The organism is Kribbella polygonati (genome assembly GCF_050320105.1).
Classification (GTDB): Bacteria; Actinomycetota; Actinomycetes; order Propionibacteriales; family Kribbellaceae; genus Kribbella.
Window position 1 is genome coordinate 5,184,680 of the sequence record NZ_CP190129.1, and the last position, 57,671, is coordinate 5,242,350.

General features: G+C 67.5%; 50 protein-coding genes (1 of these 50 cut by a window edge). 33 read left to right on the forward strand and 17 right to left on the reverse strand.

Annotated features, from left to right (window positions below; translation table 11 throughout):
• Window positions 1–74 precede the first annotated feature (74 nt).
• Window positions 75–338 (forward strand): hypothetical protein, encoded by a 264-nt coding sequence (locus ACQHIV_RS24540; protein ID WP_427885476.1) that lies wholly within the window; start codon window positions 75–77, stop codon window positions 336–338.
• A gap of 5 nt (window positions 339–343) precedes the next feature.
• Here the strand turns inward: ACQHIV_RS24540 and ACQHIV_RS24545 are convergent, their stop codons facing one another.
• Genes ACQHIV_RS24545 through gabT form a run of 4 tightly spaced genes read right to left on the reverse strand, consistent with a single transcriptional unit; the run spans window position 344 to window position 5,428 of the window.
• Window positions 344–1,507, reverse strand: a complete 1,164-nt coding sequence (locus ACQHIV_RS24545) for an acyl-CoA dehydrogenase family protein (RefSeq protein ID WP_427885478.1) — start codon at window positions 1,505–1,507, stop codon at window positions 344–346.
• Entirely contained in the window at window positions 1,501–2,586 is a 1,086-nt protein-coding gene (locus ACQHIV_RS24550) for a CaiB/BaiF CoA transferase family protein (RefSeq protein ID WP_427885480.1), read from the reverse strand. The genes ACQHIV_RS24545 and ACQHIV_RS24550 overlap by 7 nt, the downstream gene beginning before the upstream one ends.
• A gap of 35 nt (window positions 2,587–2,621) precedes the next feature.
• The gene (locus ACQHIV_RS24555; protein WP_427885482.1) at window positions 2,622–4,106 is read right to left on the reverse strand and encodes an aldehyde dehydrogenase family protein; all 1,485 of its coding nucleotides are present in this window, start codon (window positions 4,104–4,106) and stop codon (window positions 2,622–2,624) included.
• Window positions 4,103–5,428: a 4-aminobutyrate--2-oxoglutarate transaminase gene (gene gabT / locus ACQHIV_RS24560; RefSeq protein WP_427885483.1), complete on the reverse strand. Its 1,326-nt coding sequence runs from the start codon at window positions 5,426–5,428 to the stop codon at window positions 4,103–4,105. The genes ACQHIV_RS24555 and gabT overlap by 4 nt, the downstream gene beginning before the upstream one ends.
• A gap of 79 nt (window positions 5,429–5,507) precedes the next feature.
• On the opposite strand from gabT, the gene ACQHIV_RS24565 reads away from it, so the two are divergent.
• The 3 genes from ACQHIV_RS24565 to ACQHIV_RS24575 all read left to right on the forward strand — a co-directional run bounded on the left by ACQHIV_RS24565 (window position 5,508) and on the right by ACQHIV_RS24575 (window position 8,825).
• Window positions 5,508–7,037: a PucR family transcriptional regulator gene (locus ACQHIV_RS24565; RefSeq protein ID WP_427885485.1), complete on the forward strand. Its 1,530-nt coding sequence runs from the start codon at window positions 5,508–5,510 to the stop codon at window positions 7,035–7,037.
• A gap of 100 nt (window positions 7,038–7,137) precedes the next feature.
• Window positions 7,138–7,761 (forward strand): FMN-binding negative transcriptional regulator, encoded by a 624-nt coding sequence (locus tag ACQHIV_RS24570; RefSeq protein WP_427885487.1) that lies wholly within the window; start codon window positions 7,138–7,140, stop codon window positions 7,759–7,761.
• On the forward strand, window positions 7,758–8,825 hold the full coding sequence (locus tag ACQHIV_RS24575; RefSeq protein ID WP_427885489.1) for a C45 family autoproteolytic acyltransferase/hydolase: 1,068 nt from the start codon (window positions 7,758–7,760) through the stop codon (window positions 8,823–8,825). The genes ACQHIV_RS24570 and ACQHIV_RS24575 overlap by 4 nt, the downstream gene beginning before the upstream one ends.
• Here ACQHIV_RS24575 and ACQHIV_RS24580 read toward each other — a convergent pair.
• Entirely contained in the window at window positions 8,816–10,027 is a 1,212-nt protein-coding gene (locus ACQHIV_RS24580) for a serine hydrolase domain-containing protein (RefSeq protein ID WP_427885490.1), read from the reverse strand. The two genes, ACQHIV_RS24575 and ACQHIV_RS24580, sit on opposite strands and share 10 nt — an antisense overlap.
• Before the next feature lie 124 nt (window positions 10,028–10,151).
• Here ACQHIV_RS24580 and ACQHIV_RS24585 point away from each other — a divergent pair, with 124 nt between their 5' ends.
• The 7 genes from ACQHIV_RS24585 to ACQHIV_RS24615 all read left to right on the forward strand — a co-directional run bounded on the left by ACQHIV_RS24585 (window position 10,152) and on the right by ACQHIV_RS24615 (window position 19,595).
• Window positions 10,152–11,132, forward strand: coding sequence for a LacI family DNA-binding transcriptional regulator (locus ACQHIV_RS24585; protein WP_427885492.1), 981 nt, complete (start codon window positions 10,152–10,154; stop codon window positions 11,130–11,132).
• A gap of 270 nt (window positions 11,133–11,402) precedes the next feature.
• Complete coding sequence (locus tag ACQHIV_RS24590) at window positions 11,403–12,422, forward strand: ABC transporter substrate-binding protein (RefSeq protein WP_427885494.1); 1,020 nt, start codon at window positions 11,403–11,405, stop codon at window positions 12,420–12,422.
• Window positions 12,423–12,424: 2 nt separating this feature from the next.
• Entirely contained in the window at window positions 12,425–13,465 is a 1,041-nt protein-coding gene (locus tag ACQHIV_RS24595; RefSeq protein WP_427885496.1) for a FecCD family ABC transporter permease, read from the forward strand.
• Entirely contained in the window at window positions 13,462–14,514 is a 1,053-nt protein-coding gene (locus ACQHIV_RS24600) for a FecCD family ABC transporter permease (RefSeq protein ID WP_427885498.1), read from the forward strand. The genes ACQHIV_RS24595 and ACQHIV_RS24600 overlap by 4 nt, the downstream gene beginning before the upstream one ends.
• Entirely contained in the window at window positions 14,514–15,344 is an 831-nt protein-coding gene (locus tag ACQHIV_RS24605; RefSeq protein ID WP_427885500.1) for an ABC transporter ATP-binding protein, read from the forward strand. The genes ACQHIV_RS24600 and ACQHIV_RS24605 overlap by 1 nt, the downstream gene beginning before the upstream one ends.
• Window positions 15,345–15,354: 10 nt before the next feature.
• On the forward strand, window positions 15,355–16,425 hold the full coding sequence (locus ACQHIV_RS24610; protein ID WP_427885502.1) for a C45 family autoproteolytic acyltransferase/hydolase: 1,071 nt from the start codon (window positions 15,355–15,357) through the stop codon (window positions 16,423–16,425).
• Entirely contained in the window at window positions 16,422–19,595 is a 3,174-nt protein-coding gene (locus ACQHIV_RS24615) for an amidohydrolase family protein (protein ID WP_427885503.1), read from the forward strand. The genes ACQHIV_RS24610 and ACQHIV_RS24615 overlap by 4 nt, the downstream gene beginning before the upstream one ends.
• Here ACQHIV_RS24615 and ACQHIV_RS24620 read toward each other — a convergent pair whose 3' ends face one another.
• On the reverse strand, window positions 19,596–20,099 hold the full coding sequence (locus tag ACQHIV_RS24620; RefSeq protein WP_427885505.1) for a MarR family winged helix-turn-helix transcriptional regulator: 504 nt from the start codon (window positions 20,097–20,099) through the stop codon (window positions 19,596–19,598).
• A gap of 87 nt (window positions 20,100–20,186) precedes the next feature.
• On the opposite strand from ACQHIV_RS24620, the gene ACQHIV_RS24625 reads away from it, so the two are divergent.
• The 4 genes from ACQHIV_RS24625 to ACQHIV_RS24640 all read left to right on the forward strand — a co-directional run bounded on the left by ACQHIV_RS24625 (window position 20,187) and on the right by ACQHIV_RS24640 (window position 24,847).
• On the forward strand, window positions 20,187–21,125 hold the full coding sequence (locus ACQHIV_RS24625) for an NADP-dependent oxidoreductase (RefSeq protein WP_427885506.1): 939 nt from the start codon (window positions 20,187–20,189) through the stop codon (window positions 21,123–21,125).
• A gap of 77 nt (window positions 21,126–21,202) precedes the next feature.
• Window positions 21,203–21,493: a hypothetical protein gene (locus ACQHIV_RS24630; RefSeq protein WP_427885508.1), complete on the forward strand. Its 291-nt coding sequence runs from the start codon at window positions 21,203–21,205 to the stop codon at window positions 21,491–21,493.
• A complete protein-coding gene (gene acs, locus ACQHIV_RS24635) occupies window positions 21,490–23,589 on the forward strand; it encodes an acetate--CoA ligase (RefSeq protein WP_427885510.1) in 2,100 nt (699 codons plus the stop codon). The genes ACQHIV_RS24630 and acs overlap by 4 nt, the downstream gene beginning before the upstream one ends.
• Window positions 23,590–24,274: 685 nt before the next feature.
• On the forward strand, window positions 24,275–24,847 hold the full coding sequence (locus ACQHIV_RS24640; RefSeq protein ID WP_427885511.1) for a GNAT family N-acetyltransferase: 573 nt from the start codon (window positions 24,275–24,277) through the stop codon (window positions 24,845–24,847).
• A gap of 289 nt (window positions 24,848–25,136) precedes the next feature.
• Here ACQHIV_RS24640 and ACQHIV_RS24645 read toward each other — a convergent pair whose 3' ends face one another.
• On the reverse strand, window positions 25,137–26,507 hold the full coding sequence (locus tag ACQHIV_RS24645) for an MFS transporter (RefSeq protein WP_427885513.1): 1,371 nt from the start codon (window positions 26,505–26,507) through the stop codon (window positions 25,137–25,139).
• 81 nt (window positions 26,508–26,588) lie between these two features.
• Window positions 26,589–27,203 (reverse strand): TetR/AcrR family transcriptional regulator, encoded by a 615-nt coding sequence (locus ACQHIV_RS24650; protein WP_427885515.1) that lies wholly within the window; start codon window positions 27,201–27,203, stop codon window positions 26,589–26,591.
• A gap of 27 nt (window positions 27,204–27,230) precedes the next feature.
• Here ACQHIV_RS24650 and ACQHIV_RS24655 point away from each other — a divergent pair, with 27 nt between their 5' ends.
• The 7 genes from ACQHIV_RS24655 to ACQHIV_RS24685 are packed head-to-tail and all read left to right on the forward strand — an operon-like array spanning window position 27,231 to window position 33,786.
• Window positions 27,231–28,286 (forward strand): Gfo/Idh/MocA family protein, encoded by a 1,056-nt coding sequence (locus ACQHIV_RS24655; RefSeq protein WP_427885517.1) that lies wholly within the window; start codon window positions 27,231–27,233, stop codon window positions 28,284–28,286.
• A complete protein-coding gene (locus ACQHIV_RS24660) occupies window positions 28,283–29,035 on the forward strand; it encodes a hypothetical protein (RefSeq protein ID WP_427885519.1) in 753 nt (250 codons plus the stop codon). The genes ACQHIV_RS24655 and ACQHIV_RS24660 overlap by 4 nt, the downstream gene beginning before the upstream one ends.
• Window positions 29,032–30,336: an ABC transporter substrate-binding protein gene (locus ACQHIV_RS24665; RefSeq protein ID WP_427885521.1), complete on the forward strand. Its 1,305-nt coding sequence runs from the start codon at window positions 29,032–29,034 to the stop codon at window positions 30,334–30,336. The genes ACQHIV_RS24660 and ACQHIV_RS24665 overlap by 4 nt, the downstream gene beginning before the upstream one ends.
• Window positions 30,333–31,256, forward strand: a complete 924-nt coding sequence (locus ACQHIV_RS24670; RefSeq protein ID WP_427885523.1) for a carbohydrate ABC transporter permease — start codon at window positions 30,333–30,335, stop codon at window positions 31,254–31,256. Before ACQHIV_RS24665 ends, ACQHIV_RS24670 begins: the two co-directional genes overlap by 4 nt.
• Entirely contained in the window at window positions 31,253–32,077 is an 825-nt protein-coding gene (locus tag ACQHIV_RS24675) for a carbohydrate ABC transporter permease (RefSeq protein ID WP_427885525.1), read from the forward strand. The genes ACQHIV_RS24670 and ACQHIV_RS24675 overlap by 4 nt, the downstream gene beginning before the upstream one ends.
• Before the next feature lie 15 nt (window positions 32,078–32,092).
• The gene (locus tag ACQHIV_RS24680) at window positions 32,093–32,917 is read left to right on the forward strand and encodes a 3-keto-disaccharide hydrolase (RefSeq protein ID WP_427885527.1); all 825 of its coding nucleotides are present in this window, start codon (window positions 32,093–32,095) and stop codon (window positions 32,915–32,917) included.
• The gene (locus ACQHIV_RS24685) at window positions 32,917–33,786 is read left to right on the forward strand and encodes a sugar phosphate isomerase/epimerase family protein (RefSeq protein WP_427885529.1); all 870 of its coding nucleotides are present in this window, start codon (window positions 32,917–32,919) and stop codon (window positions 33,784–33,786) included. Before ACQHIV_RS24680 ends, ACQHIV_RS24685 begins: the two co-directional genes overlap by 1 nt.
• Window positions 33,787–33,837: 51 nt before the next feature.
• On the opposite strand, the gene ACQHIV_RS24690 is transcribed toward ACQHIV_RS24685, so the two are convergent.
• Window positions 33,838–34,026 (reverse strand): SDR family NAD(P)-dependent oxidoreductase, encoded by a 189-nt coding sequence (locus ACQHIV_RS24690; RefSeq protein WP_427885531.1) that lies wholly within the window; start codon window positions 34,024–34,026, stop codon window positions 33,838–33,840.
• A 215-nt stretch (window positions 34,027–34,241) separates the two neighbouring features.
• Between ACQHIV_RS24690 and ACQHIV_RS24695 the strand changes: the two genes are divergently transcribed.
• A complete protein-coding gene (locus ACQHIV_RS24695; RefSeq protein WP_427885533.1) occupies window positions 34,242–36,227 on the forward strand; it encodes a hypothetical protein in 1,986 nt (661 codons plus the stop codon).
• A gap of 183 nt (window positions 36,228–36,410) precedes the next feature.
• On the forward strand, window positions 36,411–38,366 hold the full coding sequence (locus tag ACQHIV_RS24700; protein ID WP_427885535.1) for a heparinase II/III domain-containing protein: 1,956 nt from the start codon (window positions 36,411–36,413) through the stop codon (window positions 38,364–38,366).
• Here the strand turns inward: ACQHIV_RS24700 and ACQHIV_RS24705 are convergent.
• The 4 genes from ACQHIV_RS24705 to ACQHIV_RS24720 are packed head-to-tail and all read right to left on the reverse strand — an operon-like array spanning window position 38,351 to window position 45,642.
• Window positions 38,351–40,336 (reverse strand): beta-galactosidase, encoded by a 1,986-nt coding sequence (locus tag ACQHIV_RS24705; protein ID WP_427885537.1) that lies wholly within the window; start codon window positions 40,334–40,336, stop codon window positions 38,351–38,353. The genes ACQHIV_RS24700 and ACQHIV_RS24705 overlap by 16 nt on opposite strands.
• Window positions 40,333–43,662: a sugar-binding protein gene (locus ACQHIV_RS24710; RefSeq protein ID WP_427885539.1), complete on the reverse strand. Its 3,330-nt coding sequence runs from the start codon at window positions 43,660–43,662 to the stop codon at window positions 40,333–40,335. Before ACQHIV_RS24710 ends, ACQHIV_RS24705 begins: the two co-directional genes overlap by 4 nt.
• A 25-nt stretch (window positions 43,663–43,687) precedes the next feature.
• The gene (locus ACQHIV_RS24715) at window positions 43,688–44,365 is read right to left on the reverse strand and encodes an alpha/beta fold hydrolase (protein WP_427885541.1); all 678 of its coding nucleotides are present in this window, start codon (window positions 44,363–44,365) and stop codon (window positions 43,688–43,690) included.
• On the reverse strand, window positions 44,362–45,642 hold the full coding sequence (locus ACQHIV_RS24720; RefSeq protein WP_427885543.1) for an RICIN domain-containing protein: 1,281 nt from the start codon (window positions 45,640–45,642) through the stop codon (window positions 44,362–44,364). The genes ACQHIV_RS24715 and ACQHIV_RS24720 overlap by 4 nt, the downstream gene beginning before the upstream one ends.
• Before the next feature lie 256 nt (window positions 45,643–45,898).
• Between ACQHIV_RS24720 and ACQHIV_RS24725 the strand changes: the two genes are divergently transcribed.
• The 9 genes from ACQHIV_RS24725 to ACQHIV_RS24765 all read left to right on the forward strand — a co-directional run bounded on the left by ACQHIV_RS24725 (window position 45,899) and on the right by ACQHIV_RS24765 (window position 54,154).
• Window positions 45,899–46,567 (forward strand): GntR family transcriptional regulator, encoded by a 669-nt coding sequence (locus tag ACQHIV_RS24725; RefSeq protein WP_427885545.1) that lies wholly within the window; start codon window positions 45,899–45,901, stop codon window positions 46,565–46,567.
• Window positions 46,568–46,680: 113 nt separating this feature from the next.
• Entirely contained in the window at window positions 46,681–47,592 is a 912-nt protein-coding gene (locus ACQHIV_RS24730) for a carbohydrate ABC transporter permease (RefSeq protein ID WP_427885547.1), read from the forward strand.
• A gap of 3 nt (window positions 47,593–47,595) precedes the next feature.
• Window positions 47,596–48,486, forward strand: a complete 891-nt coding sequence (locus tag ACQHIV_RS24735; protein ID WP_427885549.1) for a carbohydrate ABC transporter permease — start codon at window positions 47,596–47,598, stop codon at window positions 48,484–48,486.
• Between the two features lie 27 nt (window positions 48,487–48,513).
• Window positions 48,514–49,875 (forward strand): extracellular solute-binding protein, encoded by a 1,362-nt coding sequence (locus ACQHIV_RS24740; RefSeq protein ID WP_427885551.1) that lies wholly within the window; start codon window positions 48,514–48,516, stop codon window positions 49,873–49,875.
• Window positions 49,876–49,904: 29 nt separating this feature from the next.
• Window positions 49,905–51,017, forward strand: a complete 1,113-nt coding sequence (locus tag ACQHIV_RS24745; RefSeq protein ID WP_427885552.1) for a hypothetical protein — start codon at window positions 49,905–49,907, stop codon at window positions 51,015–51,017.
• A 95-nt stretch (window positions 51,018–51,112) separates the two neighbouring features.
• On the forward strand, window positions 51,113–52,069 hold the full coding sequence (locus ACQHIV_RS24750; RefSeq protein WP_427885554.1) for a dihydrodipicolinate synthase family protein: 957 nt from the start codon (window positions 51,113–51,115) through the stop codon (window positions 52,067–52,069).
• Complete coding sequence (locus tag ACQHIV_RS24755) at window positions 52,069–53,127, forward strand: LacI family DNA-binding transcriptional regulator (RefSeq protein ID WP_427885556.1); 1,059 nt, start codon at window positions 52,069–52,071, stop codon at window positions 53,125–53,127. Before ACQHIV_RS24750 ends, ACQHIV_RS24755 begins: the two co-directional genes overlap by 1 nt.
• A gap of 161 nt (window positions 53,128–53,288) precedes the next feature.
• Entirely contained in the window at window positions 53,289–53,744 is a 456-nt protein-coding gene (locus ACQHIV_RS24760; RefSeq protein ID WP_427885559.1) for a DUF2231 domain-containing protein, read from the forward strand.
• Window positions 53,744–54,154 carry a hypothetical protein gene (locus ACQHIV_RS24765; protein ID WP_427885560.1) on the forward strand — a complete coding sequence of 137 codons (411 nt, stop codon included), beginning with the start codon at window positions 53,744–53,746 and terminating at the stop codon, window positions 54,152–54,154. The genes ACQHIV_RS24760 and ACQHIV_RS24765 overlap by 1 nt, the downstream gene beginning before the upstream one ends.
• Before the next feature lie 21 nt (window positions 54,155–54,175).
• Here ACQHIV_RS24765 and ACQHIV_RS24770 read toward each other — a convergent pair whose 3' ends face one another.
• The 4 genes in view from ACQHIV_RS24770 to ACQHIV_RS24785 are tightly spaced (at most 15 nt apart) and all read right to left on the reverse strand, a layout consistent with a single transcriptional unit that may run on beyond the window.
• Window positions 54,176–55,192 (reverse strand): Lrp/AsnC family transcriptional regulator, encoded by a 1,017-nt coding sequence (locus tag ACQHIV_RS24770; protein ID WP_427885562.1) that lies wholly within the window; start codon window positions 55,190–55,192, stop codon window positions 54,176–54,178.
• Entirely contained in the window at window positions 55,189–56,028 is an 840-nt protein-coding gene (locus tag ACQHIV_RS24775; protein WP_427885564.1) for an alpha/beta fold hydrolase, read from the reverse strand. The genes ACQHIV_RS24770 and ACQHIV_RS24775 overlap by 4 nt, the downstream gene beginning before the upstream one ends.
• 15 nt (window positions 56,029–56,043) lie before the next feature.
• Window positions 56,044–57,219, reverse strand: coding sequence for a M24 family metallopeptidase (locus ACQHIV_RS24780; protein WP_427885566.1), 1,176 nt, complete (start codon window positions 57,217–57,219; stop codon window positions 56,044–56,046).
• Window positions 57,216–57,671, reverse strand: the 3' portion of a protein-coding gene (locus tag ACQHIV_RS24785; protein WP_427885568.1) for an ABC transporter permease. It continues 417 nt past the right edge of the window; 456 of the gene's 873 nt are visible here — the last part of the coding sequence; its start codon lies beyond the right edge, outside the window; the stop codon is at window positions 57,216–57,218. The genes ACQHIV_RS24780 and ACQHIV_RS24785 overlap by 4 nt, the downstream gene beginning before the upstream one ends.

Consider the following 57,671-nt stretch of genomic DNA (forward strand, 5'->3'; position numbering starts at 1 on the left):
ACACCCACGAAGCGGAGGCTGAGCCGACACCGCCGCAGCCCCGGCGGACGATGCGTCGCCGTACGCCGCGTCCGATGAACATCGAGACCGTTCAGCGCTGGGTTGTGACCGCCGTCCTCTTCCACGTCGGAACTGTCCCGGCCGTCACGCTGGCTGTGTACAGCATCGGCGTCGCGCACAAGGAGTTCGGGCGCGGTGTGGGCCTCTGGTTCATGTCCGGAGTCATCGGAATCGCCACCGCCGCCGGCATCCTCGCGATCCACCGCCGCAGCCCGCTCTCCTTCTGGCTCCTCCTGGGCACGCTCCCGGCAGTCGGTACGGCGTTCTACATCTTCTAGCCGGGTCAGCGGAACGCGGCGATCCCGGTCAGCGCCTGGCCGACGGTCAGCGTATGGATCTCGGCCGTGCCCTCGTACGTGAGGACCGATTCGAGGTTGGTCAGGTGCCGGATCACGGGGTACTCCAACGAGATGCCGTTGGCGCCGAGGATCGTTCGCGCCGTCCGGCAGACGTCCAGCGCCTTGCCGACGTTGTTCAGCTTGCCGACGCTGACCTGTTCAGGCCGCACACCGGACGTGTCCTTCAGCCGGCCGAGGTGCAGCGCGAGCAAGGTCCCCAGGGCAAGCTCCTGGTGCATCGCGGCAAGCTTCTGCTGGGTCAGCTGGAACCCGGCGATCGGCCGACCGAACTGCTGCCGGGTGAGCGAGTAGTCAAGTGCGGTACGAAACGCGCTTCGGGCCGCGCCCATCGCACCCCAGACGATCCCGTAGCGGGCCTCGCTCAGACACGAGAGCGGCCCCCGGAGGCCGGTGACGCCTGGCAGGACTGCAGACGCCGGGAGACGTACGCCGTCCAGCACCAACTCGCTGGTCACCGACGCGCGGAGGGACAGCTTGTGCTTGATCGTGTGCGCCGCGAACCCTGGTGTATCGGTCGGCACCACGAAGCCTCGAAGTCCGTCGTCCGTCTGTGCCCACACGATCGCGACATCGGCGATCGACCCATTGGTGATCCAGGTCTTCGTCCCCGACAGCAGCCAGTCGCCGCCGCTCCGGCGGGCCCTCGTACGCAGTCCAGCAGGGTCCGACCCGTGATCCGGCTCGGTCAGCCCGAAGCACCCGATCGCCAGGCCGCCCGCCATCCGGGGAAGCCATTCGACCTTTTGCTCCTCGCTGCCCCAGCGCCACAGCGCGTACATCGCCAGCGAGCCCTGCACCGAGACGAGCGACCGGATGCCCGAGTCGGACGCCTCCAGCTCGAGACAGGCCAGCCCGTACGCCACCGCGCTCATCCCGGCGCACCCGTATCCGTCGAGGTGCATCCCGAGCACCCCGAGGTCGCCGAGTTCCTTGGCGAGTTCGCGGATCGGCGGGAGATCGCCGGCCTCGAACCAGTCGGCCACGTACGGATCGACCGCCGACTCGCAGCAGCGCCGTACCGCTGACCGGATGTCCTTCTCGTCGCTCGACAACAGCGTGTCGATGTCGAGCAGGTCGGTCGTCACCATGCTGCCTCCTTGTCGGCCCCGAGCGCGGGCGGCGGTGTCGGCGGACGCGTCCGGTACGCCGTCCACCGGATCGGGGAACGTACTTGCCGGGTGTGGTCCGGTCCCACCTCGACCAGCGGATCGAGCCCGAGCTGGTCGGCGTAGTCGAGCGCCTCCGGGATGCTGTTCACTCGCCCGGCCGGCACTCGGGCCTTGGTGAGACGCTCGACCCACGCTGCCGCGCTCCCACCCGCCAACCGTTCTTCCAGCAGTTCCACGAGCACCTCGCGGTGAGCGACCCGATCCGCGTTGACGGTGAACCGAGGATCGCGCGCCAGCTCCGGGATACCGAGCACCTCGGCCAGTCGCGTGAACTGAGAATCGTTGCCACATGCAACAGCAACGACACCGTCCGAACAGCGGAGCGTCTCGTAGGGTGCGATGCTCGGATGCCGATTCGCCAGCCGCTGCCCCGGACAGGCGGTTTCCAGAGCGGCCTGCCCTTGGTTGACCAGGCCGGCGAGCAGACTGCTCAGCAACGAGACCTCGATCCGGTCGCCCCGCCCGGTACGGCGCCGTCCTTCCAGGGCGGCCAGGATCCCGATCACCGCGTCCTTTCCGGTGAGTACGTCGACCAACGCGACGCCGACCTTCATCGGCTCGCTGCCGCCGGTGATGCTCATCAATCCGCCAACGGCCTGGACCACGAAGTCGTACCCGAGCAGGCCGTCGGGCGCCGCGGTGCCGAAGCCGCTGATCGAGCAGTACACGACACGTGGATTCGCGGCCGCGATGACGTCGTACCCCAGACCGAGCCGCTCCATCGTGCGCGGCGCGAAGTTCTCGATCACCACGTCGGCATCCTTGACGAGGCTGAAGGCGGCCGCACGGTCGGTCGGATCCCGCAGGTCCAGTGCTATCGAGCGCTTACTACGGTTCACACACTCGAAGTACGTCGATCCGTGCGCCGACCAGGGCGGCCCCCAGGACCGGGTTTCGTCACCGCTGCCAGGCCGCTCGACCTTGATCACGTCCGCTCCCAGATCAGCAAGCGTCATCGTCGCCAACGGCCCCGCCAGCACGCGCGTAAAGTCAGCCACCCGTACTCCGGCAAGCGGCTCACCGAGGTCGTGTGTCACCCTTGCCGCCGCAGGTTCCACGGGTTCGCGTCCTGCAGGGCGGGTGGCAGGGCCGAGTCCGGGACGTTCTGGAACGCGACCGGTCGGGTGAAGCGTTCGAGAGCCCGCGCGCCGACGCTTGTCGTCCCGGGTTCGCTCGTCGAGGGCCACGGGCCGCCGTGGTGCATAGCGTCAGTGCAGGCAACACCGGTCGGTGCACCGTCGACGACCACTCGACCGACCTGGCTCGCGAGTACGGCGACCACTCGGGCGACATCGGGATCGTCCACGCCGCCTCCGTAGACCGTGCCGGTCAGTGACGGCTGCATCCGGCGTACGACGTCCAGCACCTCGTCGAGATCGTTGCACTCGGCCACCAACGCGACCGGCCCGAAGCACTCCTCGAGCCACGGAGAACCCGGCTGCAGGCGAGCGGGATCGACCCGCAGAGCAACCGGACCCACGCCGTAGCCGCCCTCGGCAGGGACACCTTCGGCGAGCAGCTCCGCACCGGCGGCCGTCATGTCCGCCGTGCCAGAGCGGTACGCCGTCGCGATGCCATCGGTCAGCAACCACGCGCCCGGACGCGCTCGGACAGCATCGGCCACCGCGCCGGTCGCCCCGCTGTCCCGTGGCGCGAGGAACAGTCCCGGCTTCGTGCAGTACTGCCCGACGCCGAGCGTGAACGACGCAGCGAACTCCTCGGCGATCGCCGTGATCCGCTCAGCCCCGGCCGGCGTCACGACCACCGGGTTGACCGTCCCCATCTCGGCGTACACCGGAACCGGCCGGGCCCTGCGTCGCGCTTGCTCCACGATCGCCTGCCCGCCGCGCAGCGAGCCGGTGAACGCGACCGCCGCGATCGAGGGGTGATCGACCAGCACCGTACCGGCGTCGAACCCGACCACGAGACCGAGCGTCCCCGATGGCGCCCCCGCACGCGTCAGCGCCTCGACGGCGATCTCGGCCAACCGGACGCTGAGCCGCGGGTGCGCAGGGTGAGCCTTCGCCACGACCGGGCACCCGGCGGCGAGAGCGGAACAGGTGTCGTGCCCGAGCACGCCGAACTGGAACGGGAAGTTGCTAGCCCCGAACACCGCCACCGGCCCCAGCGGAAGGTTCGCCCGCCGCAGGTCCAACTCCGCGGGGTCTGTGAGCGGGCCGGCGTGGGTCTGCAGGACGGGTCTGAGCCAGTCGCCGGCTTCACCGGCGGCCGCGTAGTACCGCAGGTTCACCGCGCCCCGTGTCAGCTCGCCCCGCAGGCGGGCGTCGCCCAGCGCGGTCTCCGAGTCCGCGAGCGCGACCAGTTCCTCGACCGCGTCATCGAGTGCCGCCGCGATCGCGTCCATCCAGCGCCGGCGCTCCGCGGGGTGCGCCGTACTCGTCGCAGGAAACGCAGCCGCGGCGGCAGTCACGATCCGGTCGACGGAGTCCGGCGTCGTGTGCGGCGGCCCGTCGACGGCGGTGCCGGTGCGCGGGTCGTGGCTGAGCTCGATCGTCATGCGTACTCCTCGATGGCTTGGGTCAGGACGCCGAGACCTTCCCGGAGCAGGCCGTCGTCGATGACCAACGGCGGCAGCAACCGGACGACGTTCCCGTAGGTCCCACAGAGCAAGGTCAGCACACCTTGCTGATGGCAGCGAGCGCTGACTCGTGCGGCGACCTCGGCAGCCGGCTCCAACGAGCCCGGTACGGCGAACTCGACCGCCATCATCGCCCCGCGGCCACGCAACTCGACGGCGTGCCGGGCCGCGTCGACCACCGGTCCGAGCACGTCGCGGATGCTCGCCTCGATCCGCTGGGCGGCACCGACCAGGTCTCGCTTGACGACCGCCTCGAACACCCCGAGGGCAGCGGCGCAAGCCAGCGGATTGCCGGCATACGTACCGCCGATGCTGCCCGGCCGCGGGGCCGCCATGATCTCCGCGCGCCCCGTCACCGCGGCCAGCGGAAGTCCGCCGCCGAGGGCCTTGGCGGTCACCACCAGGTCCGGTTCCAGCGCGTCGTACTCGCTCGCGAACAGCCGGCCGGTCCGCGCGATCCCGGTCTGGATCTCGTCCACGACGAACACGATCTCATGCCGCCGGGAGATCTCCTGGACGCCCGCCAGGAAGCCCGGCGACGGTACGACGAAGCCGCCCTCGCCCTGGATCGGTTCGATGACGACCGCCGCGATCGTCTCCGGCCCGACGTTGCCGAGCAGTACCTCGAGGGCCGAAAGGGCCTCGGCGGTGGCGTTCTCCGCGCCGGTCGGCCAGCGGAGCGGGTAGGCGAGCGGAGCGCGGTACACCTGATCGGCGAACGGACCGAAGCCGGCCTTGTACGGCACGTCCTTCGCGGTCATCGCCAGCGCCATCATGCTGCGGCCGTGGAACGCGTGCTCGAAGACCACCACACCGGGCCGGCCGGTCGCGGCACGGGCGATCTTCACGGCGTTCTCCACCGCTTCCGCACCGGTACTGAACAGCGCGGTGGTCTTCGCGTGATCACCCGGTGTGTGCTCGTTCAGCCACGCCGCGACCTCGACGTACGACTCGTACTCCGTCACCAGAAAGCAGGTGTGCGTGAAGCGATCGAGCTGATCGCGAACCCGTTCGACGACCTCGGGCGCCCGGGCGCCAACGCTGGTGACGGCGATCCCGCTGGCCAGGTCGATGAACTGGTTGCCATCGACATCGACCACGATGCCGCCGTCGGACCGATCGACGAAGACCGGCAGCGTGTTGCCGAGACCGGGCGGAAGGTGCCGGTCGCGGATCACCTGCATCCTGCGTGACCGCGGTCCCGGCACCTCGGAGACCAGCTTTCGGCGCTGTTCTGTCATGCGCCGAGCCTAGGCGCGGCAGCCGGACGAAGTATGTGGACGATATGCTCATCTCGACTGGAAAGGTGGATGAATCGCTGTGCCACATCTTGCCGACCTTGCCACCGCGCTCGGAAACGATCTCGAGCTCGTCAACCAGCGCGACCTGCCGGCAACCGAAGTCAGCGCGGTCCACATCAGCGAACTGCAGGACCCGACCACCTACCTGTCCGGCGGCGAACTGCTGCTCACGACGGGCATGCCGTTGACCGGACACGCCGGGCAAGCAAGGGCTTACGTCACCAGGCTGGTACGGCATGGCGTCAGTGCGCTCGGGTTCGGGCTCGGGCCGGTGCATGCCGACATCCCGCCGGCCGTCATCCGGGCGTGCGGTGCGGCCGGGTTGCCGTTGTTCCGGGTCCCGGCTCCGACACCGTTCCTGGTGATCACCCGCGCCTACTGGGATCTCCAGTTGGCGGCCGGTCGTGCCGCGTTGGACGCGCATCGCGCGTTGATCCGGGCCGCGAGTGCACCACATCCGGCGCGGGCGATCGTCCAGGTGCTTGCGCAGTCTGCCGGCGGATGGTCGGCGTACCTCGACGCCGACGGTACGTTGCTCGAGGTTTGGCCTGCAGCCGCGAAGACCAGAGCCGTGCGGATCCGGGCCGAGATCGATTGGCTGCGGAGCGCGGGACCGCACTCCGCGGCGACGTTCCCGCTGGATGACGAGGAGGTTGTCGCCTATCCGCTCGCCGGACAGAACGCAGTGCGGGGATTCGTCGCGACCGCCCGGCCGCGCGATGCTCGGCGACCGGATGAGCAGGTCGTGCTGGCCGGATGCGCGTTGCTGACGATGAGGCTGGAGCAGCGCCGGGACGAGGAGAGCCGCAGTCGGACCGAGCGTCACTGCCAGGTCCTGCTCGCGCTGGCCGGGCACACCGACGCGGCACAAGCACTCGGCGCCGAGCTCGGACCCCGCGCCGACGCCAGGCCCCGTACCGACGCCGGATCCCGTACCGAGGCCGGATCCCGTACCGAGGCGGGATACCGCGCCGGGAGCGGGTCTCGCCTGCCGGCGGCCGTCCGGGTGGTCGTCGCCGGGCCTACGACCTCGCTGAGTGCCGACGATCTCCTCGACCGCTGGACCCACCAACCGGCGCTTCAGCAATCCACGTGGCTGGGAGAGCAGGACGGTTGTCTGTGGATACTGATCCGGCCCGACCAGGAGAACGCAGTACTCAAATCCCTACAGGCTCTCGAACTACAGGACCTCAGAGTCGTCGCAGGACCAGTCGCGGCCCTGGATGCACTCCCCACCCACCGCACAGTGCTGGCCGCGGCGTTGGCACGGGCTGTGCCCGGCGAGATCCGTGACCACCCAGGCCCTTCGCGGGCCGCTGACCAGATCGACGCCCTGCTCGCCCACTCGCGGAGCGACCTGGTCGGGGCGGTCACCGCGTACCTTCGTTGCCGTGGGCACTGGGACCGCGCGTCCGCGCTGCTGGGGATCCATCGCAACACGCTGCGGCAACGCATCGCCAACGCCCAGCGGGTGGCAGGGGTCGACTTGGACGACGCCGATGAGGCAAGTCGGCTGTGGCTCGCCCTGCGGGATCAAGGCCTGGCGTAGACGAAATGCTGCTCGCCAGAGCAACCATGGATATTTCATCCATCGGCGGATCGAGGCGGCCCGGGTTAGCGTAGACACCCGCCGGAGGCAGAGGAGGGTCATGCACGTCTATCCGCGATTCGCGGCGCCGAGTCAGCGTGCCGTTGCCGAGCTCGTCCGTACCCATCCGTTCGCCACGGTGGTCAGCGCCGCCGACGGCGCGGCGCCGGTCGCGTCGCACGTCCCGGTGATCCTGCCGCGGGACGTCGACCCGGACGCCTCGCTGGTCGGCTGCACGTTGCTCGGGCACATGGGCCGGAAGAACCCGCACTGGGAGATGTTCCGCGATCCGTCTCCGATCCTGCTGATCTTCAGTACGTCGCACGCGTACGTCTCCCCGAACGTGTACGACTTCTCCCCGGCGGCGCCGACCCTCGACTACGCCGCGGTCCATCTGACCGGCGAAGTCGAGCTGCTCGAGGCTGAGGAGCAGGCGCTCAAGGTCGTCGAAGCAACCATCGAGGCGCTCGAGTCGATGCGACCACGGCAGTGGGATCCGGGGCCCTCCCGGGAGTACTTCGGGCGGATCGTTCGCGGTGTCGCCGCGTTCCGGATCCGGGTCACAGGCGAGCAGGCGATGTTCAAGCTCAGCCAGGACATGAGCCCGGCGACGCAGACCGGCGTACGGCAGGATCTGGCCAGCACGCACCCAGACGTGGTCGAGTTGATGGACCGCGACACGTGAGAGTCCACCAGTACGACAGCGGCCCGAAGCCGCCGGCCGACGCCGCGCGACAGCTAGGCGGTGACTGGTCGGCGATGATCTCGAACGCCGCGGCCGGCTACCGTGAGCACTACCGGCTCCTCGGGATCGACGACTCGGTGGTCCGCCGGGTGGCCGGCTGGTCGATGGAGGCGGTCGCCCGCTGGCATCAGCCGCTCGCCGACCAGCTTGTCGCGATGGCGGACGGCGCGGCCGTTCCCGTGGACCAGATCACGATGCTGACCGCCCGCACCGAGATCCTGGCAGCAGCCGACAAGTCCGTGACCGGTCCCGGTGAGTGCTCCACGCTGGTGGATGTCGCGGGCTCGATCGCGTTTCAGACCTGGGACTGGCATCCACAGCTCGTGCCGGACGCGCTCTGGTGGCGCAGTACCACCGCGGACGGCCGGTGGGTGAAGACCTTCACCGAGCCTGGGATGCCGGCGAAGATCGGGCTGAACAGCGCCGGTCTGTCGGTCAACTTCAACATCCTCCACCACGCGACGGACTCGGCCGACGGCGGCGTACCGGTGCACGTCATCGCCCGCCGGATCCTCGACGAGGCCAGGACCGTCGACGATGCCTATGCGCTGGCATGCTCGGCATCGGTCAGCGCCTCCACCGTCATCACCGTACTTGCCACCGGCAACAACTCACCCGAGGCCGTCGCGATCGAGATCTCTCCCGCCGGAGTGGCACTGGTGAGGCCAACCGACGAATGGCTCGTACATACCAACCACTTCTTGGACCCAGGACTGACTGCTGGTGGTGTGATTCCGCCTGTCAGTACAACTCGCCGGCGGTTGGACCATCTCGTAGCGGCTCAGCCGGCCGCGACGGTCGGTCTGGCCGCCCTCGCCGAGCGACTGTGCGGCGAGGCTGGCGAGGACGCGCCGATCTGCATGCAAGCCGATACCTCGTTGCGGGCGACAGAGCAGTGGCGGACCTTGCTCAGCGTGCGACTCGAACCGGCAACCGGGCGCATCGAGTACTGGCCAGGGACGCCCTACGACGCCTCCGTCGCCGGGGCCTGCCTTCAGTTCTGAGCGATCCGCTCGGCAAGGTCGATGCATCCGCGGATCGTGCGTTGCGCCATGGCGTCGTCCCACGTCTGCGGCCAGGAGGAGAACTTGGCGATCACGACCTCCGCTGCCTCGTGGATCATCAGCAGCTGGCCGTGGATGCCCAGCGCGAAGTAGATGCCGTCCCGCTGTCCCGGCGTACGCCCGCGGGCGACCCACCACTGGTTGCGGTAGTACGCCGTGGGCATCGGAAGGTACGTCATACCGCGCTCGCGGAACGCGGCCAGCTGACCTGGCGAACCCGTCAGGGTGTCCGCAACCCAGGCCTGCGAGAGGACCCTACCGCCGAACGGTCCGGTGCCGTCGCGTCGCAGAACCTCACCCAGCCGAGCCAGATCGCGGACGGTGCAGCACAGTCCGATGTCCGCGAGCGCGTGGCCGTCCCGGTCCAGGGTGATCGCGGCGGCGTGCTCGGCACCGATCCGGGACCAGAGGTACGTCGACATCACCTCCGGAAAGCTCAGGCCAGTGGCGTGCTCGGCCAGCATCGCGAGGACGCACGTCAGCGTCGAGCGGTACTCGAAGTCGCCGCCGTGCGGCCGGGCCTGCCGCATCCGCCAGAAGTGAGCCCGAGAGTTCTCGTCGGCGACTCGCTCGGACGCCGGCGCCCATTGGACGTTCGCGTAGTACGCCCGCTGCAGCTCGAGGGTGGTGATCTCCTCGCGGGTGCCGGTCCGCATATCCAGTACGTCGCGGACTGTCGCGCCCTCCATTCCGGTACCACGGAACTCGCCGACGAGCTCGGCAACCTCGGCGTCGATCGGCAGCAGGCCAGCGTCGATGACGGCACCGACTGCGCTGGCGGTGACGGACTTGGAGACCGACATCGCGAGGTGAGCAGTCTTCTGCCCCATACCGTGCTGGTATTCCTCATGCAGCGCGCGGCCCCGGTGCAGGACGACGAACGCATCCGTCTGGGTCTCGTCCAGCAGTTCGTCGAGCGCGACCCGCTCCATGGCTGCGCCGGTCGGGACCAGCACCCGTTCCGCACGTAACGCGGGCCCAGGCCCGCCATTCGCGGACCAGCCATCAGGGAACCACGGGAGGTCGGCGCCACGGTCGATGACGGCCGTCGGCACCAGCTCGCTGACGTGCTGGAAGCTTGATCGGAGCTGCGGCCACTGCAGCCAGTTCGCGAGTGTGACCTGCGGGGAGATGGAGGACACAGGGAATCCGCTCGATTGACGAAACGTTTCGGCATAGCGTAGGAAGGCAGCTCCGCTAAAGTCAACAAGTGCCAACTCAGAAGGCGGGCCGATGACCGCACGTCGTACGGTGACCATCAGGGACGTGGCCAGCCACGCCGGCGTCTCGATGACGACTGTCTCCGACGTTGTGAACGGCAAGGGGCGGGTCGATCCGGCCACCCGGCAACGGGTTCTGGACTCGGTGCGTGACGTGGGCTGGCGGCCGCGGCGCAGCGCGCGGGCGTTGCGATCAGGCGAGACGGGCATCTTCGCGCTGTGCTTTCCCCGGCGCGAGCACGGCGTACAGGACTGGCTGCTGAACGCGGACTACGACATGGCTCTGGTCGCTGCCTGCGCGGCGGCGGCAGTGGACTCCGGGCGTCAGCTGCTGCTGGCACCACGGCCGACCGATCTCGAAGACCTCGCCCGGCTCGATGTCGACGGCGTCATCATCGCCGACCCACAGGAACACGACCCGGCCTTGCGAATCCTCGACCAGGCAGGGATTCCGACGGTCACCGTCGAGCGTGACATCCGGCGCGACGACAAGTGGTGGGTGGGCACAGACAACACCGGCGGCGCGAACTCCGCCCTCGATCACCTCACCAGGCAAGGCGCCCGCCGGATCGCCCTGCTCACCGCGGACGAGCGATGGTCCTGGTTCGCGGACACGACCGCGGCATACCGCGCCTGGTGCGCCGACCACAGACTCAGGCCGCTGGTCAGGACCATCAACGCGGACGATCCACGCACCAGCGCGGCGGAGGCGGTCCGCTCGCTGCTCCGCCTCAAGAACCCACCCGACGCCGTGCTGGCACTCCCGCAGGGCAGCGCACTCGGCGTCCTCGACGCAGCCGCCGCAGCCGGCATTGGCGTGCCCGACGACCTCAAACTGATCGCCGGCATCGACAGCCAAACGCTCATGGTCTCGCAACCCCCAGTGACCGCCATCAACCAGCAACCGATGCGCATCGCCCAGGCCGCCGTCGCTCTCATGATCAAGCGCGTCACAGGCGACGACGTTCCCGGCCCCACCCTCGTCGCAACCGACCTCGTCGTACGCCACTCCACCGCATCGCTCTGACTTGCCCCGAGCTCGCCGACACATGGCGGACACACGGCAGGTCGTATGCCGTAACGATTCGGCATGAGTGGTGGAGAGAAGTACGGCGAATCGCCTCGAGTTCTTGACAGTGCGGAAAATGCGGTGCTTCGATGTGCCGAAACGTTCCGGCGTACTCGATGAACAGCATGACCGGCCGATCGTCAGGCAGCTGTTCCGAACGACAGATCCCCAGCGAGCGGTTCGCCCCACCGGCTCGTTTCGTCCACTTCGTGGAAATGAGCGATCGAGATGAGAAATCCGACAGGCCTGTTCCGCTGCCTCCGATTCGGGCTGGCCGGGCTGATGGCAGCCGCCGTACTCGCCGCCGGCGCGTGCGGCGTCGGCACCCAACAGGCCCCGAAAGCCACTGGTAGCGGCTCCTTCTCCTTCACCGACGACCGTGGTGTGACGGTCACGAAGCCGAAGTCAGGCCTTCGCGTCGTGGCGCAGGAGGATGCCGCCAACGCACTGATGCACCTGGGGATCAAGCCGGTCGGCATCTTCGGCGGTGCGCCGCTCGGCAGCAACCCGATGCTGAAAGGCCTCGACACCACCGGGATCGAGTCGGTCGGCGAGGTCTTCGGCGAGGTGAAGATGGAGAAGCTCGCCGCCTTGCGCCCGGACGTCATCGTCTCGACGTTCTACACCGGCGACGGAGTGCTGTTCCCGGGCGGCGTCTACGGTTTCCAGACCAAGAAGATGCAGGACGACGCCCAGGCGATCGCCCCGATCCTCGCACTCGACTCCACCAAGCCGTCGTCGAACGTGATCCAGCGCTTCTCCGAGCTCGCCAAGGCCCTCGGCGCGAATGTCGACAGCGGCCAGGTCGCGGACTCGCGCAAGACCTGGAACTCCGCGGTGGACGACCTCAAAGCCGCTGCGAAAGCGCATCCCGGCTTGAAGATTCTGGCCGTCACGCCGGCGCAGGACCAGGTGTTCTTCGCCGTACCCGATCTCTTCCCGGATCTGCTGGACCTGCGGGCCTGGGGCGTCGACGTGATGAAGCCGACCGGCAAGCTGGTCAGTTCGTACTACGAGGCGGTCAGCTGGGAGAACGCCGCGAAGTACCAGCCGGACGTCGTCCTCGTCGACACCCGCGGCTACACGCTCGGCGTCGACCAGCTGAAGAAGTATCCGACGTGGAACGAGATCAAGGCGGTCCAGGCGGGCCAGGTCGGCGAGTGGGTCCGGGTGTCGCTGAACTACCAGGACTACACCGAGCGCCTGCAGAAGCTGACCGCGATCCTGACCAAGGCCAAGGCTGTCTGAGTATGACGGCCACCGTCGTCACGGCCGAGCGCAAACAGGTGCTCGGGGCAACCACCCGACCGATCGGGCTGCTGCTGATCGCCGTTCTGCTGATCGCCGTCCTGCTGGCCAGCCTGACGCTAGGGTCCCGGTACATCCCGCTGCAGACGACTGTCGATGCGCTCCTGCATCACGATCGCGCCAACGCGGAGCAGACGGTCGTGCTGACGCTCCGCGTTCCGCGGACGCTGATCGGGCTGATGGCCGGTGTCGCGCTCGGTCTCGCCGGCGCCGTGATGCAGGGGGTTTCGCGGAACCCGCTGGCCGACCCCGGCGTACTCGGCATCAACGCCGGTGCGGCCCTGGCGGTTCTGATCGGCGTCTTCTTCTTCGGAGCGACCACGCTGAGCGGCTACGTCTGGTTCGCGTTCGCCGGTGCCGGTGTCGCGGTCGTGACGGTCTACTTGATCGCGAGCATCGGACGAGACGGTGCGACAGCCATCAAGCTGGCGTTGGCCGGTACGGCGATCACCGCGCTGCTGGGCTCGCTCACCACCCTGGTGCAACTGATGGACATTCGCACCATGGATGCGTTCCGAGCCTGGTCGGTGGGATCGCTGGCGGGTCGCGGCGCGGATATCGCGGACGCGGTATGGCCGTTCGTCCTGATCGGCTCGGTGCTCGCCCTGACCACCAGCCGGATGCTCAACGCGCTGGCGCTCGGCGACGACGTGGCGCGGTCGCTGGGCGTCCGGGTCGAAAGGTCTCGGCTGATCTGCGGCGGAGCCGTGATGATCCTCGCCGGAGCGGCCACCGCCGCGGTCGGGCCGGTGACCTTCGTCGGATTGACCGTGCCGCACATCGCACGGGCGCTCGTCGGGCCCGACTACCGCTGGATCCTCCCGTACAGCGCGGTCCTCGCACCACTGCTGTTCCTGAGTGCCGACATCGTCGGCCGCCTCGTCGTCGCCCCGGCCGAGTTGCAGGTCGGCGTGGTGACCGCGATCCTCGGCGCCCCGGTCTTCATCGCCATCGTCCGCCGCAAGCAGGTGCGATCCCTATGACTCAGCTCACAGCATCTCCCGAATCGCTTGCCTACGTGGCCAAGGCCCGTGCACGCACAACAGGGCGGGTCCGCCGCGTCACGACGATCCTCGGCCTGGCGGTCGTGCTCGCCTTCCTGGTCAGCCTGTCGCTGGGCGACTTTCTCATCCCGGTGTGGCACGTACCGTCCGACGTCGTCGGGCGCGGCGATCCGGCGGAGGTTCTCGTCGTACAGCATCTACGATTGCCGCGCGCGATCCTCGCGTTGCCCGTCGGCGCCGCTCTCGGAATGTCCGGCGCCGTCTTCCAGGCTCTCGCCCGGAACCCGCTGGCCAGTCCGGACATTCTCGGCATCACCGCCGGCGGCAGCCTCACCGCGGTGATCGGGTTGACGGTGCTGGGCCTCAGCGGCCTGTTCCTGTCGTTCGCGGCGACCGGCGGCGCGCTCGTCACCGCCGTACTGATCTATGTCCTTGCTTACCGTCAGGGTCTGTCGAGCTACCGGCTGGTGCTGGTCGGGATCGGGGTCGGCGCGATCGCCCTCGCCCTCATCCAGTTCTTCTGGACCAGGGCTCACACGTACGACGCGGCATCCGCGGCACTGTGGTTGAGCGGCAGTTTGAACGGTCGCGGGATCGAGAGCATCTGGCCGATTCTGGTGATGCTCGCCGTCGCGATCCCCGGCACGCTCGTGCTCGCCAAGCGCCTCGGAGTACTCGAGCTCGGCGACGACACGGCCGCCGGCGTCGGGCTGGCAGTGCAGCGGTCGCGTGCCCTACTGCTCCTGGCGGCCGTCGCACTGGCCGGCGCAGCCATCGGCGCGGCCGGACCGGTCGCGTTCGTCGCCTTCGTGTCCGGCCCGATCGCCCGCCGGCTGACCCGCGCGGGTTCGGCGGCCCTGGTCCAGGCAGCGCTGACCGGAGCCGTCCTGGTCAGCGTCGCTGACCTGGTCGGACGCACCGCACTCTCCAGCTCCGAGGTCTCGGTCGGCGTGATCACCGGGATCGCGGGCGCGCCGTACCTGTTGTGGCTGTTGGCCAGAACGAACAAGTCCGGACGAGGAAACTGATGACGATCGTGAAGCCTGATCAGGAACGTACGACGGACGGCCAGTGCCTGTCGGCCCGGAGCATGCGGCTCGGGTACGACGGCGCGGACATCGTCCCGGACCTGGACATCGACATCCCGCCCGGCAAGATCACCATGCTGGTCGGAGCGAACGCCTGTGGGAAGTCGACCACGCTGCGCGCCCTGGCCCGGCTGCTGAAGCCGCGGTCCGGAACGGTGATGCTCGACGGTCACGACATCCACACCATGTCGACCAAGGACCTGGCGACGAAGGTCGGGATCCTCCCGCAGAGCCCGTCCGCGCCGGAGGGCATCGCCGTCGCCGACCTCGTCTGCCGCGGCCGGTACCCCCACCAGAAGTGGTTCCGCCAGTGGACTCCGGAGGACGAGCAGATCGTGGCGTGGGCGCTGGAGTCGACCGGTACGGCGGAGCTCGCGGACCGCGGCGTCGACGAGTTGTCCGGCGGGCAGCGGCAACGTGTCTGGATCGCGATGGCGCTGGCACAGGAGACCGGCGTACTGATGCTCGACGAGCCGACGACCTACCTCGACGTACACCACCAGATCGAGGTACTCGACCTGCTGGTCCGACTGAACAGGGACGCCGGCCGGACGATCGCGGTCGTGCTCCACGACCTCAACCTGGCCTGCCGCTACTCGCACCACCTGATCGCGATGCGGCAGGGCAGGATCGTCGCCGAAGGGGTGCCCGGCGAGGTCGTGACCGAGGAGCTCGTGCGGACCGTCTTCGGCCTCGAGTCGAAGGTCATCCAGGATCCGGTCTCGCGGACGCCGATGGTGGTACCCATCGGCCAGCACCTCTCGTTCTGAGGCGGGCATGATGTCGCTCAACATCCAGGTGTCCACCGCGACCGATCCGGTCGAGCGTGGCCAGGAGATCGGCCGGCGGTGGCGGGATCGCATCGCCGGCACGGTGGAGGATTACGACTGGTTGTTCCGCGCAGCCGGGCTCAGCGAATCCTCCGTACGGCGAATTGCCGACGAGTGCCTAGAAGCGTTGCATGGTTGGGATCCGGCATTGGCTGCGGAGGCTCGTGGGATCGCCGCAGGTGCTGGGCTGCCGGTGTGGCGGGTAGGTGCGCTCAATGCGCGGACCGAGATTCTGGTTCGAGGTGCGATCGCGGGGCTGAAGGAGTGCACGACGGCCGCGCTCGTCGTACCGGGCCGGCCGCCGCGAGTTCTGCAGACCTGGGACTGGATCCCGCAGGCCTCGAACTTCACGGTCCTCCGCCATACCTCGCCTGCCGGTCTTGGTGTCGTCACGTTCGCGGAGAACGGCGTGGTCGGGAAGATCGGCGTCAACACGGCCGGCCTCGGCGTACTGTTCACGCTGCTGTGCCACCGCTCCGACGGCTCGACGACGGGAGTTCCCGTACACGCCGTCGTACGGCGGGTACTGGACAACGCGACCACCGTGGCCCAGGCGGTCGCGATCGCCCGGTCGGCGCCGGTCACCGCCTCGGCGGCCCTCACTGTCGTGACCCGGAACGGCGAGGCGGCAACGGTGGAGCTCTCCCCCGCGGGATCGGCCGAGTTACGACCGACGAACGACGGTTACCTGCTGCACACCAACCACTTCCTGGACCCCGAGCTGACCACCGGCGACCGCCTGGTCGCGGTCGGGGACGACACCCTGCCACGAATGACTGCGCTGGTCGGGCTGCGCTCTGCCCTGACCGGAGCCGACCGTACGGCGTGGGCACGCGGGCTCGTCTCGCACTGGGAGGACGGGGCACCGATCTGCGCGCATCCGCGGGCTGATGCCGACGTGACGAATCGATGGGAGACGAAGATGATGCTCACCTTCGACCTGATCAGGCCGAGCCTGATCGTGCAGGAAGGCAAGCCTTGCGAGGCGACAGCGGACCGTTGGCTGGAGTTCGTGGCATGAGCGACTGGGATGTCACGAACACCGGACAGCCAACCCACGAGGTCTCGTTCACCACGAACGAGGGAACCTGGATGTCGGTCAGCGTCAGCCCGGACGGACAGACCATCGTCTTCGACCTGCTCGGCACCTTGTACGCGATGCCGGTGACGGGAGGTCATGCGACCGTGCTGCGCGCCGGACCCACGATGGATCGGATGCCGGTCCACAGCCCCGACGGCACGCGGCTCCTGTACCTCAGCGACGCGGACGGCTACGACAACGCCTGGTCCTGCGACGTCGACGGCACGAATCCGCAGCAGCTGACGTTCGAGACCCACGACATCCTGACGGAACCCATCTGGGGACCGGACAGCCGCAGCATCATCGCGCCGCGGATCTTCCGCGCGCACCGCAAGCTGTTCTCCTCGCAGCTCCGGTTGTACGAGCACGGGCGCGGAGACGGCCGCCTCCTGGTCGACGTACCGACCAGCGGCCGCGACGTCCTCGAGCCGGCGCTGTCTCCTGACTGCCAGTGGTTGTACTACGCGGAGCGCCTCGTCCGGCCGCATCTGTACGTCGATGCCAACCATGCCAACTTCGCGATCAAGCGGCACCGGCTCGCAGACGGCAGGGGCGAGACGGTCGTCGGCGGCTTCGGCGGTGCCATCCGGCCGTGCCTTTCTCCGGACGGCCGACGGCTGGCGTTCTTGCGGCGTGTCAAGGAGAGGACCGTACTGTTCTGTCTCGAGTTCGCGACCGGTGAGCAACGGCCCGTGTTCGACGGGCTCGACCGGGACAACCAGGCGGTGTGGGAGATCCAAGGCAACTACTACCCACGCTTCTCCTGGTTCCCGGGCAGCACCGAGGTGGCGATCTGGGCCGGTGGTCAGATCCTGCGCATCGACGTCGAGACGGGACGGAGTACGCCGATCCCGTTCGAGGCGACGTACCGGCAGACGCTGACCGCTCCGGTCCGGCCTCGGCACGACCTCGCCCCGGCCGAGGTCGAGGTCCGCGCGATCCGGCACCTCGCCTTTGCGCCGAAGGCGCAGTCCGCGACGCTGGTAGCGCTCGGGCGGTTGTGGCACAGCGCGCTGGACGGCACCACGCTCCTGCCGCTCGGCGACCACGCGCGGCACGCGGCGGAACCGGCGTACGACGCGGACGGCGATCGGGTCGTGTATGTCGAGTGGGACGACGAGCGCGGGAGCAGACTCCTGGCCGGCGATCAGGTCGTCACGACGACCACGGGCGTTATCCGGCAGCCTTCGTTGAGCCCGGACGGCAGCAAGGTGATCTACCGGATCCAGCCGCACGACGTGCACATCGGTGGCGCGAGGATCCGTCCAGGCGTGTACGTCGTGGACGGCGGCGAGCCTCGGTACCTGACTGCCGCGGACGACGCGCCCACCTTCAGCCCGGACGGCACCCGGGTCTACGCCGTTGCCATCGACAACAGTGGTGACGAACCGGCCGAGGTGCTGTTCAGCGTCGACCTCGAGGGCAAGGACCGTCGGGAACACGCGCGCACGGCGGACGTCGACACCTACGAGCTGCGGCTCAGCCCGGACGGACGTTGGCTCGCGTTCCGTTCCCGGCACCGGTACTACCTCGTCCCGTACCGCGACACCGGCCACGTGCTGCCGGTGACTCCGGACACCGCCGAGACTCCGTGTTTCCAGATCGCCGACTACGGCGGGCAGGCCCTCATCTGGGCGCCGGACAGCCGCACACTGCACTGGTGCATCGGCCCGACGATCTACAGCCTTGAGATCGGTACCGACGGCCCGATCGGCGATCCATCGGCGACCACGATCGACCTGCGGGTCCCCGCCGACGTCCCGACCGGCCGGATCGCGTTCGTCGGCGGCACCGTGATCACGATGAACGGCGACCTGGTCCACTCGCCAGGCACTGTCGTTGTCAATGGCAACATAATCACCGAGGTCGGTCCGGCTGAGACTGTGGAGATTCCCCCGGATGCGACGGTGATCGACTGCGCCGGCAAGACACTGATGCCGGGTCTCGTCGACGGTCACGGCCACATCGACGCCGATGGTGGAGACGGCGCGACACCGCAGAAGCAAGCCTCCCGGTTCGCGGCGCTCGCGTTCGGGGTGACGACGAACTTCGACCCGTTCTCGTCCGAGCTACCGAACTACGAGAGCGCCGAGCTCACCCAGGCCGGTCTGATGACCGGCCCACGCTGGATCGGAACGGGCAGCGCGATCCACGGCCGCGACCACAACTTCTTCCACCTGTACACGCCGATCACCGAGTACGCCGACGCGGAGCGTATCGTACGCCGGAAGAAGCAGCTCGGAACGATCAGCGTGAAGAGCTACAAGTGGCCCGAACGCCGGCACCGGCAGATGCTCGTCAAGGCCGCCCGCGAGCACGACGTGAACATCGTCGTCGAAGGTGAGACGCACTTCTACAACAACGTCAGCATGGTGCTCGACGGCCACACCAACCTCGAACACAACTTCCCGGTCGCCACGATCTACGACGACATCGTCCAGCTGATGAAGGTGTCCGGCGCGTCCATCACTCCGACCCTCGTCGTGGCGTTCGGCGAGCTGTTCGGCGAGAACTGGGCGTACCAGCACACCAAGGCATGGCGGGATCCGCGAGTCCGTACGTTCGTCCAGGCCTGTCTGAGCGGCTACAGCCCACTCGGTACGCCGTACGGCGCGCCGCCGCACTCTCGCGCGATGACGACCATCCACGTCGCCGACGAGCTGTACGACATCGGCGTACTGGCGGTCTCCCGCTCGGTGAAGAAACTCGACGACGCCGGCGTACGCGTCAACGCGGGATCCCACGGCCAGATCCCCGGGCTCGCGATGCACTGGGAAATGGCGCTCCTCGCCGAAGGTGGAATGAGTCCACTCCGGGTCCTCCGCGCGGCCACGCTCAACACGGCCGAAAGCCTCGGCGTCGGCCACCAGATCGGCTCCCTGGAGCCTGGCAAGCTGGCCGACCTCCTCATCCTCGACCGCAACCCGCTGGACGACATCGCCAACTCCACCAGCGTGACCTCCACCATGGTCAACGGCCGTCTGTACGACGCCACCACCCTGGACGAACTCGCGCCACGGCAGCGCACCCGAGGCCGCTTCTACTGGGAAACCCAGAACACCCTGGGCATCGACTGGTCCGAGCCCTGGGGAGGCGGCACCTGCCACTGATCAGCTGCTTTTGCGGCGTGGTTTCGCCGATCGGGGTGGGACGGTGCGCATGTGGTCGCGGACGACGGTGAGGATGCGGGCCAGGCTCTCGATGTCCTCGCGCGCCATCGGGGCAAGGAACAGCTGCCGCAGTACGTCGATGTGTCCGGGGAACACTTTCGCGAGTACATCCCGGCCGGCGTCGGTGATCGCGACGACGACACCCCTCTCGTCGTCGGCGGACGGCCTGCGCGTCACGAGCCCGGCCTTCTCGAGCAGGCCCACCTGATAGGTCAGGCCACTCCGGCTGTACACCACGCCGTCCGCCAGTTCGGTCATGCGGCGGCTTCCGTCCGCTGCGTCCCCGAGCGTCGCCAAGAGCTGGAACTGGACGTAGCTGAGGTCACCGGCATCGAGGAGCTGCTGCTCGACCGTATGGCGCAACAGGCTGCTCACCTCGATCAGCGCGAAGTACGCACCGAGGCCAGCTGGGTCAAGCGGGGGCAGGTTCTCCTCTTCGGCCATGACGACATCATAGTTGCTTCGAATTCGAAGCAGTGTTACTGTCGTCATGTGCTTCGAATTCGAAGCACATGATCGAAAGGGAAAGCCATGAAGGCAGTACGGTTCCACGCAACGGGCGGCCCGGAGGTTCTGCGCTACGAAGACGCCGACCAGCCGGTCCCCAGTGCAGGTGAGGTTCGCATCCAGGTCGCCGGTTCGGCATTCAATCCGGCCGACGGCGGGATCCGCGGCGGTTTCCTGCCGATCCCGATCACCCTGCCGCACACTCCGGGCTACGACGTCTCCGGCACGATCGACGCGCTCGGCGACGGGGTGGACGGCCTCGCCGTGGGCGAGAACGTCATCGGCTTCATCCCCATGAACGCCGACGGCTCGGCAGCCCAGTACGTCGTCGCTCCGGCGAGCGCACTCGTGAAGGCGCCGGCGCGCATCCCGCTTGCCGACGCGGCCGGCGTACCCTCCGTCGGGCTCACCGCCTCACAGGCACTCTTCGAGGCCGGTCAGCTCAAGGCCGGTCAGCGGATTCTGATCAACGGTGCCGGCGGCCCCGTCGGCGGGTACGCCGTACAGCTGGCGAAGCGCGAAGGGGCGTACGTCATCGCCACGGCGAGCCCGCGCAGTACCGAGATCGTCAAGGCGGCCGGTGCGGACGAGATCATCGACCACACGACCACCTCGGTACTCGACGCGATCACCGAGCCCGTCGACGTACTGCTCAACCTGGCCCCGATCACCCCGGACGGATTCACCGCGCTGGTCACACGGGTCCGCGACGGCGGCGTGGTCGTCTCGACGACGCCGACCGTCACCACACCTGGCGACGAACAGCGAAACGTCCGCGCGGCCACGATCTTCGTCCACCCCGACGCACAGGTCCTCTCACACCTCGTCAGCCTCATCGACACCGGCGACCTCCACGTCGAGATCGCCCAGCGCGTACCCCTCAGCGAACTACCCACGATCCACCACCAGGCCGACGCCGGCCAGCTCCACGGCAAGGTCGTAGCCATCCCACCCACCGCCTGACGAGCGCCGTAGCCCTCCGTTCCGATGGTGCCCGAACTGACCGGTCCGGCCTATTCTGGGATCTGAAGGCGATGGCGATGACGCGGCAGTATGTCGTCGGCGAGTTGTCGGTGTTGCTCGGGCAGCTCGGTGCGGCGGCCAGTGACGAGGTGTCCGCCAGGTCCGCCGAGGCGTTGCGGCGGGAGGCGGAGACCCGGCCCTTCTGCGCCCTGCCGGCGGTCACCGCGCGGGCGATCGCGCTCGCCGACGAGATGTGCTGGATCTCGTTGCTGCACGGGAATGTCGTCGCCTTCGATCACCAGGCCGCCGATTCGGCGTTGCTGTACGAGTTCGGCCTGTGTTCCGGTCTTCTTGGAGATGAGCCATGACGAACGAGCCGTCCGAAGCGCAGATCGCGGTCCACTGGCGGGAGGAGGCGTACTACCCGCCGACGGCGAAGTTCATCGCCCAGGCGAACGCGGCCGACCCGGACATCCTGGAGCGGTTCAGCGAGCCGAACTTCCCCGAATGCTTCAAGGAGTACGCCGACCTGCTCAGCTGGGACAAGTACTGGCACACCACCCTCGACACCACCGATCCGCCGTTCTGGAAGTGGTTCGTCGGGGGCCGGCTCAACGCCTGCTACAACTGCGTCGACCGGCACCTGACCACCAGCCGCAACCGGGCGGCGTTGATCTGGGTGCCCGAGCCGGAATCCGAGCAGACGTCGGCGATTACGTACCAGGAGTTGTATCGACGCGTCAACGAGTTCGCGGCGCTGCTCCGCGATTTCGGCGGGGTGCGGACCGGCGACCGGGTGACCTTCCATCTGCCGATGGTCCCCGAGTTGCCGGTCTCCATGCTGGCCTGCGCACGTCTCGGCGTGATCCACTCCGAGGTGTTCGGCGGCTTCAGCGGCGCCGCCTGCGGTGGCCGGGTCGCCGACTCGGGCAGCAACATCCTGGTCACCATGGACGGCTACTACCGCAACGGCGAACTCGTCGACCACAAGGTGAAAGCGGACGAGGCTGTGGCGACCGCCCGCGAGCTCGGGCACGAGGTCGACAAGGTGCTGGTTTGGCGCCGTCACCCCAACAGCTATGCCTCGAAAAGCCCGATGGTCGAAGGCCGAGACTTCTTCATCGACGATCTGCTCCCGGACTTCCGCGGTGCCGTCGTCGAGCCGGTCTCGATGCCCGCCGAGGCGCCCCTGTTCCTGATGTACACCAGCGGTACTACGGGACGGCCGAAAGGCTGCCAGCACTCGACCGGCGGCTACCTCGCGTACGTCGCAGGCACCTCGAAGTACTACCAGGACATCCACCCCGAGGACACGTACTGGTGCGCCGCGGACATCGGCTGGATCACCGGGCACTCCTACATCGTGTACGGCCCGCTTGCGCTCGGTACGACGAGCGTGCTGTACGAGGGCGTACCGACGTACCCCGATCCCGGACGGCTCTGGCGGATCGCGGAACGCCTTGGTGTGAACATCTTCCACACCGCGCCGACCACGATCCGGATGCTCCGCAAGGTCGGCCCGGACGAATCCGCGAAATACCGCTATCGCTTCAAGCACATGACCACCGTTGGTGAGCCCATCGAACCGGAGGTCTGGCGCTGGTACCACGACGTGGTCGGCAAGGGCGAGGCCGCGATCGTCGACACCTGGTGGCAGACCGAGACCGGCGGCTTCCTCGGCAGCACGCTGCCTGCCCTGCAACCGATGAAGCCCGGCAGTTGCGGGCCGGGGGTACTCGGCATCTACCCCGTGATCTACGACGAGGACGGCGAAACCATCGAGGCGGGCAGCGACCGGGCCGGCAACATCTGCATCCGCAACCCCTGGCCTGGCATCTTCCAGACGATCTGGGGCCAACCCGAACGATTCGTGGACATCTATTACAGCAAGTACAACAGGCGCAACAGCACCGACTGGCAGGACTGGCCGTACTTCGCCGGCGACGGTGCCGTTCAGGCCGCCGACGGGTACTTCCGCATCCTCGGCCGCGTCGACGACGTCATCAACGTGGCCGGCCACCGCCTCGGCACCAAGGAACTGGAGTCGGCCGCCCTCACGGTGAACGAGATCGCCGAGGCCGCCGCCGTACCGGTGATGGACGAGGTCCGCGGGCGCGCGGTCGAGATGTACGTCGCCCTCAAGCCCGGGCTCTCGGCAGGCGCGGGCATCGAGGCCAAGGTCTCCGAGGCGATCGTCCGCGAGATCGGCAAGATCGCCCGGCCGAAGAGCGTCTGGATCGTCACCGACATGCCCAAGACCCGTTCCGGCAAGATCATGCGCCGGGTGATCGCCGGCATCTCGAACTTCACCGACGTCGGCGACGTCACCACCCTCGCCAACCCGGAGATCGTCGACGACATCCGCCACCACGTCCAAAGCGAGAAGCTCACCCGCGGCGAGGTCCCCCGCGACCTCTCCCCACAGGAAGCCGAGGAGATCAAGTCGTTCGGCCGCGCAGAGTGAGGCAAGCAGCTCAGCCCGGCGCACGGAATCCGAGCGCCCGGGCGTCGTCGATGCCGAAGGCCCGGCAGAGGCAGTCGCGATTGGTCCCGCACAGTCGGGAGATCACCCCGCGCTCCAGCTTGGCGATGTAAGACGCGTCGACGTCATGCAGCGCACCGGTGTCTCTCGGAGCTTCGCGCTGAGCGCCTCGACCAGTTCTACACGCGACATCGATTACCCCGGTCCGCGTGCCGCCCGCAAGCGTGCGTTCGGCTCAACCATGGCTCGGCGGCAACTGGGCGCCGGCGCTCGAGTGATGGAGTTCCAGCCCCAGCCTGCCGTCCGGGTGTACGCCGGCCCCGTCGGCCACATCTTCTGCTTCTTCACACCTTGAGCGGGCGACGTTCTCAGAAGCCGGTGTAGTGCAGGTCGTCGATGTCGTATCGCGGATTGTTGTGTACGGCGACGACACCGGCCGGTGGAAATCGGCGGCGAGTCGTACGCGTTCCGCACCTTGACCAGGCCGGCCGGTGCGCTGCGGTCGATGCGTATCGACATGTCACCGTCTCGGTCATCGGCCGCGGGCGGCTTCCCGAACGCCTCCAACTCGTTGCGATCAGCAACGACGAGCTCCAGGCATGGGTATCGGTGTCCAGCACCGGACCACACGTCCACCCCCGGTGACAAACCCTGATTGGATAGTGGCGTGGACGAGCCTGTACCCCCGGTGGTTCAGCCCGGGCGGATGACCCGGCACGAGCAGCCCATCCTGGAACTCGGGAACGGTCTAGACCTGCGGCCCTGGGAACTCGGCGACGCCGGCGCCCTGGTTGCCGCCGGCGACGATCCGTCGATCCAGCAGTGGAACCTTCTTTTCGTACCGTCGAAGGCCGAAGCACAGCAGCGGATCCTCCGCATGCACACCCGCTGGCGCGCCGAGACCGCCGCGATCTGGGCCATCGCACGTCAGGGAGAGGCGATCGGCCTGATCGGCTGGCAGCACATAGACCTCGCCCAGGGCTCCGCCGAGATCGCCTACTGGGTACTTCCCACCGCGCGCGGCGGCGGCATAGTGACCGCCGCGGTCGAACGCGTCACCCGGTGGGCGTTCGACGATCTCGGCCTGCACCGCCTCGAACTCTGTCACTCGATCGCCAACCCGGCCTCCTGCCGAGTCGCCGAAAAGACCGGCTACACCTTCGAAGCAACCCTCCGCAGCGCCCTCCTGCACACCGACGGCTGGCACGACCAGCACCTCCACGCCCGCATCGCTCCCTGATGGAGACAGTAGGGCACCCGCGACCTCCGCATCAGTCACGGCGCTGGTCCTGTACGTCGGGTGACTGTTCCTCGAGTTCGCTGGCGGGCGGTAGTCCTGCGCCGCCGCACCGACGACAGCGTCATGCGCGGTCTCACCCGACTCCCCGGGGTCCGCAGCGCGCTGGGCGTCCTGTTCGCCATAGCGCTCGCTACCAGCCTGGCCGCGCAGGCGGAGATGAGTACGGTGTGGCGGGTTGGGCGGCCGAAGCGGAATCATCAGATCTGCACCTTGTTGCAGTCCGGATCAGTCAAGCGGTTCGACGGAGTCCGGCCAGGGCCGTGATGCCCGCACCGAGGGCGGCCGCTGCGGCCGTTAGCAGACTGAGGCGGAGGCCGGCGTGGAGACCTGCCGGTGTATTGAGGAACGCGCCGAAGACCGCGACGGCGAGCGCCCCGCCGAGTTGCCGGCTGGTGTTGAAGACTCCGCTCGCGGTGCCGGCCCGGTGCACCGGCACGGCGTGCAGGAGCAGGGCGATCACCGGCGGGATGACAGTCGGCCCGGCCAGGCCGACCAGCACCACGAGTACGGCGAACACGGCAACCCCCGTGGTGACGGGCGCGACAGCGATACTCGCCAGACCGAGCGTCATCAAAAGCAGACCCGCCACCACCACCGTACGGGCGCCGAGACGCTCGACCAGGCGCGGTCCCAGCGGTGTGACGACCAGGCCGACGAGCATCATCGGCAAGAACACCAGACCCGTCTGCAATGCAGACAGTCCGGCGTGCTGCTGCAGATACAGACTCATCACGAACGGCAGACCGTAGTACCCGACCATGAACGCGAACCCGATCACGAGCGCAGACACCACGACCCGCGAGCGGAACAGTTCAGGCGGTGCCATCGGATGGGCTACCCGACGCTGAACGGTGACGAAGGCAACGATCGCGACGACCGCCAGCACCGCAGCGGCCAGCACACGGCGATCGGTGAGACCAGTGCTGCCCGTTTCGATGGCGGCGAACGTCAAAGCGGCCATTCCGATCACCGCGAACACCTGTCCGCCCCAATCGAACGGCACCCGGTGCTTGGTCGACCGCGCCGTACGGGTCACCAGCAGCAACGTCACCGCGCCGACCGGCACATTGACGAGGAAGATCAGCCGCCAGCTCATCAGCGTGAGCGCTCCGCCGAGCACCGGTCCCGCGGACGACGCCACCGCTCCACCCATCGCCCACCACGCCACCGCCCGGGCTCGCCGTACATGATCGGGAAAGGCCTGTGCGATCAGTGCCATCGAGGCCGGCATGATCACCGCCGCGCCGGCGCCCTGGACGAAGCGGAACACCACGAGAGCAGCCAACTCGGGGGCAAGGCCGCAGGCCGCCGATGCGAGTACGAACAGCGCCGTACCGATCCCGAACGCTGTCCGCGCGCCGATCCGGTCGACCAGCGACCCGGCCGACAACAGGAACGCGGCGAACACCAGCGTGTACCCGTCGACCACCCACTGCAGCCCCTGGATCCCACCACCTAGGTCGGAGCGGATCTGGGGCAGCGCAACGTTCACGATCACGGCATCCAGCGTCACCAGGAAGAACCCCAGCAGCGCGGTCAGCAACGTCAGCCCCGGCCTACGACCGGCAGCGGCTTGCAAGGGGACTTCAGAGGTGGTCACGAGTCAAGGCAACCGCCGGCTCCGTAGGGATACCAGGCCGTGTCGTTCCAGGTAATGACAGAACCCCCTACCAGGTGGTGCTCAGGTCAACCTGCCAGGATCCACGGTCCACCTCGTGATGGCCTGGTCGATGTAGGTCGCGACTATGGCGGGCAGGTCGATGTCGGCTCCGAGTAGCCACTGGAGTTCGAGGCCGTCGAGTACCGCGACGAGGGTGCGGATCTCGGTGTCGATCTGTTCGTCGGTCAGCGCGGGCACCTCGCCGTCGGCGATCGCCTCGCGGAGTTTTCCGGTCCACAACTCAAGGCCGGTGGCGTACCGCTGCTGGATGAAGTCGCGGGCCGGGTGCTCGGCGTTGGTCGCCTCGGCAGCCATGGTGATGAACAGTTCCAGCAGACCGCGGTGGTGGACGTGGAACTCCATGAGCGCGCGCATCTGCCGGAAGTAGGCGAGTCCGCGCACGCTCTCCGGCAGCGACGACTCTCGTGTCTGCTTCGTCCAGTCCTCGAGGACGGAGGTCAGCAGGCCTTCCTTGCTCCCGAAGTACTGGATGAGTGTCGCCGGCGACGCACCCACCCGATCGGCGATCGCGCGTAAGGACCCGCCGATGTAGCCGAGCTCGCCGAAGACGGCGGCGGCGCTCTGGACGATCCGCTCGCGCCGTTCGACGCCCTTGCGGTACGGCCCGCGGACCATCGGCGTTGCTTCGCTGAGGAGCCGCGTATGCAGTCCACTCTCGGAGTCGGTTTCCTGGGCGCCGGCCCGGTGACGCAGGCGATCCACCTGCCGGCCATGGCCCGCCTCACCGACCACTTCACCGTCCGCCATGTCAATGACGTCGACGCCGCCGTGGCGCAGGGCGTCGCGGGCAACGCAGGTACGGCGTACTCGACATCCCTCGAGGCACTACTCGACGATCCGCGAGTCGACGTCGTCGCGATCTGCAGTCCGCACGCGTACCACGCCGAGCAGGCGATCGCGGCCTGCCGGGCCGGCAAGAAGGCAGTGCTCTGCGAGAAGCCGCTGGCGATGTCGGCTGCCGAAGCCGCGTTGATCGCGACGGTGTCGGCGGAGACCGGCGTACCGGTTCTCGTCGGCGCGATGCACACCTTCGACCCCGGCTGGCGGGCCGCGGTGGCGAGCTGGGGTGATCTCCCGGCGACGAGTCACACGATCCGGTCGTCGGTCGTACTCCCGCCGAACGCGCGCTTCGAGGACCTGGCGACCGAGGTGATCAGTCGCGCGGCCTTTCCGGCAGTCGATGTGTCCGACGTGGAGGTACGCGCGAGCATGGTGCACGCCGGCGTCATGGGCCTGGCGGTTCACGACCTGCCGTTGATCCGGAGTCTGCTGCCGCGGTACGACGACCTGCGCGTCCTGTGCGCCGACCTGTTGACACCGTTCGGGTACCGGATCCTGATGGTTGCCGGTGGCAAGGTCATCGAGCTGCACGCGGTGATGTCGCAGACCTGGCAGCCGAGCTGGGTGCTTGAGGCGTACGCTGACGACCAGGTCCTGCACACCGAGTTCACGCCGTCGTACGTGCACGCGGGCTCGGCGGTCAGCACACTCACCACCGCCGGATCGGCACGCGTGTTCGGCCCCAGCCGGGCGAACGGTTACGAGGCCGAGTGGCTCGAGCTTGCGGCTGTTGTGCGTGGGGAGGTCGCACCACCTGACCTGGATGGGCTCGTTGACGATCTCCAGTTCACCGTCGCGGTGGCCGACGCAGCAGCCGACGCGGTTCGTACGCTCGCCAAGACTGAGGCTGCCGCATGAAGCCAACACCCGCCACCCCCACCACGCCTGCCACGCCCGCCGTGCGAGGTGCCCGCGCTGCGGTGGCGACGCTGCCGGTCTCGCTCCCCGACGGCGCCGACGTGACCATCGTCGACGGATCCGGCGACTGGCCTGCCGCTGTCCGGCGGGCGTTGGATGGCGGCGACGGTGCCATTGTCGTGGTGGAGCCGAGGATCGCCGAGTTCGGCGACCTGCTGAATGCCCCGGTGTTTGTGGACTCGCCGTGGGCGTCGAATCCGGTGGTCGATCGCGCCGCACTAAAAGTTGCTGATGGCAACCGAATCGAGTGCCGGGTGATCGCCGCGCCCGGCTGCGACCTCGGCGACGCGCTACTGCACCAGTTGACGCTGATCCGGGCGCTCCGCAGTCCGATGCGCGCGCTGACGATCCGATACCGCTCCGACAACGCGTTGTACGCCGAAGGCACGACCGACGACGTCGGAGTGGACTTCAGCGTGGTGTGCACAACCGCCGTACCGACCTCGGCCACCGTTCGGCTGCTCACCTCGGACGGAAGCGTCGAGCTGCAGATCCCGTCAGGCGAAACGGCACAGCCCGCCCGGCTCACCAGCGTCGGCCCCGACAGCGCAGTACTGGCGCCAACCATCTATGAGACCGGCCATCGCGCGACGCTGCGGCGACTGCACGACACCGCTCCCGCCGATCTCAGTCACCTGTACGACGACGTCCAGCTGGTACTGGCCGCCGTGGAAGGAGGGCAGTCATGAATCATGGAAAGGTCACCCGCCGAGGGTTCCTGGGACTCGCCGGTGTCGCGGCTCTCAGTGCGTGCAACGTGTCCGGCAACAGCGGTTCGAGCAAGGCCGGCGACGCGTCCGGCGAGCTCAAGTTCTGGGACATGCCGTGGGGCGCGCCGTCGTACAACACGCTGGGCAAGCAGATCGTCTCCGGCTACGCACCGGCCCAGGGGTTCGGGAAGGCGTCGTACCAGATCATCCAGTGGAACGGCTTCTACCAGACCTTCTCCTCCGCGATCGCGTCGAAGACCGGGCCCGCGGTCAGCTCCGGCGCCGGGTTCCAGGCGTTCCAGTTCGCCGAGCAGGGCGCGATCGCGTACGCCGACAACTTCGTCGAGGCGATGAAGAAGGACGGCACGTACGACGACTTCCTGCCCGGTGTGCTCGACACGATGAAGACCGACAAGGGGTACGTCGCCGTACCGTGGCAGACCGACGTCCGCCCGTTCTGGTACAACAAGGCCCTTCTCGACCAGGCGGGTGCCAAGGTGCCGACCACCTGGGACGAACTCCTCACCGCGGGGCAGGCGCTCAAGAAGATCGGCGTCACGGGCTTCGCCACCGGCTCCGGCGCGGACAACAATCTCGGCGCGCACACCATGGTCGCGATGATGGTCAACAACGGCGGCGGGCTGTTCGATCCGGACGGCAAACCGGACTGCGTGACCGACGCCAATGTCGAGGCGATGACCTTCGTACGACAGCTCGCGAACGAAGGGATCATCGACAAGGGTGCGGTGTCCTACACCATCGAGAACCTGCGCACCCAGTGGGACACCAGGAAGGCCGGCATCGGCATCCACACTGCCGGGCTCGCGGCGCAGGCGAGCAAGACTGGCAAGGACCTCCACGTTGCCGGCCCGCTGAAGAGTCCCAGCGGGACGATCGCCGGCCTGTTCTTCGTGAACAACCTGATGATGTACACCAACACGCCGTCGCAGGAGGCCTCGGAGGCGTTCCTCAAGTACTACTTCAGCCAGCTCCACAAGTACTGGGGATCCGCCGTCGGCGTCGCCGTGCCGGTGCTGAAGTCGATCGCGAGCGCGGACTACTACGCCAAGGACCCGAACCAGGTCGCGATCGTCGAGAAGTGGATGCCGGTCTGCAAGACGTACGCGGCGAAGAAGACCGCATCCTTCGCGGCACTCGCCGCGGTCGACGGCGGTCAAGCGCTCGCGCAGTTCGCCCAGACCATGCTGCAGGGGCAGACCGATCCCAAGGCCGCGCTCACCACGCTGCAACGAGGTCTCGAAGGAGTCGTCAAGCGATGACGACGGAGACCGTCGTCAGAACGTCGAGCTCGACGGCACGAGGTCACGGCTTCCGGCTGGGTCGTACGGCAGTCACGATGATCCTGCTGGTCGCACCGTGCGTTGTCCTCCTGTTGCTGATCAACGCCTATCCGCTCGTGGTCGCGGCGTCTCAGTCGGTCCGCGAGGGCACCCTGATCGTCACCGGAAACTTCGTTGGCCTCGGCAACTACGCCGAAGTGCTGACCAGCTCACGGTTCTGGAGTGCGACCCGGTTCACCGTGATCTTCACGATCGTCGGTGTCTTCGGCAGCTGGCTCATCGGACTTGGCCTCGCGCTGTTGCTGCGTACGAAGATCCCTGGCGGCACGGTCTTCAAGGTACTGCTGATGCTGCCCTGGGTCGTGCCGATCGTCGTGTCCTCGACCGCCTGGAACTGGCTCGTCGCAACACCCACCAGCCCGATCCCGAGCCTCGCCGCACAGCTCGGCTTCGGCGAGGTCAACTTCCTGGCCGATCCCACACTCGCGGCCGTGACGGTCTGCTTCTTCAAGGTGTGGGTCAGCTTCCCGTTCATGATGCTGATGACGTCTGCCGCGCTCGCCGCGGTCGACCCCACGGTGTACGAAGCCGCCGGGATCGACGGTGCTTCACGATGGCAGCAGTTCGTCCACATCACGTTGCCGTTGATCTCGCGGTCGACGTACATCAGCTGGATCCTGATGACGATCTTCTGCGTCAACGACTTCCCCACCATCTACCTGCTCACCGGCGGCGGACCCGTCGACGCGACGTCCTCGCTGGTCGTCCTCGCCTACCGAACCGTATTCCAGGACCTACAGACAGGTCCCGGCGTAGCCATTGCGTTCTTGATGACGCTCGTCCTGGTCATCGTCTCCACCGCGCTCTACCGCCAGATCAGAAAGGTGGACATCGCATGAGCACGATCGCCTCCCGCGAGCCGGGAACCCGCGGGCAGTGGTGGCGCTTCGCCGTGCTACTCGTCATAACGCTCGTCGTTCTGGTCCCGGTAATCGCCACGCTCCTGCTGTCGCTCCGCCCGTCCGGAACAAGCGGATTGTTGACATTCGACAATTTCCGCAACGTGTTCGCGAACACCGATGTGCGGATCTGGCTCGGCAACAGCCTCGGCGTCACGCTGGCCACGGTCCTGGTCTCGGTCGTCGTCGCCGCACCGGCCGGCTACGTCCTGTCCCGCGGTCGCAGCAAAGCGGTCTCGGGCCTCTCCCTGCTGCTGTTCGTGATCCAGTCGCTGCCCGTCATCACCGCGATCATCCCGCTCTTCGTACTGTTCGCCCGCCTCGGACTCACCGACAACCTGATCGGCTTGGTCATCGTGTACGTCGGCAGCACCATGTCGGTGGCGACCTGGATGATGGCAGCGTACTTCGACTCCATCCCCCACGCCCTCGAAGAAGCTGCCTGGGTCGACGGATGTTCCGTCTTCGGCTCCTTCGTCAAGATCGTGCTGCGGAACTCGCTGCCAGGCATCCTGTCCACCGCGATCTTCGCGTTCCTGCTCGCCTGGAACGACTACCTCGTCGCACTCGTCTTCCTCCGGTCCAGCTCGATCTTCACACTCCCGATCGGGCTCCAGACCTTCTTCCAGCAGAACGCCGTCGACTGGGGCGCGGTCATGTCCCTGTCGGTCGTGATGCTGTTGCCACCCGCAATCATCTTCGCGGTCCTGAACAAGTACTTCAGCATCGGCGGTATCGGCGGGGCGCTCGCCGGCCGCTGAGAAAGGACTCCCTGCGTGGAACTGTTCGACGGAAAGACACTCAACGGCTGGTACGCCGTACCCCGCACCTACGACACCTTGTGGCCCGGAGGACCGCCAGTCCGCGAACTCCTCCCGGACCTTGCTCCCGACTACGAACGAGAAGCCGCCGCGCACCCCGCCCGCTGGGAGGTTGTCGACGGCGCGATCGAAGGCTTCCAGGACCCAGATCACCCAGGGTACGGCGGCTACCTGGTGACCGAGCAGACCTTCGGAGACTTCGAACTGACACTGGAAATGAAGCCGGACTGGCCCGCCGACACCGGCGTGATGATTCGGCGACGCCCGGACAACTGGGCCGGCTTCCAGGTACTCGTCGACCACCGCAAGTCCGGCTCGATCGGCGGCTTCTTCGGCAACGGCACCGGCGGCTTCCACGCCGTACCTTACGTCCTCGACGCCTGCAAAGGGCGTCTGCGGATCGAGGATCCCACGACATCCGTGGAGCCGATGACACCCGACAAACCCGCACGCCTCACACGGCGCGGCGACCCCCAGGAATTCCTCACCCACTGGCGCAACGGTGACTGGAACAGTCTCCGCATCCGCTGCATCGGCGCGAAACCGCTGATCACCACCTGGGTCAACGACGTACTCGTCGCCGAGATCGACCTCGCCACGATGCAACACCCGCGCTACGACGCCGACGCGGTCGCCGAGGCACTCGGCCCCACCGGACACATCGCACTCGAAGTCCACGACAACGACCCTCACTTCGGCGAAGCCCGCTGGGCCCGCGGCGCCCGCTGCCGCTGGCGCAACCTCACGCTCACCGCCCTCTCTCTCGAAGGAGCTCACTGATGACAAACTTCCGGGTCGGGCTGAACCCGCTCCCCTGGGTCCTGACTCCCGCCGGCTTCGACCTGAGCATCCCGGTCCTGAAGCAGGCCTTCAGCGAGATCGCGACCACCCCGTTCCGCGGCATCCACGCCGACCCACCTGCCGGTCTCGACGTCTCCGGCTACCGCGCGCTGCTGACGCCGCACGGTCTGACACCGGCGCCCGGCTATTTCTCAGTCGACGTCAACGCCGGCGATGTCACCGAAGCCGCCAAGCGACACGCAGCGTTCCAGGCGGAACTCGGCAACACCGAGGTCTTCCTGGCTACCGGTCTCACCGCCGAACGCATCGCCCACCCAGCCATCGGGTACGGCGACCCCGACCTCCCCAAGGTCATCGACCATGTCGGCGCCGCGGCCGAAGCCATCACCGCCGAAGGCGTCACACCGACCCTGCACCCACACGTCGGCAGCCCGATCGAAACCGAACCCGAGATCCGCGCCGTCCTCGACGCCGTCCCGTCATCGATCCTTGCCTTCGGCCCCGACACCGGACACCTTGCCTGGGCCGGCATCACCCCGGCCACACTCATGACGCAGTACGCCGACCGCATCGCCGCCGTACACCTCAAAGACGTCCACCTCGACCAGGCCCGAGCCGCAAAGGACGCCGACGCGAACTACTTCGAAGCCACCGTCACCAACCACACCGTCTGGACCGAACCCGGCCGCGGCGACGTCGACCTCCTCGCCGCGATCGCCACCCTCCCCGAGACTTTCACCGGCTGGCTCATCGTCGAGGTCGACGTACCCGAAGCCGAAACCAACCTCAGCTCGACCCAACTCTCGGCCCAGTGGATCACCGACCACCTCGGAGGTGGCAGCTTCTAGCGCCGCGCGCGGTCCTGAGTCAGTTCGGATCCCCGAGGGTTCGGTACTTGCCTACTTCGAACATGGCCACCTGCTCCGCAACCTCGGGGGCGCAGGTTCATCGGCGTCGCGGCATAACCCGGCTGGTAGGTCGACACAACCGACCCGAATGCCCTCGCTCGAGAGCCCGCGAACGATCGCCCTCCCGATGCCGCTCGCAGCTCCGGTCACCACCGCAACTTCTCCCTGGAGATCGAACACGAGCTCTCCACGATGGCCTCCAGCTCTAGACCGGCCACCCCGCCACTCACCGATCTTGTCCCCCCACGCCGTTCATGCGTACTCGCCCGAGCTTAGTGCGCCGGACGGGTGGTTGCGCTCGGCAACAGAACTCCGCAGGTGATCCCCGCACCGACGGCGGAGTCTCGAGCTCGCTGCCGGTCTTCGCGTCCGCCTTCATCGGACAACCGATCGGCTTGCACGTCGACTCCTGGTCAGCATGTCGTACCGAACCCGGGCACGGACGGCATCGGCGTACTCACCCCTGCCGGCACCTATCACAAGGTATTCCGCTTGTCACACTCCGTGAGCTATCCTCTCAGCTCGCATCAGGGGGTGGGGCATTGAGCGAAGAACAATTGCCGGCGCTTCGGTGGGAGAGCCTGCGCCCGTACGTCACCGTGGTGGTACTGCAGTGCCTGTCGGCGGACCCGGTCGCGGCGTTCGGTGAACTCGAGGCATATCTGGCGACACCGGGCCGTCGGCGGCAGGGGCAAGCAGTAGACATCGTCGCGATGTCGAGGAGCACGGAAACAGCGGAAGGGCGGGCTGCTCAGTACGGCGTCGACCAGCTCGGCGGGTTCGTCCGGCGTACCGAGCAAACGCCGTCATGGGGTGAATCAGCAGCCGGATTCCTCGACGTTGCACACGACCTGACCGTCGTACTGCGACGAGGCGACCTGGTTGCGGTACGCGCCGACGGAGCCGTCGAGGAGCGGCTGCAACGCCGGCTGAACAAGGAGCCACGGCTACCGTTCCAGCGGCTGGACCCTGTCGTGCTGGAGAACGCGCTGCTGCAAGGAGAAGCCAAGAACTTGTGGCTCCGAGGCACTCACCGCAGAAGCAAACTGCGTCCTGATGTGAAGAACCTCGGCGGTGGGTCGCTCGAGGACGCCGTCACTCCATGGGAGGACTCGTCGTTCGTGATGGGTTCGGCGAAAGCCGCGTTGGCGGACGATCCGAGTCGCGTAGTCCTCAAAGGTGTCGTGGGTACGACACCGCGCAGGTCGTCGGTCTGGTTCAGGGCCTCGGCGGACTTCCCGGATTTCGTGATGGCCGTCCTCGAACTGCTCGAGCTGCTCGAACAGGAGATCGCCACGGGTTCAGCTCAGCCTCGCGCGCTGAGGGTGTTCGCCCGGCGGGTGACCGACCTGAGCGCCGTATCGGGAGCCTACGACATCTCTGTCATGGATCCCGAACTGTTGACCGGCAACATCGCCGACGAGGAGTTCGACGCCGCGGATCTGCTGGCCGACTCCACCCTGATCGTTCATGGCGGCCCGACCGCGGATTTCAAACTCGAAGTGGGTCTCAACGGCTCGACGGGCGGCAGGCTGGCGACGACGGTCAGCCAGGCAGGCGGCGGATACACACTGACTACCGGGCATGATCCGTTGACTCAGCCGGGCGATCCGGCTGTTGTCGCACAGGTCTGCGCTGCATTGCAGTATCCGCGCCTGCTGAGCATCTACTACAAATCTGGGCACGCGTACGTCGACGGCGAACTGTGGACGGCCAGGATCCCCCGCGATCCCTTTCCGAACTGGGAATTCCACGACTTCTCCGGCTACCGGCTGAAGCAGGAGAAGCCGGACACGAAGTCGCCCCAGGAGATCCACGAGAAGACCGGGATCGGTGGGAACTCGCTGTTCGACTGGGTGGTTCAGCACTACCCCGAAGGATGGCTGACCTGCGATGACGGAGCAGGCGAGGTCGCCGATTTCGTCCACGTGTCCGATTCCGGCGTACTCACCTTCATCCATGTCAAGGGGGCTGGCAACGATTCCCCGCGACGTGGCATCTCGGCAGCGGTGTACGAGGTCGTCACCAGCCAGGCGGAGAAGAACCTGCTCTGGTTCTCCGACCTCGATGCCCTTCGGGACCGGCTGGACAATCCGCCGGTCGCCAAGCCGGCCACTTGGGACCACGGCGTCCGGCTTCCTGACCGGATCGAGTTCCTCAATGCGTTCGACAGCCGGTCGGCGTCCGACCCGCTCCGCGTCGTCATCGTTCAGCCGCACGTGAGCGAGATGGCATACAACCGGCTCCGAGTGGATCCACTTCCCACGCAGCCGAGCGACGACCTGATGCGCCTCTTCCGCCTCGAGAACCTCCTCCGTATGACCCGAACCTCGACCGTCGGCGCGAACGCCGACCTCACCGTCATCAGCAGCACGACCTGACCACTCGCGGCGACCCCGTACCTCGCTGTGCACGACTGGAGGTAGAGCAGGCTCACCAACCGGGGGGCGGCTGTAACGCGGGGCGTGCTGACAACGATTACTGGGGAGTCGGCTGCGGGCTAGGCCGGATGGTCAGGCCGTGGGGGCGGTGTCAGCAGGGTTCAACAGGGTGGGGAAGCTGTCATGTCTGCAAAGTTGGTCGGCTGGATCGCTACGGCCTCGGCTGCCGCCGTAGTGGCCACCCTGGTGATCACCAGTGGGTCGTCCGCCGCCCCGTCGCCCGGTCGGTCGGCCGGGATTGCCGTCCGGCCGGATCTGCCGGAGCCCAAGGTTGCGCAGTTCAGCGCGGGCCGGAGCACCGTGATCAAGCCGACCGCTGCGCCGGCAACGGATATCAAGGCCGCCAGTACGGCGTTGCAGGCCGCCGGCAGGTACACGTGTCCTGGGTACAGCGGGATCGACGCCCCGAATCCGGTCGCGAATCTTCTCAAGGACACCTTCACCTGGAGCACGTTCGCGCCGTACCAGGTGGGCGACGGCAACGGGAACATCAACTGGCGGTCGAACCCGTACAGCAACCCCAGCTGGTACATGTGGTTCCACTCGCTGCGCTGGCTCGGGAAGGGCATCTCCGCCGCCGCGACCGGCGACACCGTCGCGATGGACCACGTCACCGCGATCGCGAAGGACTGGGTCACCGACAACCCGTACTCATGGAAGTCCGACATCGGCGCCTACGAGTCCACCATGCACCGCACCAACGTGCTGGTCTGCCTCCGCCAAGCAGTCCTGGCCGGGCTCGCACAAACCACACTGCCGCCGGAGTACGACTGGCTCGACCAGGCGCTGATCGACCACGCCACCTTCCTCACCGCGAACTGGTCCGGTGCCTGGAACCACGGCACCGACGAAAGCATCGCGCTGTTCGGAGTCGGCTGCACCCTCGATCGCGCGGACTACAAGCAGACCGCACAGGACCGCCTCGCGGCGGGCATCACCACCTCGATCGATCCGGAGGGCGCGACCAACGAGCAGTCGACGGGGTACGCACAGTTCAACTACTCGCTCTGGGGACGAGCGGTCACGGTTCTGCAGGACTGCGGGGTCGATCCGGGTACGACGATCACCGAACGGCGGGCGAAACTGGCCGAGTGGCTCGCGCTCGCCACCAACTCACTCGGCAAGCTGCACCAGATCGGCGACTCCGAACTGATGGCGACGGGCCAGTTCCCCGGCACCTCCGCCGAATACGCCGCATCCCTCGGCACCAAGGGAACCGTCCCGCAGCAGCGCGTCGGTATCTACTCCGCGGGCTACGTCTTCGGCCGCACCGGCTGGGGACAGACCCGCCCGTTCTCGCAAGAATCGACCTACAGCATCCGGTTCGGGCCGTCACGCGCACTGCACGGCCACAGCGACCACACCGGCATCACCTACACCTCCCGCGGCCGCGACATCCTCATCACCGGTGGCCACGCCGGCTACCAGAACGACGCCTGGCGGACGTGGACCAAGGGCCAGTTCTCGGCCAGCACGATGACGACACCGCTGTCGGCGGAGAAGTACCCGGCGACGAAGCTGACCCGCTCCAACATCGCCGCTACGTCGGAGTTCTACGAATTCAAAGACGTGCCAGGCGCCGGGATCAACCGCACCCGCGCCGTGCTGGTGCTGAAGGATCCGGACCTGATCGTGTCGCTGGACCGCGCGACCTCGACCACGGCCCAGCAGTTCCAGACGCTATGGCACCTGCCGTCGGACCAGAAAGCCACCGTCTACTCCCGCACCACCGCGCTGGCGATGAAACCCGGCGACACGACCCGGACGATCCTGTTCCAAGTGCCCTACAAGCAGGCCCTCCCACCCGGCGCGATCCTGATCAAGCAAGGCCAGACCAACCCCATCCAGGGCTGGCACTACCCCAACATCACCACCCGCAACCCAGCCCCCACCCTGATGTTCGCCCGAAACGGCTACGCCGCCTCGATCCTCTCCTTCATCGTCCCCGCGAGAGCAACCCGTGGCGTCACCTACGCAGTCCGCACCTCCGGCACCACAACCATCATCGACCTGACCGTCGCCGGCACCCGCACCTCCATCGGCATCTCCGCCGGTGGCTCCCTCTACCGCATCGCCTGACCCGAGCCGCTGCAGACGCGAACTCCGCCCGCCTCGAGCTTCGACCCAGATGTCGAGGCGGTGAGTAGGTCCGTCCCTGTAACTGGAAGGTCCACCGGACGGTCGGTGTGGTTCACGACGATCAGATAGTCGTTGTCCGCCGACCGGCGCATCATCACCTCGACCCCCTCCGGAGTGGCGGACGGCACGATCCCTGCATCGTCGTACGCCGGGCGCAGGACGGAGGTCAGATCCTCGACGCCCAGTCGAGCCGCAACGTAGTACGCCGATCCGTGGCGGGTGATGGCTGGCTTCCCGGCCGCCGGCCCGTCCTCGAAGGTGGCCAGTACCTCGGCGCCTTCCAGCGCGATGTCCTCGGACCACACGTCACTCGTGACGCCTCCCGACAGCCGCACCTGTTCCCCGGCGCGCAACGGCAGGAGCTCCTCGACGGTGAGGCCGAGTACGTCCCGCAACGGCGCGCCATAGCCTCCGGGATGTACGGCGTCGTGTTCGTCCACGATTGCCGAGAAGTACGACATCACGAAGGTGCCACCGCCTTCGACGTACCGGCGGATGTTGCTCGCCGCCCGCTTCGTGAGGAGGTACGACGCCGGTGCGACGACCAGCTTGTACGCCGTCAGGTCGGACTCGGGATGGGCGAAGTCGACCGTGATCCCGTCCCGCCAGAGCCGATCGTAGAAGGCGTTGATCCGTTCCCGATGGGACACGTCGACGCTCGGGCGCCATTCCAGGTCCTGCGCCCAGAACGACTCCCAGTCCCACAGGATCGCGACCTCCGCACGTACCTCGGAGCCGACGACCTCGTCCAGCCGCGCGAGGTTCTCCCCCAAGTCGCGCACCTCGCGCCAGACCCGGCTCCTGGTTCCGGCGTGCGGCAGCATCGCCGAGTGGAACTTCTCCGCACCTGCCCGCGAAGCTCGCCATTGGAAGAACATCACCGCGTCGGCGCCGCGGCCGAGATGGGTCAGTGCGTTGCGGGCCAGCTCACCGGGCCGTTTCGCGACGTTGCGAGGTTGCCAGTTGACCGCGGATGTCGAATGTTCCATCAGAATCCAGGGCCGACCGCCGGCGATCGACCGGGTGAGGTCGGCCGACAACGCCAGGCCGACGTGGTTGCACGGATCGGCAGCGTCCAGGTAGTGGTCGTTGGCAACGACGTCCACTTCGCCGGCCCATTTCCACAGGTCGACGGCCGGGCAGGATCCGGCCATGAAGTTGGTGGTGATCGGTACGCCGGGACACTCCGCACGAATCGCATCGCGCTCGGCGATGAAGCACTGCAGCAACGCGTCGGACGTGAACCGCGCGAAGTCCAGGCGCTGCGCCGGATTCACCACACTCGCGGACGCGGCGGGCGCCGAGACCTGTTCCCATTCCCCGTAACGCTGGCCCCAGAACGCCGTACCCCACGCGCGGTTGAGGGCATCGAGCGATCCGTAGCGCTCCTGCAGCCAGCGTCTGAAGGCACGGACACTGTCGTCGGAGTAGCACTCGGAGACAGGTGCGCCGTACTCGTTGTGCACATGCCAGAGCGCGAGCGCCGGATGGTTGCCGTAGCGACGAGCCAACGCCCGTGCGATGGAGACGCTGGCTTCCCGGTACGCCGGTGAGCTCGGACTGGCCATTCCACGGGAACCGAATCCGAGGACCGTCCCGTCCCGGGTCACCACCCGGGCCTCGGGATGCTGATGAAAGAACCAGGCCGGCGGCGAGGCGGTCGGCGTACCGAGACTGACCCGAATGCCCGCCCCGTGGAGCAGGGCGAACAGCCGGTCCATCCATCCGAAGTCGTACTGCCCCGGGCGGGGTTCGAGCATCGCCCAGGAGAAGATGCCGATGCTGACCAGGTTGACCCCCGCTTGCCGCATCAACTCGATGTCTTCGGCCCAGGTCTCCTCCGGCCACTGCTCGGGGTTGTAGTCGCCGCCGTAGCTGATCGACGTGACCCCTGGAAGCCACTTGCTCATGCCTGTGCCAGCTGACAGGCGAAGAACTGAGACGGGTCGGGGCTGCCCGAGCCGAGGCTCACGCCCCATTCGAGGTATCCCTTGCGGCCGCTGCCGTCGTTGTCGTTGTACAGCAGGTCGAACGCGAACGGTCCGGTCGTGGCGTTGAGCGGCGTCTCCGCCCAGGGAATCGCCGCCTCGTACACCGTCGTGGTGCCGTTGCGTCCGATGGCGACGGTCGCAGCGGTCACGAGTCCGAGTGCGACGCCGGCGGGCGCCAGGTCGCGGTTCAGTTGCGGACCCGAGGGCGTGAGCGCGAGCGCGAAGCGGTACGGCGTCGGTCCGCCGGACGCCGGTGAGCCGGCCGCGATCGCGAACTGGATGCTGTCGCCCTGCCAGGTGTTCGCGCCGGTGTAGTTCTGCGAGAACGTGTTGTCGGTGATCGCCGCAACCAGGTGGAGGTGGCCGTCGTCGAAGAACAGCCAGGCCTTCCCGCCGGCATCGCCGGCGCCGGCGTAGGGCTGGGATGCGTTGAGGGTTGTCCATCGGCCGTCGGCCGACAGATCCATGGCCGGAAGATCGGACACGCCTGCATCGAGCGTTCCGTCGACGGTGATCGTACGTCTTGGCACTGGGGCGAACGTTGCCTTGAGCGTCTTGGTCGCGGTAGCAAGCGAGTCGGCGTGCACCGTGACCGACGCGTCGTACGGCTTCCACGGCAAGAGACCCGCGGGCAGCGGCACCACGATCTGGGTCGACGCGCCGGCGGCTAGCCTCGAGTTGACGTCCAGAGTCCCGTTCTGCGGACCGACGGTCCAGGCAATGGTGCTGATAGTGCGCGTCTGGGTCGAGGAGTTGTTGGTGACGGATACGGTCAGTTGAGTTTGGAGCGGGGCCGCGGCCACGACCAACGACGCGACCTGCACGGTCAGCGGCACGAGAACCGGTACGTCGGCGGCGATCCGGGCGGCGCGGCGGCCGCGGAGCTTCACGTCGGCGATGACCGTCCGGGTACCGACCTGGTCGAGCCCAGGAACCGATACGGTACGAAGCGCGACGGTGCCGGCCGCGGCGGTCAGGGTCTCGGGTGCCGTCGATCCGATGATGCAGAAGCTCGCCGGCACCGGCGTACTCGAGCCTGTGGCGTCGACGCGCAACGTGATCGGCACGCTGTCGCCGATCGCCACCGCGCCGGCCTCGATCGCGATCGTCGACCCCGCGATGACCGCGCTGATGGTGCCGCTGACGAACACCGGATCCCCACCCAGGGAGACGAACACCCGCGACTCGTCGGGCTGATAGCTCCGCGAACGGCCCATCATGTCGGTGATCTGCACTGCTCCGGCCGTCGTCAGCGTGACGTCCTGGCGGCCGGTGGTGGACCACATCACCCGAGTCTCTGCGGCGGCGTCCCGGAACACGTAGCTGCGCACTCCGGCAGGTACGGCGGTCTCGCGGCGGTCGTACGTCGTACCGGCCAACTGCCGGTTCATCACCCCGAACGCGACGTACGCGGGCTTCGGTGTGTACTCGCCCAGCGGGTCGTTCACCGCCCGGAGTACGCCGTAGTTGTTCTCGTTGTAGGTGCGATCCAGTCCGTCGTTGACGAGGTCGTACCAGAAGAACCGTTCGACGCCGACCGAGACGGCCAGCACACAGGCGCGAACGAAGTCCTCCGCCTGGGCTCGCTCGCTCACGTGATGCTGGGTGTCGGTCGGCCAGCCGATCTCGGAGATCCAGATCGGCTTGCTGACGCCGCCGTTGTACTGCTTGACCAGCGCGTCGAGCTGCTGCATCTGATCGTCGAGCCCCTCTGGTGGGGACATGTAGCGGTACGGGTGGACCGACACGACGTCGAGGTGGTTCAGGGCCCCGAGCTTGAAGAGGTCCTCCAGCCATGTCATCGGCACACCGGATGTCGCCGGCCCGAGTACCGGCAGGTCGGGCCGGACGGCCTTCACCGCGGCGTACGTCGCCTCGAGGATCTTCTCGTAGTTGTGCACGTCCGTAGCACCCGGACCGGTGGAGAACTGCGGGATGTTGTACTCGTTCCAGACCTCGACACCGCCCAACTGCGGCCCCCAGTGGTTCACCAGCTCGACTGCGTAGGCGGCGAACGCGGCGATGCCGGCGTCGGTGTACGGCGTCTTGCCGCCGTCGTAGACCGGGTTGTCGCCGAACGGAATCGTCAGGACCGGGATGTTGTTGTCGTGCAGCTTCTGCATCCACGCGTCCGCCGCAGCGGGGATCGTGTAAGTGCCGGCCGCCTTCTCGACGGTCGCCCATCCGACGCCGTCGCGCGCCTGGCGTGCTCCGGAGAAGGCCATCAGGTCGATCGGATCGGTGCCCCACCGGCCGAAGTGCGTGGAGAACCCGAACTGTTCCGGCGTCGCGCGGGCCGGGTCGAGCGGGGGCAGCGCCGCGAACGGTGTGTCGAGCGTGGCGTCTCCCGCGGTCACGGTCAGGTCGTAGTACCCGTACTCCGCCGCGGGAATCGTTACTGGTTCACCTGATTCCGGTGTCACGGTCCGGGAGGCGATCTGATTACCCCAGACGTCCTGAATCCGCCAGGTGATCTCGGGAGCTGAGGTGTCGACCGAGAACGCCGCGGTCGTGACCGGGAAGATGCTGCCCAGCGCGGTCTGCGTCAGAGCCAACGGCAGCGGCGTGACAGTTGCCTGCATGGTGTCGATCCAGCACTGAGCGACCGTGTTCGGTGCGTAGAGCTCGGACCGTGCGACCAGCAGCTCGATGGCTGCGACCGGACCGTGCCAGACTCCGTCGTTCGCGCCACCCCAGTGGCTGGATCCGGTGAAGGTGCTGACGGTGAGCTCGAGCCATTGGTTCTGTTGCCCGACGACCAGATGCTGCTGGTGGGTCTGCCCGGTCGAGTCTGTGGCCCGCAGCAGGAACCTCCCGATGTTCACCGGGTACGTCCAGAAGGTCAGCTCCTGGATGTCCATGCCGGTCGGCGGGATCCTGCCGGGGTAGCTGAAGTCCTTGCGAATCGCGACGTACGCGTTGGTCTTCGCCCCGTGGCTGAAGTCGGTGGTCAGCAGGCCCGAGTACGAGCCGGTGTTCGCCCGCGCGCTCGACTGCTCGAAACCGAAGACGACAACGTGGTCGGGATCGAACTCGAGCCCGTCACGGACCACCCAGCCGTCGAGCCCGGTCTCGAAGTCGCTGATCATCACGGGCTGGTCGGTTGCCGCCGATCCCGTCGCGAGGGCGGTCGGTGTGGTCAGCCAGTCGAGGCCGATCGCGGCCGCACCGGCCGGGATCGCGACGCCGGCGATGAATCCACGGCGAGTCCAGCCCGGCCGGTCCTGCGATTCTTCGGTGTGCATGGTGGGCGCCTCCAGAGTCAGGGGGTCAGATCCAGCCGTCGAGTGCGGCCATGAAGTCCTCGAAGCGATCCCGGTGCATGACATGCCCCGATCGCGGTACCTCGCGAACGGCGAACCCCAGGGATCGCAGCTCGTCCTGTCGTGCCGGCGGCACCATCGGGCCGTCGCCCGCGGCGACGACGAGTGACGGGGCGACCAGCGGCGGTGGCTCCATCCCGCGGTTGAACTCCGCCGCGATCTGCCACATCACTTCCGGATCGCAGCGGCCGTCCGCCGAGATCTCCGCCTGTACGTCGGCCTCGCACCAAGCCGGATGCCTCCGGCTGGTGTACTCCGCGGACCGCGGCACGAACCGCGTCGGCGTACTGGGAATCGGCGTCCAGCCGATGTCCAGGTAAATCGCCCGCAGCGGTCTCAACCGCTCGACCGCCCCGGACAACGCCAGACCACCCAGCGAGTTGCCGATCGCGACATCCGCGCCGACCGACAGCGACTCGGCCAGATCAGCGGCGAAGTCGGTCAAGGTGTACGTCGTCGCTCGCGCACTGAGCCCGTGCCCGCGCAGGTCCGGCGCCACCACCCGGTACCCCCTGTCCGCGATGGCCGGCCCCACGCGCCACCAGGTCGTGTGATCGTCGGTCAGCCCGTGCACCAGCAGAACCACCCGGTCGCCGGTCCCCCACGTGTGCTTGTGCAGTTTCACTGGACCATCCACTGATCGTTCTGCGCGTCACCGAAGTCCATCTCGACGATCTGCACGCCCGGATCCACCGATGCGGCCGCCTTGCCACTCAATCGCGACTGCAGCTTCAAGAAGCCCGAATCCGTCGGCAGCACATGCCAGCGCTGGCTTCCGGTCGTAGTGGGCGTCGGATTCTGTACGAGGGGGACACCGTTCTGGGTGTAGCCGTCCTTGAGATCGAGATAGCCACCTGTGGCCGCATTGACCAGCGTGTACGTCCAGTCGTCCGTCCGCGCGATCGTCCACAGTTGCGGTGCCGACCCTGTCCACGCCTCCTGCGTAACCGCATCTCCCGAAGTCGCGGCCGTGAGCACCAGGCCGCTCTTGCGGTTGACCACTCGGTGCTGACCGGAAGGGTCCGCCATGCTCGGCACGGCGTAGTACGTACGCACGTAGTCGATCGCGAAGCTCGCCGGAAGGTAGGCGTCGTTCGGCTGACCCAGGTGGCCCTCGAGGCTGAACAGCATCCGCCGGGACATGTTGAGCATCGACAGGTCCGGTGGTGCCAGGTCGATCCCCAACTGGCCGTCGAAGTACACCCGCAGCCGGCCGTCCCGGCGTTCGAGGCCGTAGAGGTGATAGTCGGTACTGATGTCCGGGATGCCCGCGTCCCACAGGTACGGGCCCCATCCGATGGTCGACGACGTGGTCGGCCAGACGTGCAGGCCGGTACGGAGACCGGTGAAGTTGAAGGTCTCCTCGATGTCGATCTCCGGGTTCGGGTCGTTCCGCGCGGTCCCGGGAGCGGTCTGCATCCAGATCGCGCTGAGAACGTTGGCTTGTGAGTTGAGCATCTTTGCCCGGACTTCGACGTACGTGTTGACACCTGGGATCTCGAACAGCGACTGCACGGCGCCGAAGGTGTAGCTCTTGCCGTTGTAGGACTCCTGCTTCGCGGTGAGCAGGAGGTTGCTGCCAGCAACGGAGACATTGGCCGGATTGAACGCGCCGACTCCGGAGGTCGAGTACCACAGCCCGGTGCGCCACCTGACCGGATCGAACGCGGAGCCGGCGAAGTCGTCGCTCAGCGAATCCACCAGCTGCCACGAACCAGCGGCCGGCGGTGCGGGCAGCGCGGCACCCGCCGCCGCATCATCCAGCGCCCCGAGTGCAGCTCTCGCCGTGGGGCTGGGCAGCAGGGCGCCTAACGCGACCCCCGCCGTACCGCCGAGCAACGCCCGCCTGCTGGGCGGGTAGGCGCGTCTGGGCGGTCCGGCGCCCAGGCTCATCGAATCCATCGCCGTCTCCATTCGGGCACGCTCCAGAGCCGGAGCAAGAGGGTGAGGCGCGCAGCACGCGGGCGGCGCCAGTCTTCGTTGACCGTTAACGGTCAACGGATAATGGTTGACCGTAGAGTCGCCGGATCGTCGCCGTCAATGCCTTACCGATCACTAAAATCCGCGGCATTCGAGGTCTTGACAACGTTCACGTAGTCGACCCAGGATGCAGTATCGTCAACCGTTAACGGTCGACGATTGACGGTGAGGGAAACTGATGAGCGTATCCAGACCTGTCCGGCAAGCACCGCTCGGCGAGCAGATCGCTCACGAGCTGCGGGTGATGATCGTGACGGGACGGCTGAAGCCGGGCGATCGCCTGGTCGAGGACAGCCTGTCCGTCCAGTTCGACGTCAGCCGTGGCCCGGTACGTGATGCGCTCCGGTTGCTGATCAACGAAGGCCTGGTCGAGCCGCAACGACGCGGCGTGGCCGTCGCCGGCCTGACCTCGGCCGACGTCGACGAGCTGTACTCACTGCGCGAGGCGCTCGAGCTCCTCGCGCTCCGAGAGACGATGCGGCGAGCAGACGCCGACTGGTCGCTGCTCGAACAGTCGCTGAGCGAACTTCGTGCCGCCGCCGACGACGGGTCCGCCGCCGACTACGCGGCAGCGGATCTGGAGTTCCATTCGAAGCTGTACGAGCTGTCCGGGCATCGCCGGCTGCAGAGCACCTGGGCGCAGCATCGGCCGACGTTCCACGTGTTGCTCGAGGCATCGAACGCACAGGACGCCGACCTGCATCCCTCGGCGGAGGCACATGCCGACCTGCTCAAGGTGATGCGGTCCGGCAACGTCGACGCCGCGGCAGCACTGCTGAGCGAGCACCTGTTCGGCGCCCGCAACCGGATCCGCACCGCCCGCGAGGAGAGCAACCCACAGGGTTAGCTCGACACCGGCCCCACCCGGCTTTCGAGCCGTTCGCCCGCGACACCATCACCGCGGGATTGATCTCCGCCCCGAGCTGGATACCCCTGTCCACACGAGACCAGGAAGTCGCCATGAACGTAACGTCAGTCACTCCTGCCCGCGGCCGGGTGGCTCGCTGGCGCGCCAACGGCGCGGTGACCGGGTGGTTGATGTTCCTGCCCACCACGATCCCGCTGCTCGCGTTCACCATTTATCCGATGGTGAACGCCGGCTGGCTGAGCTTCACCGACAGCAACGGCGTCGTCGGCAAGTTCGTGGGTCTGGCCAACTACAGCTCGGTCCTGAGCGACGGGATGTTCTGGACGGCCATGTGGAACACCGTCTACATGGGCGTCGGCTCACTCGTGCTGTCGATCCCGCTGAGCTTGCTCGCGGCAACGATGATCAACTCACTGCCACGCTGCCAGTCGCTGTTCAAGTCGATCTTCTTCGCACCGAACGTCACCTCGGCGATCTCGGTGTCCATCGCTTTCCTGTACGTCTTCTACCCGACCGACGGCGGCTGGGTGAACAGCTTGCTCGGCCTGTTCGGCGTCGAGCCGCTCAAGTTCTTCGCAGACCCTGCTCTGGCCAGGCTCGGCGTCGTCGTGATGTCGACCTGGCACGGCATCGGCTTCCTGATCCTGATCTGGATCGCAGGCCTGCAGAACGTCTCGCCGGAACTCCACGAGGCCGCCGCCTGCGACGGCGCCGGCACCGTACGACGATGGTGGCACGTGACTGTCCCAGGGCTGCGTCCGGTGATCTTCTTCGTCGTCGTGACCCAGTGCATCGGCAGCTTCAAGCGCTTTGCCGACGTCTACCAGATCGGCGGCAGCGACGGTCAACCCGGAGGTGTCCTGACGACCCTGATGGTCTACATCTACCGGACCGGCTTCAACACGTTCGAGTTCGGGAAGGCCTCCGCGGCTTCCTTCATCGTCTTCGTTGCCATGGTCATCGTTACGGCCGTCAACTTCCGTATCTTCCGAGAGAAGGCGTGACGCATGGCAACCGCTCTCGACACGGTGACGCGACCCGCACTCGCCGTTCAGGTCAGCAAGCGCCGAAACCCGAAACATGTCGTTGGGTACGTCGTACTTGCGATCGGCGGCCTGGTGATGATCGCACCGTTCCTGTTCATGCTCAGCACGAGCTTCAACGCGGACGCGCGCGACAGCATCCCGTTCCCGCCGCAGCTGTGGCCGGCACATCCATCCACCGACGCATACGACTTCACCGTCGGGTCCCTCGACATCTGGCGGCTCTACGGCAACACCTTGCTCGTCGCCGGCGTCGACATCGTGCTGTCCGTGGGCGCGGCCTTCCTGTCCGGCTACGCGCTGTCGAAGATTCGCCCGCCCGGCTCGCGGATCTTCCTCGCTGTACTCCTCGCCACCATGATGATCCCCGGCGAAGCAACCCTGATCCCCAACTTCCTCACCTTCTCGCGACTGCACCTGCTCGACACCTACTGGCCGCTGTGGCTGCCCTCGATGGCGTACCCGTTCGGGACCTTCCTGGTGAAGCAGTACCTGGACGCTCTGCCGACCGAGATGCGCGAAGCGGCCCGCGTCGACGGTGCCAGTGACTGGCGCATCCTGCGGTCCGTCTACCTGCCGCTCTGCAAGGGACTCGCCGCGACTCTGGTGATCCTGCAGTTCCTCGCCAACTGGAACTCGTACCTGTGGCCGCTGATCGTCATCAACAGCCCCGAGAAGTTCACGATCCAGCTCGGCATCGCCTCGTTCGCGTCGAGTACCGGCGCCCAGTCGTACTCGTCACCGTCCATCAACATGGCCGCCACCGTCCTGTCACTGATCCCGGTGCTCGCGGTCTACCTCATCTTCCAGCGGCACATCATCCAGAACGTCGCCAACGCATCCGTCAAGGGATAGGCCGCGGCCCCACGAAGGAGTTCACTCATGACCGCACTACTCACCCGCCCGGTCTCCCGCCGTACGGTGCTGCTGAGCACCGCGCTCACCGGCATCGGCATCGCTGCTGCGGGCTGTGGATCCTCGGGATCCCTGGGCGGCGGCGCGGCCCTGCGCGTCGCTCTCACCGGCTACAAGGCCCGCGACGGCGAGGACGCGAACACGCGCCAGAAATACCGCGGTATGACAGGCTTCCTGGACGGCACGTCGCACAAGGGCAAAGCGACGTTCCAGGACATCGTCGCGGACTCGCCGACCGCCACGACCAGCAAGACGCAGGCTCTGTTGCTGGGCGGTCAGGCCGACATCATCCACGGCTTCACGGTGTACCCGTACTACGACCAGGGCCTGCTGATCGACCTCAACAAGTACTACGACAAGGACAAGTGGGAGGCGAACTTCGTCGGCTCGATCTTCAAGCCGCCGGCCGAACGCGTCCTCCTCCCGGCGTGGTCCAGCAACCCGACCGGCAAGGTCTCCTCACCGGACAGCCTGGACACCAGCTCAGTCGCGTACGACCGGCAACTGTTCGAAGACTTCGGCGTCGAGCCGCTGAACGCGCAGCCGACCATCGACGAGATCCTGGCCAAGGCTGCGAAGCTCACCGGTAAGAACCCGCGAACCGGCAAGCAGTGCTACGGCCTGTACTACGACCCGAGGGGCTCCTCGCACCTCATGCTGGTCTACTTCGCGCACGGCCTCGATCTGGGCAAGGCAGACCCCTCGGACCCCTCGAAGATCCACTTCGACACCGACGAGGTGAAGGCCGGGCTGCAGAAGATGATCGCCTCGGCGCACCTGTGCCCGCCCGGCTTCGAGATCGGCCAGGGCGCGGAGAACTGGGCCACGAAGGACAACACCGTCGCCATCAACATGGCCGTCAGCCCGGTCGCCATGGCCGCCGCGACCCTCAACGGCCAGGCCGAGCGGTACGCCGTCACCGAGGGCATCCGCGACAAGCGCGGCGCGACGCCGTTCGTCGGCGCCGGCGAATGGGCGATCTCGTCGAAGTGCAAGGACCCGGACGCCGCCTGGGAACTCGTCAAGTTCCTGTCCGGCCCGGACGGCCAGAAGTACGCCTACCAGAACTACGGCATCCTCCCGGCTTGGAAGAACGCCGACTGGGTCGATGCGAAGACCTCGCCCTATGCGGACGCGTTCATCAAGTGCGCGACCGCCGCTCGCAACGTGTACTTCCCCCAGTTCATGTTCCGCACCTTCCGCCCCTGGATGGCCGCGACCATCTCACAAGCGCTGGCCGGCAAGAAGGTCGACCTTTCCAAAGAGCTGGCCGACCAGCAGTCGAAGGCCGAGGCCTGGGCCAAGGAGCAGAAGGCCCCGCAGGGCTGACCCGCCCCACTCTCTTGAAGGAGCCGTACGTGTACGAAGACGACGCCGCACCCGGCGCAATCGTCCATCATGTCGAGGCAAGCACCGGCAGGTACGTCGGATCGCCCGCGCTCGCCGTCCTGCCGGACGGCCGCTACGTGGCGAGCCACGATCACTTCGGACCCGGCTGCCGTCGCGACCAGACATTCGTCTACCAGAGCACCGATCAAGGCGCCTCCTGGCACCGCGTCGCCGAACTCACCGGACAATGGTGGTCCAGCCTCTTCACCCACAACGGGGCGCTCTACCTGTTCGGAACCACGACGGAGTACGGGCACTGTGTGATCAGGCGCTCCACCGACGGCGGCACGACCTGGACAACTCCGGCCGGACCGGAGAACGGGTTGCTGCGCACCGGCCGCCACCACACCGCTCCCGGGCCTGTCCTGGTCGCGCAGGGCAGGATCTGGCGGGCGATGGAGGACGCGAAGGCGCCCGGCAACTGGGGTGAGATGTTCCGGGCATTCATGATGAGCGCACCGGTGGACGCAAACCTGCTGGACGCGAGTCAGTGGCAAGCGACGCCCCCGCTGGAGAGCGACCACACGTGGCTCGGCGGTGACTTCGGCGGCTGGCTCGAGGGCAACGCTGTACAGACACCCGACGGCGAGATCGTCAACGTGCTCCGGACCGACTCCTTCGCGGACGGCATCGAGAAGGCCGCCATCATGCACATCGGCAACGACGGCCTCACCTCGGCCTTCGACCCGGACCACGACGTGATCCCCTTCCCCGGCGGTTCGAAGAAGTTCACCATCCGGTACGACGCTCCGTCGGGACGGTACCTGTCACTCGTGAACGACGTGCCGGCGCCGCAGTCCGAAGGCATCGGCGTACGAGCCCGCAACACGCTGTCGCTCGTGTCGTCGACCGACCTCCGCCGGTGGACCCGGCACACAACCCTCCTGCACCACTCAGACGATCTGCACCACGGATTCCAGTACGTCGACTGGCTGACCGACGGCGACGATCTGCTGTACCTGTCGCGCACCGCCTACGGCACCGGCGACGCAGCCGCCCACAACCACCACGACGCCAACTACCTCACGTTCCACCGAGAATCGAACTTCCGCAAACACCTGACGGCCGGGAGCCAGGCGTGACCGGCGACGCGGCGGCCGCTCCTGCGGGTGGGCCAACTGGCGGGCAGGCAAACGATCCAGCGGGCGGACCGCCGGGTAGCCCGTCGGGCGCGTCCGTGGGTGGCCCGGTAGGCGGGCCGCTGGATCGTCCGGTTGGTGGGCCGCTGGACGGCTCGGGCACCTGGTCGCGGGGCGGGCGGCCGGTCGTCATCGCCGCCGTTCCGACGCTGTTCGCCGACGACGGCAGCGTCGACCTGAAGCGCAACGCACAGCTCTACCGACGGATCGTGGACTCGGGCGTCGACGCCCTGTTCGTCGGCGGCACCACGGGCGAGTTTCCGGCGCTGGACGACCGAGAGCGAGTCGACCTGGTCCGGGTCGCGCTCGATGTCGCCCCGGCGCATCAGGTGATCGCCCATGCCGGGGCCGCGAGCAGCCGCCAGGCGGTACGCCTCACCGAGCAGATCTGCTCCGCGGGCGCACAACGGCTCGCCGCAGTCACGCCGTACTTCCTGCCGGCCGACCACCAATCGCTCATCGACTACTACGCCCGAGTGTGCGACGCCGCCAATGGAGCCGGTGTGTACGCCTACATCTACCCCGACCTCACCAACACCACGGTCGACCCCCGCCAACTCGCCGAGCTCGCCGATCTCCCAGGCTTGATCGGCGCAAAGGTCAGCATCGGCGGCACCGCACCGATCACTGCGTACGCCGCCGCCGTACCACCCGGATTCGAGCTGCTCTCGGGATCCGACGCCGACCTGGCCGGCGTCGTCCGCTCCGGCGGCCGCGGGGTCGTGTCCGGCGTCTCGAGCGCCGTACCGGAACCGTTCCTGGCACTCGCCGCCGCGGTCGCCGACAGGGACTCGAATGCTGAACAAGAAGCGCAGGAGCGCGCCGACGAAGCCGTCGCAGCGATCGGCCCCAGCATCGCTCTTCTCAAACTGGCACTCCACCTCCGCAACCTGCCCACCGGCGCCAACCGGATGGCTCTCGACGCACCCGACAGCGAAGCTCGCAACCGGCTAGAACGCCTCATCGATCGATTCCAGCCACCAGCAGTTGCCTGATGCCCACGATCTACGAGGTCGCCGCGGAGGCGAAGGTGTCCGCCTCGATCGTCTCCCGGATCCTCAACGGCCGCCCGGTGCGGGTAACGGAGGAAACCCGCACCAGGGTGCTGGCGGTCGTAGAACAACTGCACTACGTGCCGAGCACCGTCGCTCGCACGCTGCGTACGCAGCGATCCGACACCTGGACGCTGCTCATTCCGAACCTCGCGGACCCGGTGCTCGCCGACATCGCCCGCGGCGTCACCGACGCCGCGCAGGCAAGCGGCCACCGGGTCCTCATCAGCACCAGCGGCAACGATCCACGACGCGAACGAGCCATCCTCGACACGACCGAGGTCGACCACGCAGCCGGCCTCGTCATCGTCCCCAGCACCACTCAGCTCGATCTCTCCACACTCACCATCCCGGTCGTCTCGGTGCTGCACCCCATACAGTCCGCCGTGGACCAGGTCCTCGACGACCCGGCCGGAACCGCCCAACGAGCAACTGCCAGCCTGCTGGCTGCCGGACACCGCCGCATCGCATGCCTACTGAGCGACGCGCCGAGCGCCACCAAGGATCCACCGGCGGCGGACAACGTCTCAGGACCATCGGGTGTCCCTCGCCCGCCGGCACCACCTTCCACCACCACCCAGCAGTACGCCGGGTACCTGCAAGCCTTCGTCGACGCCGGACTCGGACCACCTCCGGCATACCTGGTCCGACAAAGCCCACCGGAACCGTCCGCAGCCCGAGGGGCGACCCATGACCTCCTCGACGTCGAACCGGTCGACGCCATCCTGCTGGCGACTGTTCAGCACGCCATCGGCGCCGTGGAGGCGATGAGAGCGCGCGGCCAGGATCCGGCACGCGGTCCCACGCTCTTCGCCTGCGACTGGGCTCCCTGGGTGTCAACTCTCATGCCGTTCCTCAGCGTCGCCAAGCACCCCAGCTACCAACTCGGCCGGACCGCCGGCAGCTATCTCCTCGAGCGCGCCCTCGCTCCTGCCCAACCGGCCCGTTCCACCGTCCTCGAGTCAACACTGGAATTGTCCGGCCCGCTGACAGACGACTGATCGCGGCAGCGCCCCAACGCGCGCGGACGATTCACCTCAGTTTGAACCGTTGCGCATCCGCCGACGTATGAAGAAGGAGGTGGACGACAGGGGGTGGCGTGGAACCTATGCGACAGGCCAAGCGGCCGGCGACGAGGTTGGCCGGCCCGTATGGTCACCCATTGCACCCAGCCGCGGTCGCGATCCCGATCGGGTGCTGGACCGCCAGCCTGGTCTTCGACCTGGCCTCCCGTTTCGTCACAGACGGCGCATTCCTCGCCCGCGGATCACGCTGGCTGATCGCACTCGGCGTACTCGGCGCTCTGGCCGCCGCAACGCTCGGATTCCTGGACTACATCGCGACCCCGCCCCGGACACGAGCCTTTCGTACCGCGACGACGCACATGTCGCTGAACCTCGCCGTGACAACCTCGTACGCCGTCAACTACGCGCTCCGGCACGACGCCCGAGTCGGCTGGGGATTGATCGCACTGTCGATCATCAGCCTGGCCGTGCTCGGTGTTTCGGGGTACCTCGGCGGCAAGCTCGCCTACCGGTACGGCGTCCGCGTCGCCGACGAGGCCACGCAGCTCGAGGGGTACGAGGACGCACCAGCCATCACGAAGGAGGAGATCTGATGGCCATCGCCGCCCTGGTGACCTGGGTGGTCACCGCAGGACTCGGATTCAGCATGCTCTACCTGTGGATCTCCCAAGGCGGCGTCCAAGCCGCCCGGGGCGGCACAAGCCCGTCCAGCCGATTCGCACCCGGCTTGATCTTCAGCCACTTCGGCCTCGCCGGCACGGGCTTGATCCTGTGGATCGTCTACACCGTCGCCGACGCCGAGGCACTCACCTGGGTCGCGTTCGCCTTCCTGATCGCCATCGCCGTCCTGGGCGACCTGCTCTTCCTGCGCTGGCGCCGCGGCCAGGCATCCGGCACCGTCGAATCCACCCTGCCCAAGCCCGTCGTCTACATCCACGGCCTGTTCGCGGTCACCACCATCGTGCTGGTCCTCCTCACCGCCCTCGGCGGCGGCGAAAGCTGATGTCCGGCTCGTGATGATCGTTCACTGAGAGGTGAGGTCGTGGCCCAAGGTCTGAGCGACCGGGTGATGTTCGGCGAGTTGGTCGCGCCACCAGGGGGTTTCGACGAAGCCGCGTTTGAGGGAGAGGAGTTCGACCGAGGCGTTCCAGCCGATCACGCCGTCCATCCGGGCCAGGGTTTCGGTGGTGAAGTCGAAGAGGCCGCGGGTGGACTCGGCGATCACCTCGCAGAGCAGGGAGTTGCCGTCGAGGGTGGCGCCGAGGTAGCGGACCGAGCGGTGGCGGGTGAGGGTGGCGGCTACGTCGCTCAGTTTCGCCGGCTCCACCGTCACCCACATCAGCGTTTCAGCCTCCAGGCCGAGTGCCGGCGCGGGGACGATCGTGAAGACGGCCGCGCAGCCGTCGTTGATCATCCGCTCGAACCGCCGCCGTACGGTGCTCTCGTTCAGCTGCACCTGCTGCGCGAGCGTCTGGAAACCCAGCCGGCCGTCGTCGCGGAGAGATTCGAGGATCGCCCAGTCGACCTTGTCGAAATGGTCGGGCGAACACAGCGGTACCTCGGGCGGTTGCACGTCCTCGCCGTCGACGATCTGCTTGTACCAGTCGTGGGACACCTTGTAGACGTGCAGCAGGAGATCGCTGTACCACCGCTCGACGCCGTCGATCTGCTGCAACTCGAGCATGGTCCGCGGATAGCGCGTCGGCCCGGAGTTCACCACCAGCTCGATGCCGATGTCGTAGGTCCCCGTGATCATCGACGCCCATCTGACGTCCGGCCGCGAGACCAGCTCGGCCGCGACGTCCAGCTGGGTCCCCGGCCGGCAGCCGATCCGGGTGAAGAACGTCTCCACCGGGCCGGTACTGCCAAGGCTCGGCAGTACGGCGACCTTCAGCAGATTGTCCGCAATCAGCTGCTGCGTCCGGCGCGCCACCGTGGGTACCGACGTACCCACGGTCGCCGCGATCGAGGTCCAGCTGGCCCGGCCGTCGGCCTGCAGCTCGAGAATGATCTGCCGGTCGAGGTCGTCGAGAGCTCTCATGGAACGGGACAAACCTCCGTCAGGAACTCCCGGACCGTTGTGGTCCATGCTTCGGCCTCCTCGATCTGCGGCGAATGCCCGGACTTCTCGAACACCACCAGCCGGGAATCAGGAATCAGACTAGCGATCAGCTCGCTGCACGCGACCGGGGTGATCCAGTCGGTGCGGCCGACCGTGATCAACGTCGGCGCCGTCACCGCCGGCAGCACCGGCTTCAGATCGTAGTTCGGCATGTTCACCGAGAACGCGTAGTTGTGCGCTTCATACCGGTACGGCGTCGCCTCGACCTTCCGCTCCACCGCCTCCGGGTCGTACACGTAGTCGTACAGCGGCAGGATCTCCCGCCAGCAGTCCCGCAGATCGGCGTCGTCGCGGACCTTACCGGCGAAGATCCGGTCGAGCTTGTCCCGGTCGATCTCCACCCGGGCGTTCGCGAGCGCGTTGGCCAGCGCCAGCTCCTCGTTCGAGTTGTCGGGCGACGTGTCCCTCAGGACGAGGGCGCGGACCCGCTCGGGATAGCGGGTGGCGTACTCCATCGCCATGAATCCGCCGTACGAACCGCCCGCCATGATGATCTGTTCTGCCCCGGCCCACTCGCGCAGGGCGTCGATATCGACGGCCCACTGCTCGTGGCTGAACGTCCCGTTGCCCTCGCTCTGTCCCGAGCCGCGCGCATCGAAGACGATCACGCGGTAGGTGTCGGCCAGCCGGCCGAAGCTCGCCCGCGGTTCGGCCCGCGACCCGAGGCCGGGCGCGCCGTGGTGCGCGATCAGCACCGGCGCATCCTCCGGCCCGAGCACCTCGACCGCCAGCCGGTTGCCGTTGATCTCGATCATCTTGTGCTCCTTCGATCAGAGGGGAATGACACAGTCGTCGAGGCTTCGTGGGTACGACGTCAGCGCCTGAGAGCCCTCCGTCGTGACCAGCATCGAGTCCGAGATCCGGTAACCGGCGTGTCCGGGCACATAGATGCCCGGTTCGTTGGACACGATCATGCCCGGCTCCAGCACGGTCGAGTCCCCCGACTCCAGCCACGGTGGCTCGTGCATGCCCAGGCCGATACCGTGGCCCTGCCGATGTCGCAGATACTGTCCCAACCCTGCCTCGCGGACGACGGCAAGGCACGCCTCGTTCGCCTCTCGGCACTCGGCTCCGGGCTTGATCGCCTGGCCGCCGACGTCCTGGGCCAGCCGGATCGTCTCGTGGTACCGGCGCTGCTCGTCGGTGGGTTCGCCGAGTACGAACGTCCGCTCGCCCTCGACGAAGCGACCTCCGACCGCGCAGCCGAGCGAGAGCATGAACGTGTCGCCCGGCCGCAGGCGATAGCTGGACGGCAGGCCATGGGGGTACGACGAGTTGGCACCGGCGTACACGAGGCCTCCCGCGAGCGGCGAGACCACCACGACGTCCGAGTGCTCGGCGTACATGATCCCGGTGCCTGCCCGGGTCACGTGTGCGGCCAGCTCCGCCTCGCTGGGCAGCCGGCCGCCGCTGCGCACCGCGTCGGCGACCAGTTCCACTCCACGGGTGAGCATCACGTCGGTGATCAGCGCAGCCTCCTGATGCAGCGCGATCTCTTCGGGCTCCTTCACGAAGCGAGCGACCGCGACGAGGTCCGTCGGTAGCAGCTCGGCCGCCAACGCTGAAGCGGCCGCGCTCAGCCGTGTGTATGACATCGCGGTCGTATGCCCGGCACGACGTCGGCTCGGGCCGACCGTCCGCGCGAGGAATTCGAACGGTGGTGTCGTACCGGGGAACTCCGGGTAGGCGACCAGGTCGGCCGCTGCGTTCTGGGACTCGGCGTGCTCCCGCTCGAGTTCGGGGAGCAACAACAGACAGCGGCCGTCCACATCGAGCCACACCGCGACCGGCCGCTCGCACGGGTGGTGGAAGAAGCCGGTCAGGTAGGCGACGTCTTCCGGGTCGTCCGTGAGCACGGCGTCGAAGCCGGTCTCGGAGATCCGGGTTCGGATCCGGTCTTGGAGGGTGAGGTAGAAGGAGCGGTCGAGCCGCTGCGAGAACGTCATCCGTTCCTCCGTGGGTTGCGGGCGTCGTTGTACGCCGTCGACAGCAACGTCGAGGCGAGGACCAGCAGGAAGATCGCGAGCGACGGGAACAACGGCAACCACCACGCGGTCGACATCGCCCCGGCCTGCTGTGCCTCGTACAGGATCCGGCCCCACGACCACGTGTTCGGATCGCCGAGGCCGAGGAAGGCGAGACCCGCGGCCGACAGGACCGCACGAGAGGAGGTCAGTACCACCGACACGAGGATCAGCGGCACCACGGCCGGGATGAGGTGCCGGCGGATGATCCAGAACGGCGAGCTGGTCATCAAACGGGCCGCGTCGACGTACGGCAGCCGCACGATCGCCAGTGCCTGAGAGCGGACGACGCGGGTCACCTCCGGCCACGAGAACGCCGCGATCACCAGGATGATCGTGAGCGTGCTCGGCCCGGCGAGCGCCGCGACGAGGAT

Bases quoted from the DNA above. Each gene is read 5' to 3' on its own strand.
- ACQHIV_RS24540 (WP_427885476.1), top strand. From the start codon at position 75: ATGAACATCGAGACCGTTCAGCGCTGGGTTGTGACCGCCGTCCTCTTC.
- ACQHIV_RS24545 (WP_427885478.1), bottom strand. From the start codon at position 1,507: ATGGTGACGACCGACCTGCTCGACATCGACACGCTGTTGTCGAGCGAC.
- ACQHIV_RS24555 (WP_427885482.1), bottom strand. From the start codon at position 4,106: ATGACGATCGAGCTCAGCCACGACCCGCGCACCGGCACCGCCGTCGAC.
- gabT (WP_427885483.1), bottom strand. From the start codon at position 5,428: ATGACAGAACAGCGCCGAAAGCTGGTCTCCGAGGTGCCGGGACCGCGG.
- ACQHIV_RS24570 (WP_427885487.1), top strand. From the start codon at position 7,138: ATGCACGTCTATCCGCGATTCGCGGCGCCGAGTCAGCGTGCCGTTGCC.
- ACQHIV_RS24590 (WP_427885494.1), top strand. From the start codon at position 11,403: ATGAGAAATCCGACAGGCCTGTTCCGCTGCCTCCGATTCGGGCTGGCC.
- ACQHIV_RS24595 (WP_427885496.1), top strand. From the start codon at position 12,425: ATGACGGCCACCGTCGTCACGGCCGAGCGCAAACAGGTGCTCGGGGCA.
- ACQHIV_RS24600 (WP_427885498.1), top strand. From the start codon at position 13,462: ATGACTCAGCTCACAGCATCTCCCGAATCGCTTGCCTACGTGGCCAAG.
- ACQHIV_RS24605 (WP_427885500.1), top strand. From the start codon at position 14,514: ATGACGATCGTGAAGCCTGATCAGGAACGTACGACGGACGGCCAGTGC.
- ACQHIV_RS24610 (WP_427885502.1), top strand. From the start codon at position 15,355: ATGTCGCTCAACATCCAGGTGTCCACCGCGACCGATCCGGTCGAGCGT.
- ACQHIV_RS24615 (WP_427885503.1), top strand. From the start codon at position 16,422: ATGAGCGACTGGGATGTCACGAACACCGGACAGCCAACCCACGAGGTC.
- ACQHIV_RS24620 (WP_427885505.1), bottom strand. From the start codon at position 20,099: ATGGCCGAAGAGGAGAACCTGCCCCCGCTTGACCCAGCTGGCCTCGGT.
- ACQHIV_RS24625 (WP_427885506.1), top strand. From the start codon at position 20,187: ATGAAGGCAGTACGGTTCCACGCAACGGGCGGCCCGGAGGTTCTGCGC.
- ACQHIV_RS24630 (WP_427885508.1), top strand. From the start codon at position 21,203: ATGACGCGGCAGTATGTCGTCGGCGAGTTGTCGGTGTTGCTCGGGCAG.
- acs (WP_427885510.1), top strand. From the start codon at position 21,490: ATGACGAACGAGCCGTCCGAAGCGCAGATCGCGGTCCACTGGCGGGAG.
- ACQHIV_RS24650 (WP_427885515.1), bottom strand. From the start codon at position 27,203: ATGGTCCGCGGGCCGTACCGCAAGGGCGTCGAACGGCGCGAGCGGATC.
- ACQHIV_RS24655 (WP_427885517.1), top strand. From the start codon at position 27,231: ATGCAGTCCACTCTCGGAGTCGGTTTCCTGGGCGCCGGCCCGGTGACG.
- ACQHIV_RS24660 (WP_427885519.1), top strand. From the start codon at position 28,283: ATGAAGCCAACACCCGCCACCCCCACCACGCCTGCCACGCCCGCCGTG.
- ACQHIV_RS24665 (WP_427885521.1), top strand. From the start codon at position 29,032: ATGAATCATGGAAAGGTCACCCGCCGAGGGTTCCTGGGACTCGCCGGT.
- ACQHIV_RS24670 (WP_427885523.1), top strand. From the start codon at position 30,333: ATGACGACGGAGACCGTCGTCAGAACGTCGAGCTCGACGGCACGAGGT.
- ACQHIV_RS24675 (WP_427885525.1), top strand. From the start codon at position 31,253: ATGAGCACGATCGCCTCCCGCGAGCCGGGAACCCGCGGGCAGTGGTGG.
- ACQHIV_RS24685 (WP_427885529.1), top strand. From the start codon at position 32,917: ATGACAAACTTCCGGGTCGGGCTGAACCCGCTCCCCTGGGTCCTGACT.
- ACQHIV_RS24700 (WP_427885535.1), top strand. From the start codon at position 36,411: ATGTCTGCAAAGTTGGTCGGCTGGATCGCTACGGCCTCGGCTGCCGCC.
- ACQHIV_RS24705 (WP_427885537.1), bottom strand. From the start codon at position 40,336: ATGAGCAAGTGGCTTCCAGGGGTCACGTCGATCAGCTACGGCGGCGAC.
- ACQHIV_RS24710 (WP_427885539.1), bottom strand. From the start codon at position 43,662: ATGCACACCGAAGAATCGCAGGACCGGCCGGGCTGGACTCGCCGTGGA.
- ACQHIV_RS24720 (WP_427885543.1), bottom strand. From the start codon at position 45,642: ATGGATTCGATGAGCCTGGGCGCCGGACCGCCCAGACGCGCCTACCCG.
- ACQHIV_RS24725 (WP_427885545.1), top strand. From the start codon at position 45,899: ATGAGCGTATCCAGACCTGTCCGGCAAGCACCGCTCGGCGAGCAGATC.
- ACQHIV_RS24730 (WP_427885547.1), top strand. From the start codon at position 46,681: ATGAACGTAACGTCAGTCACTCCTGCCCGCGGCCGGGTGGCTCGCTGG.
- ACQHIV_RS24735 (WP_427885549.1), top strand. From the start codon at position 47,596: ATGGCAACCGCTCTCGACACGGTGACGCGACCCGCACTCGCCGTTCAG.
- ACQHIV_RS24740 (WP_427885551.1), top strand. From the start codon at position 48,514: ATGACCGCACTACTCACCCGCCCGGTCTCCCGCCGTACGGTGCTGCTG.
- ACQHIV_RS24755 (WP_427885556.1), top strand. From the start codon at position 52,069: ATGCCCACGATCTACGAGGTCGCCGCGGAGGCGAAGGTGTCCGCCTCG.
- ACQHIV_RS24765 (WP_427885560.1), top strand. From the start codon at position 53,744: ATGGCCATCGCCGCCCTGGTGACCTGGGTGGTCACCGCAGGACTCGGA.
- ACQHIV_RS24770 (WP_427885562.1), bottom strand. From the start codon at position 55,192: ATGAGAGCTCTCGACGACCTCGACCGGCAGATCATTCTCGAGCTGCAG.
- ACQHIV_RS24775 (WP_427885564.1), bottom strand. From the start codon at position 56,028: ATGATCGAGATCAACGGCAACCGGCTGGCGGTCGAGGTGCTCGGGCCG.
- ACQHIV_RS24780 (WP_427885566.1), bottom strand. From the start codon at position 57,219: ATGACGTTCTCGCAGCGGCTCGACCGCTCCTTCTACCTCACCCTCCAA.